We start from the raw sequence: 47,375 nt of genomic DNA on the forward strand, positions 1-47,375 counted from the left end.
CGCACGAGGGTGAAGTGCACGCAGCATAGTACCCACTATGCGAGTACACTGAATCCCGAAGCGGAACATAGCCAGCTTTTCAAAGACGAAGAGACGATTACTCAATGGATTTGGAAAGCTGGCAAGGCGCGCGAGGGTGAAGCGCACGCAGCATAGTAGAACTATGCGAGTTCGCCCCATGATGTATATACATACATCATGGGGACCCCAAGTACGCTGAATCCCGAAGCGGAACATAGCCAGATTTTCAAAGACGAAGAGTAAGCTCAAACAGGCTGATTTTCTACATTGCTCTCAGACTGAATTTTTCTAATCACAGCTTTGTTCAAGGCGAGACCGTTGCAATAGGAAACAAAAATTTAATAAAAGAAATAAGCGTCTACCTAATCATTACTAAAAAGTCTTTAAAAGTACATAAAAAATAATATTTTAGTGCTGTAAACGTACAAAAATGTACAAGTTACATCTAGATTTCTATAAAAAATACGTTGCCATTTTTCTATTGCAACGGCCTCAAGGCGCGTTTTTTATAAACTTATATTATTGCACTATTTCTAATTGGCTACACGACTGAACGGATACGACTGAATTTTTCTAGTCACAGCTTTGTTCAAGGCGCATTTTTTAAGATCTAGTATTATTGCGCTATTGCTAATGGGTGTGAACACAGATACGTATAGGCCACATGACTGAACGGATACCGTATACTACCATTAGGGATTATCGAAAGTTTTGTATCGATATATTAAGAATAAAATTAAGAGCAAGGGCTAGTATGCTGTTTGGCTACTTAGGACATTAGATCCTATAAAAAAGATTAAACAACTAGCCCTAATAAAATAAGTGATAAAAATCAGACAGTATCAGCATATTAAGCGTTGAATTATTTCAATGCGCTTATATTTACGAGTTTTTGCGATTTTGATTCTTACCTATATACCTATTTTATTTGCTCTTAATAATAAAATTTAAACATAAATTAACTATAAACCAAATTTTGCTTGATCAAAAAGTAGCTTTAAAAGAAGTAGCTTCTAAATAAATGGATAAAATCATTAATTATCAAATATTAGCCATTTGCTATAATCTATAAAATATGGCTACCATGCAAGTGAACGGATTCGTTTAGGTGTGTGGCCGTGAGATGCACGCTTTTCCTACATTACCACACATGAAGATTTACTGCATAAATCCCTTAACTCTCTAGCGCTATTTAATAATCCACTGGCCACTCTTTCGTATTCCATAGCTTGATCTGGATTTATTTTTTCCACATAATCACGTAATTGAGGTAACTGCGTACCACTTTGGGTAACTTGTCCTGTAGCATTCAAATATAAATCGGTTGTTATAAACTTGCATATATCCCATATTTCATTAGGAAGATGCGAGTGTAAACTCTCAGAATTCTGATTAGTAGGCGTATTTCTTTGCTTAAACTTATTATTCTGTAGTAAATACCCAAGTATACGCTTCTCTACTATATGAGAACCATCTCTGCTATTTAAAAGGTTAATCCCATAACAGTTGCGTATAAAGACAAGATATGCATAATCTTCAGGCGAGTATCCTTGCTTATTTTCAATGTCTTTCCTAGCACTGCAACGCTCTAAGAGCTTAACGGTATTTAGCTGACGACTTCTTGTAAACTTATGATAGCTTCCAATAAACCTACAACATTGCCTATAGGCTATATGCAACGCAGTATTTCCATCATCGTTTTGAGCATCTACCTTAACACCCGCATTTAATAAAAGCTCTATTCCATCTAAGTCACTTTGTTTCGACGCCCAATGCAAAGCAGCAATGCCCCATTTATTTTGTTTGTTTATCTTGTTGCCCCTATCCAATAATAGCTTAACCATATTTGCGTGCCTATGTTTAACTGCGTACTCTAGCGGCATCATCTGCTTTTTGTTCTGCATATCTATTTTAGCACCGTTATCTAATAATAGTTCAACTAAATTTTCTCTACCATCGATAGCTGCTAAATGCAACGCAGTATTTCCATCATTGTTTTGAATGTTTATCTGATCTATCTGGTTTATCTGTATAAGCTTATTTAATAACAGTTGAGCTATATTTTCTTGATTATATTTAACTGCCAAATGCAACGCAGTATTTCCATCTTTGTTCCGAATGTTTATTTTAGCACCGTTATCTAATAATAGCTCAGTTAAATTTTCTATACCATGTATAGCTGCTAAATGCAACGCAGTATTTCCATCATTGTTTTGAATGTTTATCTGATCTATCTGGTTTATCTGTATAAGCTTATTTAATAATAGCTGAACTATATTTTGAGCTATATTTTCTTGATTATATTTAACTACCAAATGTAACGCAGTATTTCCATCTTTGTTCTGAATGTTTATTTTAGCACCGCTATCTAATAATAGCCCAACCAAATTTTTCATGCCATATTCAACTGCCAAATGCAACACAGTATTTCCATCTTTGTTCTGAATGTTTATCTGTTCTATCTGGTTTATCTCTATAAGCTTATTTAATAATAGCTGAACTATATTTTGAGCTATATTTTCTTGATTATATTTAACTGCCCAATGTAAAACGGTATCCCGTTCACCTTGGTTCCTATAATGTATACTTGCATTATAGGACAATAATAGTTCTGCTATATCGCAGTGACCGTGTTTAACTGCCCAATGCAAAGCTGTATGCCACAATTTATCGTAACTATTTTTATTTGCCTGACTTTCTAATAAAAGCTTCGCTATATCGTACTTACCATATATAGCTGCCAGATGCAAAGCAGTATATCCATCTTTATCGATAGCCTCAATGTTTGCACCTTTATCTAATAATACCTCAGCCACATATGTGCGACCATATCTAGTGGCTGTATGCAACAATGTACTATTTCTTACCTTATCATGCTTGATTATGTCTGGACTATCTTTCGGTATTTTTTCGATACAATCCATACAGCCAGCATAGGCTGCCATATGTAACTTATCGCTATTAAACGCAGCAAGCGGAGACGCATTTTTACAGATACAATCAGATTGTGAAGCCCTTACTACGGTTTCTTGTGTAGAAATATTTTGCCCATTTGCATCCTGCGTATGCTTCATGCCATTTTTGAGATTTGTGCAACTATAGGTAATGAAACAGCTATACCATATTGCCGGATACATATACCAATTTACTGTAGATCGCCGCCTACAACCTTTTTTATATATTGAATGCACAAACATCATAACTATAATTTTAATATTTTTATTAATTAAATACATTAAACATCTATATTAATATTTAATAAATTAAATATGCATACAATTGTCTAACATGGACTTTTATTTATGTAGGTAAGCAAACTACCATACAAGCCTATAGTAAAAGGTAAGGATTATCTAAGCTTAAAGCAAATAAAGTGGCCGTATCTGTTCAGTGGAGTGGTCTATGCGTATTCCTGTTCGTATCCATTAGAAATAGTGCAATAATGCAAGATCATAAAAATACGCCTTGAAAAAACTGTAGAAAGGAAAGAAAGGAAAAAAATCAAAAGAAAATCAATTTATCTGAGCTCCGTAGGAGCGAGATTTGATTTTTGGTTTTTTTCTTTCTTTTTTATACTAGGTATATTTAATCAAAGTAACTAGCAGGTGGGGGATCCCACGCAATGCTCAACCATATATTCATCCATAACAACATAACAACACTACTACTCATACTCAATATGAAAATAAATGTGATCAACCAATTATGGTATTGCTATTTTTTTATATCGCTATTATTTATGGGATGTAGCAAATCTGCTTGTCCATATAACATAGATAAGATTAATACACAAGACAATAAAGATAATAATTTACCAACAAGAAATATAAATTCGCAAATAGTTCCTGAAGGATTACCAGCAGAAGATGATGCAGCGATAGAAAAGCAATTTATTGAGGAAATAAGCCATGCTTATGTGTATAATAATAAAAAAAATGAAAGTTGGTGGTCTCCAGATCAACTAGTTGTATATACACTACGTATGCAGGCGATTAATCTAGGGTGGTCCTTAGCAAGAGAGGCATATATCAATGGAGCGTATGGATCTTTTCTATGTGGGGTGGGAATAAACATAGCCGTATTCTATGTAACACATATGGTACCTTCGTTAAAAAGAAAAACGGAAAACGAAAGATGTAAAAATAATATACAGAGATTAATTCAGGGTATACGAGAAAAACATCCCATGAGGTGGTCCCAGTTGGATCCAACATGTAGTATATGTATAAATGAACAAGATACGCAACCTATTCAATGTGGCCATTATTTTCATGCAGCATGTATTGCACGCTGGTGGCAGGAGCATCCACGATGTCCAATATGTAACCAGTAACACAAATAATAAGGAATGTGTTTGCCTAAGTATCCGTTCAGTCATGTGGCCTATACGTATCTGTGTTCACATCAATTAGAAATAGCGCAATAATATTAGATCGTAAAAAATGCGCCTTGAACAAAGCTGTGATTAGAAAATTTCAGTTTGAAAGTTAGTAGAAAATCAGCCTGTTTGAGCCTACTCTTCGTCTTTGAAAAGCTGGCTGTGTTCCGCTTCGGGATTCAGCGTACTTGGGGTCCCCGTGATGTATGTACATACATCATGGGGCGAACTCACATAGTGGGTACTATGCTGCGTGCGCTTCACCCTCGCGCGCCTTGCCAGCTTTCCAAATCCATTGAGTGACCATAGAGAGCGAGTTCTGATTTTCAGCTTTCAGACTGGAATTTTCAACAGCTTTGTTCACCAGCGCTTGATTTTTTTTGGCTACTTTTTTTGATCAAGCAAAAAAAGTAGCTGTAAAAGAAGTAGTTGTTTAAAACAAAGAAGTAGTTTTTAAAAAAAATGGATAAAATCATCATTTATCAAATATTAGCCATTTGCTATAATCTATAAAATACGGCTGCTACGCAGGTGAACGGATACAATATTTCTATCACGCAAGTGAACGAATATATTAATATTGTATTGTAGCAAAAATCGAAAACGTTACCAATACATAAGGGAATGGTTGCCCCTAAATATCATTTTAAACTTTAATTTCAACTTCTACACCACTAGGTAGTTCTAATTTCATTAGCGCATCTACTGCCTTTGAACTATTGGAATAGATGTCTATTAACCTTTTATGGGTACAAAGCTGAAACTGTTCTCTTGACTTCTTATCTATATGTGGAGAACGCAAAACAGTATAGACCTCTTTTGTACATGGAAGCGGTATTGGACCATTTACGACTGTTCGGGTTGCCTTTACAGCTTTAACGATATTTTCTGCTGATTTATCCAATAGAATAGAATCGAATGATTTAAGTTTAATGCGAATTTTTTGATTCATATGTTTTATTGCAATAATATAGATATATATTTTATACCGTTATGCCTTTTACTTTATTGATAATACCCTCTGCTAAGTTTTTAGGAACGGGTTCATAATGCGAAAAAGTCAATGAAGCAGAAGCCCTACCTGAAGTAATGGTTCTTAGGTCAGTAACATAACCAAACAGTTCTGCCAATGGCACATCTGCTTTAACCATTTGCAACCCAATTTTACTGCTCATTCCTTTCATAATCCCTCTTCTTCTATTAAGATCACCTGTTACTGGACCTGTAAATTCATCAGGGGTAGCTACTTCTATAGACATAATGGGTTCTAGTAGCACAGGAGAAGCTTTCTGGGCAGCTGCCCTAAATCCAACCCTAGCGGCTAATTCAAATGATAAGGAATCGGAGTCAACCTCATGATAAGAACCATGGAAAATTTTAACGCGCATGGATTCTACAGGATAGTTTGCCAATGGACCATTATCCATAGCCATGGTAAATCCTTTTTGAATAGATGGGATAAATTCCTTAGGAATAACCCCTCCAACAATCTTGTTCACAAATTCTAATCCGGGCTGAATCGGTTCTTCTCCAATCTTTTCTCTAGGTCCTATTTCAAAAGAAATATCTGCAAACTTACCTCTACCACCTGTTTGTTTTTTGTACACTTCCTTGTGTGTTATGGTAGTGGTAAGCGCTTCCTTATAGGCTACTTGCGGTGCGCCCTGGTTAATTTCAAGTTTAAATTCTCGTTTAAGGCGATCAATGATAATCTCTAAGTGCAGCTCACCCATCCCTTTTAGGATGGTTTGACCAGTTTCACTATTGGTTTCCATACGCAAAGTCGGATCTTCTTCCATTAACTTGGCAATAGACATGGTTAACTTGTCTTGATCTGCTTGCTTTTTTGGCTCAATAGAATAACCAATTACCGGTTCTGGGAAGGTGATGGCTTCCAGTATAGCTTTATGCTTTTCACTTGTTAGGGTGTCCCCTGTTTTAATTTCCTTAAATCCTACAACCGCACAAATATCTCCTGCTTGTACCGTGTCAATGGGATTTTGTTTATTGGCATGCATTTGCATCAAACGAGAAATTCGTTCTTTTTTACCTGTTCTATTGTTGTAAACGTAGGATCCAGCAGGTAAGGTACCCGCATATACACGTAAAAAAGCAAGTCTACCTACAAAAGGATCCGTTGCAATTTTAAAAGCCAATGCGGTAAATGGTTCACTATTTTCTGGTTTTCTAAATGCTGTTTCGTTTGTATCTGGATGGATACAGGCTACTGGAGGTAAATCTAATGGAGAAGGAAGATACGCACATACTGCATCCAATAATGCTTGCACACCCTTATTTTTAAAAGCAGAACCACAGAGAACAGGAGAAAAAGAGAGATCCATAACAGCTTTTCGAACGGCTGCCCTGATCTCATCTGTGGTAATGGCTTTTGGATTGTCAAAGAATTTTTCCATAAGTCCTTCGTCATAACTGGCTACATTTTCAATCAATTTTTGACGCCATTCTTCAATAGTTTCTACTAAATCGTCAGGAATAGCTACTACCTGGTAGGTCATACCTAAATCATCCTCATTCCAAATCATTGCTTCATTGGTAATCAAATCCACAACTCCTTTAAATGCAGCTTCACTGCCAATAGGAATTTGCAATGGAACAGGGTTAGTACCCAGCTTTTCCTTGATTTCATTGAGCGCATTAAAAAAGTTGGCACCAGCTCTATCCATTTTATTTATGAAACAGATGCGTGGCACTTTATATTTGTCAGCTTGACGCCAAACAGTTTCAGACTGAGGCTCTACGCCACTTACGGCGCAAAATAAGGCAACTGCACCATCTAAGACACGTAAAGAACGTTCTACCTCAACCGTAAAATCTACGTGGCCAGGTGTATCGATAATGTTAATCTTGTAAGTTTGTGTTTTTTCATTTGATTTTCCTTGTATAGTAGGATATTTCCAAAATGTGGTAGTGGCAGCAGAGGTAATAGTAATCCCTCGTTCTTGCTCTTGAGCCATCCAATCCATGACTGCACCTCCATCATGTACTTCGCCTATTTTGTGGGTAAGACCTGTATAGTACAGAATGCGTTCAGTTGTAGTAGTTTTACCGGCATCAATATGGGCCATGATGCCTATGTTTCTTAAAAATGTTAATTCGTTTGTTGCCACTTATCTCAAATTAAAATGTGAGAAGGCTTTATTTGAACTTGCCATTTTATGGGTATCTACTTTACGTTTGAAAGCAGTTCCTTCTTCTTTAGAAGCTGCAATAATTTCATTGGTAAGCCTTTCTTGCATGGTTTTTTCTCCGCGGGATCGAGCAAAAGAAATCAACCATTTTATACCTAAAAAAACCCTTCTATCTGCTCTTATTTCAATAGGCACTTGAAGCGTAGCACCCCCCACGCGACGGCGTTTAACCTCTAATAGAGGGGTTACATTATTTAGCGCTCTACGCCAAACTTCCAACCCATCTTCTTTGGTTTTTTGTGCTACTAAGTCAATTGTATTATAAAATATACTAAAAGAAAGACTTTTTTTCCCTTTTTTCATTAATCCGTTTACAAACCTAGTTACAAGCGGATCTCCATATTTATAGTCAGGTGGTAAAACTCTTTTTATAGCTTGCTTTCTTCTCATAATTTATTTTCTTGCTTTCACTGAAATTAATTTTTTATCTGGGGCATGTAACCCTATGCTTGTACCCTCTCTATGATGGCTACTCTTAGAGATATAGTTCAGCTATTAAGGCAATAGCCTACAGGAACTGGTTAATTTAGATTAACCAGTTATTTCTTTTTAGATTTCTTTGCTCCATATAAGGATCTACCTTGGCATCTTCCACTAACGCCTGAGGTATCCAATACACCACGAATCACACCATATCGGACACCCGATAAGTCTTTTACTCCCCCCCCTCTAACCAGCACGATGGAGTGCTCTTGTAAATTATGCCCTTCTCCAGGAATATATACGTTTACTTCTTTACCAGTTGTGAGGCGTACCCTAGCTACTTTTTTCATAGAAGAGTTTGGCTTCCTTGGTTTCATGGTATACACTTTTGNAACCGGTTATTATTTAAGAGGTATTTTACCTATTCCTGATGCGCCGCATGCGGTACGTGTAGCTAAAAATATATTAAAAATTGAAAAAGCATTATGGAAATTCTTAGAGGATCCCTTAACTATACCCTTAACGAATAACCATGCTGAAAGGCAAATTAGACATTATGTAGTCTATCGGAAGAATGCTTACTTTACCCAATCTGAACGGGGAAATAGATTCTTGGAAAGAATAATTTCTCTCTATCTATCCTGGAAGCAACAAAAGCTAAATCCTTTCCATATTCTTTCCCAGATTATAGAGACTTAGGCCACTCCACTGAACGGATACCTTACTTTACCCAATCTGAACGGGGAAATAGATTTTTGGAAAGAATAATTTCTCTCTATCTATCCTGGAAGCAACAAAAGCTAAATCCTTTCCATATTCTTTCCCAGATTATAGAGACTTAGGCCACTCCACTGAACGGATACGTATCCGTTTGCTTGCGTAGCAACTATGTTATTCATTTAATTACAAATAGGCAATAGTTGGTATTTTTTCTGTCCATCTACCATTAGCTAATATTGCAGCGGCCTCATAGCATTATCATGCTGCGTGTGTTTCACCCCCATGGAGTTCCTATTCGGGTGAAAGTGGGCCAGAGATGGCCAGTAGATGTATTTGGACAATTACAGTAAATGTTCCGGAAAAAGTTCAGGGCGATATTCAAAATGCATGGTATCATAATGATACCACTTTCCTCCCCATATAAAATGATATTTCTCAAAAATTTTAACAATTTCTATAGGAATTTTATTTTGATAAATAGGGAATTTATCAGGATCAATATCTTCCTCCTTGATTGCATCGTTTCCAGGATTGTTTTTTTTATAGTCCCATAACCAGTAATTAGAGTGTTCTACATTTATGTCAACTGTCATACCAAAGCTATGTGCACTGGCTCGATCTGTACCTTCAATAACCCTCCAGTTAAATGTTCCACCTGGATCTTTAAGATAATCTTTGAATTCATCCGGTAAATCATCCAATTCTACTGAAATATTTTTTAATTTTTCTGATACATTATTGACTTTTGTAACTAAAAGTGAACTTGGAAGTTGAAAGCTTTTTGGCATCCACTCAATCTTAACCAGATTGCTGCTAACTTCTTCTTCACTATTTCCATATATTTTTTTGAATAATGCGATATTACGTATTCTGCCTGGATCATAATTTTGCTGTTTAACACTATCCATATAATTACCATGGCTAGATTCCACTATATACGGAATAGAAAGTTGATCAAGCAAACTGGCAGTATTCAGTTTTTCTGAGTAACTTTTTTCATTTTCTTTGCCATCACTTACTGCCTGTTGTGTACCATCTTTATAAACTATAGCCGTATCTGTAATGGCTGATATATGCTCAGGATACGCCTTTAAATAGATTTCATGTTTACGCATAAATTGATTGTTCTGGGCACAGCCCCCCTAGTAAGAATAGGATCAAGAAATATAAATAAAATAAGGATATATTGAATTGCATAATTATAATAGTTTAAAGTGTATACGTTCTATTACCCGTTACCTTCGCACTTTTTTATGTATTGAATACATAAACATCAGACTATTATTTTAATAAATTAAACATATATACAATTGCGCAGTATGGGCTTTCCTTCATCTAGGTAAGAGAATTTACTAGGCAAGTCTAAGGTAAATGTAAGGATTACGCAGGCTTAAAGCAAATACAGTGCCCATTTCAGAAATGGCTACATTCCGTATACTTTACTTTTTCATGAATAAAATGCATTATATCAGATACCATAAATTTAGAAAGAGGTGTCCTACCATGGATCATATCTTTATAAATCCTTCTATATATATGTGAACGGTGTAATGTGGGCATAACCATTTTATAATGCTCCATGTCGGCAAGCATAGCACAAGCACTATCATCCATACCCACATCCACATCCATACCTATACCCATAACAATTGGCTAGATAAGGGAATCAATCCATCATGATAAACCGCTTGCTTTTCCGTTATAAATTGTCCATACGCATCATTAAATGATTGTATCACCTGCATAGGTAAATTAACGCTAGCTGCCTTGTTAAGTAGATACTTCCCCAAATTATCATAGTAACCAGCAATTAATAAACAAGGAATGGTATGTGCATCACTATGTATAAAATTCTCTATTTGCTTGATACAGCGGCTATTAGGTAACAAATCGTTTAACCCACTTATTTTTATTTTTTTTAACAACCAGGCTAAGCCCTTTAGATACCATACATTTCCTATAGGCAAGCAATAGTTAATATGTTTCATATATGCTTTTGTATGCGCTATAAACATTTGTATTTCATTGCTGCTACGCTTTAGTATAGGTGCACCATTGAGCGGTGCAAAAAGGGTAATAATAGCTTGTATATTTAACTTATCGTTGTACTGTTTAGCCAACAAACAGGATGTAACGCCTCCTTTACTTTCTCCAATGAGAACAAGCGGAAAAGTTTTAGGGTTTACCGTGTATTTACGTAACTTACGTAAAATATACGTATAAAGTTTTTTAGATTGACTGTCTAAAGATTTTAAATTATATTGTATTTGCCAATATAAATTACTTGCCTCGATAATAGCTACTTTACTACCAAATTGAGTTGCAATACTGTTTACAACAGGTTTAGCTATAAAATTGTTTACAACTACTACCGCAAAAGAAGGGCAGGATTGTGCACAAACATAAGGAGCGTCAAACGTTAGTATTAGGAACATGATTGAAATTAGGCATGGAAATGTTACAACGGATTGTTGTTTTACCATTGACAATAATTTCATTATCGTTGCAAAAAATTTAGAAGTTGACAGGCGCATGTCACATTGAGGCCGTTGCAATAGAAAACAAAAATTTTATAAAAAAGAGAAATCTATACGCAAGTGTTAGTTAAAAGCCTTAAAAAGAATATAAACCATACATTTTTAGTGCTGTAAACTTATAAAGAACTCTATATTTGTATAATACAATGCTGCAATTTTCTATTGCAACGGCTTCGCATTTTACTAAAACGTTAGTTTTGAAAGCGATCTAATAACCAATTATAAGGTATTTTATTACCAATCCTGTACCTCAAAATACATCAAACGTTTCCTGTAGCTCATTTGCTTTACTAGAACGGATAACAGTAGTAAACTGTTCCGACTGTATAGCAGCGGGCATACCACAATCCATAAATTTCATATACCATCCTATAAATTGCAAGTGTACATTATCTAACGCCCCATTGCGATGCTTGGCAACAATAACCTCTACTAGCCCCTGCGTAGAATTGCCTGATTCATCCTCTGTTAATCCATAATATTCTGGCCTATACAAAAACAAGACAAGATCAGCATCCTGTTCAATAGAACCAGATTCACGAAGATCAGAAAGTTGTGGTCGTTTGCTGCCACCACGCGTTTCTACCGCTCTACTTAACTGAGACAATGCAATAACAGCAATATCCAACTCTTTAGCTATGCTTTTAAGGGCACGTGAAATAGAAGCGATCTCTTGTTCACGATTGCTACCACCCTTAGTCGGATCACCTGACATAAGCTGCAAATAGTCAATAACAACTAATTGAATGTTATGCTTAGCTTTAAGTCTTCTACATTTGGTGCGTAATTCAAAAATAGAAAGCGCGGGCGTATCATCTACATAAATGGGTGCATTAGAAAGCTCAGCCGTTTTATGGAGCAACTGTTCCCACTCATGGTCCATTAATTTACCTTGCTTAATTTTTTCACTAGCAAGCTCTGCTTCAGCTGAAATCAATCTATTCACCAACTGTAAAGCACCCATCTCCAAAGAAAAAATAGCTACTGGTGTTTTATAATCTATCGCCGCATTACGCAAAGCAGAAAGTACAAAAGCTGTCTTACCCATACCAGGTCTAGCCGCGATAATAATCAAATCAAACTTTTGCCAACCAGATGTAATACGATCTAAAACAATAAACCCACTAGGAATACCCGTAAGGCCATCTACACGTGTACGACGATTGGATAAATTATCAAAAGCTTCTACCAATAACGAACGCATGTCTAGATAACCTTTGCGTACATTGCCATCAGAAATTTCAAAAAGAGCCTGTTCCGTACGGTCCAACACATTAAAAACATCCATAGTAGGATCATAGGCATGCTTTTGTATAGTACTGGAAACCGATAGTAACTTTCTCCGAATTTCATATTCAATAATAGCCCTAGCATGAAATTCAATATTGGCTGAAGAGCTAATGCGCGTAGTCAGATAACTTACATAATAGCTGCCCCCTACTGCTGCCAGTTTACCATCTTTTCGCAACTGATTGACCACAGTAAGCATATCTATGGGCTCAGAATCATTAAAAAGAAATAGAATGGCCCGGTAGATTTCTTGATGGGATTCTTTATAAAAACTTTCAGGTTTTAAAAGATCAATTACACTAACCAACGCTTCTTTCTCCAACATCAATGCACCCAATACCCCCTCTTCCAGGTCTAAGGCATGCGGTGGATATTTGGCATTGGCAGCAAACCCATCAGATGTAGGAAGATGCATTGCTGCCGGTTCCATGCCTACGTTTTTAGTATACGTTTTTATCATACAAGTGTATAATTTTTATAATTAGCCTTGTCCATTAGCCTTACCACAAAGAAGCCATTATGCATGCCTGCTTTGTGCCAATCTGGATAATGCTTTTAATTTGATTTCTTTAATCATATGCGAAAATCCACTCGCTCGCTGCCATCCTATCAGTTCGCTTATGCCAATCGCCTCTACAAAATAGAACTTAGCAGCTGCAATAGCTAATATAGATTGGCCAGAAACTGCTTTAAGCAAGAGACTGATTAATCCTTTTGTAATAGCCGTATTGCTGTCTGCTTGAAAAAACAATAATCCTTCCTTTTCTACCTCCATCAACCATACTTTAGACATACAACCTTGCACCAAATGGTTATCTGTTTTATATAAGAGCTCCATAGGGGCCAATGCGCTTCCTAAATCAATAAGATAGTCAAGCATCACTTCTCTTTCTCCACACAAGCTAGCAAATGCATCTATGATATCGTCTTGATGCTGATCAATGGTTTTAAATGGTAACTTTTCCATACTACCTAAGTTGCTTTGTGAATAATTTGCTGTAATGCTTCTAAAAAAAGATCTATTTCCTCAATGGTGTTGTACAAAGCAAAAGAAACACGTACAACGCCCTCTATACCTAATCTATGCATAAGCGGCTGGGTACAACAATGGCCTGTACGGACAGCAATGCCTTTTGCATCTAACAATAAGCCGACATCTAAGTGGTGCATATTTGTTAAATTAAAAGAAATAATACCTATTCTTTCGGTAGCGCTACCTACCAACTGTACGGCTGGCATATGTGTTAAACCAGCCATGGCATAACATAGCAAGATTTCTTCATGTGCAGCCATCTTAGGATAACCTATACTTGCCATAAATTTGAGCGCTTCTGCAAAAGAAATAATCGCAGCTAAAGGAGGGGTGCCTGGCTCAAATTTATAAGGGGGATCAAGATAAATAGTATCCGTTAATGTAACCTGTTTCACCATGCCACCACCCGTTTGATAGGGAGGCATGGCTTCTAACCACTTTTTCTTACCATATAAAAACCCTAACCCAGTAAGACCATACATTTTATGAGCAGAGAAGACAAAAAAATCACAATCCAAAGCCGTAACATCAATAGGGAGATGGGCTACGGCTTGTGCACCATCTATTACAACCAGTGCACCTTTGGCATGTGCGTTATCTATAATGGTTTTAATCGGATGTATCGTCCCCAATGTATTAGAAACATAACTTACCGCAACTATTTTGGTACGTGCGGTAATCCATCTATCGAGATGGGTTAGGTCTAACTGCCCCCTATCATCCATAGGTATAACCTTTAAAATGGCTTTTTTGCGTTTACAAAGCAGCTGCCATGGAACAAGGTTGGCATGGTGTTCCATCTCAGAAATTAACACTTCATCTCCGGCACCAATTTCCATTTCTCCATAAGTGGCAGCAATTAAATTAATACTTTCTGTGGCTCCAGAAGTAAAAATAATGTTTTCTACCTCAGGCGCATGTAGGAATTTTTGTACAGCAAGGCGTGTATGTTCTAAGGCCGTCGTAACGCGAGCAGATAAGGCGTGCATACCGCGGTAAATATTTGCATTGTCCCTCTCATAGAAATGCTGTGCACTACGTATAACCGAAATGGGTTTATGGGTAGTAGCAGCATTGTCAAAATAAACCAGTGGCCTATCATACACTTGTTGATTTAAAAGAGGAAAATAAGACCTAACTTGGTCTATATCAAAAGTGTTCACAGCAGTAAGCATTATTACCCATCGTTATTACCCATTAACCATTTCTAATGCCCCTTCAGGCATTACAAGATACTACAATTTTATAAGTTTATAACCGATGTGAAGCGTACCCGTTCACCCAATGGCGTCAACTTAAGGTTTAACTATTATTGATAACCAAGTAGAATAGGATATTTTTTTTACATTTGCTACATGGCTTCTTATTTAACGAATAAATTCTTTTTTTATTATTTCATAAAAAAGTGTATGATACATTTTTTTATGAAAGAGTTTTTAGGGGAAAATTTTATTTCGGAAATTAAAGATAAATTGTATTCAGCCATATTTCAGACTATCCATTCCAAAGGCGGCCATATGTTCACACGCAGAAGGAAACTTACTTTTCCAATAGTATTTTCCACTATTTTAAAGCTAGTTAAACGAAGTTTAGGCATAGAGTGAGGCCGTTGCAATAGGGAATAACACGGCATGATTTAGCCATATTACCGCTTCGGCATGTTACGTAATAGCTTGCTGGTGTTAACCAAACACAGAATAATACTACTGATGATAAGCAGGTTATAAAATAAGCATACCATAAACACCATTATATAAGGAGTCGCATACGGCTTCTATGTATATTTTAAATTGTCTATTGCAACAGCCTCACTTTGAAAGTATCCGGTGAGATGCACGTTTTTACTACATTACCACACATCCATATCATATTCACCATAGTTAGATCCCATTCCTCTTCTTAAGTCCCTTAACGCTCTAGCGTTATCCAATAATCCACTGGCCACCCTCTCGTATTCCATAGCTTGATTTGGATTTATATTTATATTATTTCCCACATAATCACGTAATTCTTGAATTATATCCTCTCTGCCATGATTGCTTGTTATCCACCTATTCACAAAAGGTAACTGCGTACCGCTTTGGGTAACTTGTCCTGTAGCATCCAAATATAAATCGGTTGTTATAAAACTGAATATATCCATAAGTGTTTCAGCAGGCAAATACACCCTTGTAATATTCTGATTAGCAGGCGTATTTCTTTGCTTGAACTTATTATTCTGTAACAAGTACCCAAGTATACCTTTCTCTACTCTATGAGAGACATCGCTGCTATTTAAAAGGTTAATCCCATAACAGTTGCGTATAAAGACAAGATATGCATAATCTTCAGGCGAGTATCCTTGCTTGTTTTTGATGTCTTTCTTAGCATGGTAACGCTCTAAGAACTTGACGGTATCTAGCTGACGACTTCTTGTAAACTCATGATAGTTTCCAACAAACCGACAACATTGCTTATAGGCTACATGCAAAGCAGTATTCCCATCCTCGTTTTGATCATCTACCTTAACACCCGCATTTAATAAAAGCTCTATTCCATCTAAGTCGCTTTGCTGCGATGCCCAATGCAAAGCAGCAGCCCCCCATTTATTTTGTTTGTTTATCTTGTTGCCCCTATCCAATAATAGCTTAACCACATTTGCATGCCTATGTTTAACTGCGCACTCTAACGCCATCATCCCCTCTTGGTTCTGCATATCTATTTTAGCACCGTTATCTAATAATAGCTCAACTAAATTTTCTATACCATATATAGCTGCTAAATGCAATGCAGTATTTTGATCCTTATTCTGAATGTCTATCTGGTTTATCTGTTGTATCAATACAGTATTTCTATTATTGTTCTTATTAAACTTATTTAACAACAGCTGAACTATATTTTTTTGATTATATTTAACTGCCAAATGTAATGCAATATTTCCCCTTTTGTCTTGTATATCTTTAGCACCACTATCTAATAATAGCCCAACCAAATTTTTCATGCCATATTTAATTGCCAAATGCAATACAGTATTATTATTATTGTTCTGAATGTTTATCTGCTCTATCTGGTTTATCTGTATAAGCTTATTTAATAACAGCTGAGCTATATTTTCTTGCTTGCATTTAACTGCCAAATACAACGCAGTATTTCCATCTTTGTTCTCAATGCCTATTTTAGCACCGTTATCTAATAACAGCTTAACTAAATTTTCTCCACCATCTTTAACTGCCAAATGCAACACAGTATTTTTATCATTGTTCTGAATGTTTATCTGTTGTTTTATCTGGTTTATCTGTATAAGCTTATTTAATAACAGCTGAGCTAAATTTTCTCTACCATGTATAGCTGCCAAATGCAGCGCAGTATTTCCATCTTGGTTCTGCATATCTATTTTAGCACCGCTATCTAATAATCGCCTACCCAAATTTTCCATGCCATATTCAACTGCCAAATGTAACATAGTATTTCTATCATTGTTCCGAATGTTTATCGGTTCTATCTGGTGTATCTCTATAAGCTTATTTAATAACAGTTGAGCTATATCTTCTTTATTACATTTAACTACCCAATGCAAAACGGTATCCCCTTCACCCTTGCTCTTATAACGCATACTTGCATTATGGTGCAATAATAGTTCTACTATATGGAAGTGACCATGTTGAACTGCCGAATGCAAAGGGGTATACCACCAATTATCGGAACTATTTTTATTTGCCTGTCTTTCTAATAAAAGCTTAGCTGTATCGTACTTACCATATATAGCTGCCATATGCAAAGGGGTATATCCATATTGGTCAATAGCCTCAATGTTTGCATCTTTATCTAATAATACCTCAACCACATTTGTGTGACCATATGCAGCGGCTATATGCAACGCTGTGCTATTTCTTACCCTATCATGCTTGATTATTGCTAGTCTATCATCTTCCGGTATTTTTTTGATACAATTTATACAGCCAGTACAGGCTGCCATATGCAATGGCAGGTCGTTCCACCAATCGCCATAGGCTGCAATATGCAATGGCTGGATTTTAAACTCAGGATGCTGAGGCTCATTTTTACAGGTACAATCAGATGGTGAAGCCCTTATTACGGTTTCTTGTGTAGAAATATTTTGTCCATTTGCATGCTGCGTATGCTTCATGTCATTCCTGAGATTTGTGCAGCTAAAGGTAATCAAGCAGCCATACCATATGGTCGGATACATATACCACCTTACTGTAGATCGCCGCCTACCATCTTTTTTATATATTGAACGTATAAACATCATACTATAATTTTAATATTTTAATATTTTAATAAATTAATAAATTAAACATGCATATAATTGCCCAGTATGGATTTTTCTTCATCTAGCTAGTAGGTATTTTAATACATTAAACATACATACAAATTTCCCAACATATACTTTTCTTCATTTAGATTTTAGTATTAGTAGGTTTAAGAGAACTACTATGCAGGTCTAAAGAGAATGCAATATAAGGATTATGTAAGCTTGTAAGCTTAAAGCAAATAAATAGTTCGGACACGTAGTCGCTGGGTATTACATCATTGCATCATGGTATAGCTGTTTTTAAAGAGACCTGGTACAATAGATGCTAATTAATAGGTATTTTATTAAAGTGTTATTTATTCATTACGCTTCATGGCCCCCTAATACACTGCATCCCGAAAAAACTACAAAAAATCTATCTTATTTATATTCTACTGGCTTATTTATATTCTACTGGAATGGTATGAGGTCTAATAAAACGCAACCATAGTATTTGACCCTCTTCAAGCGGATCTGCTTTTTGCATTCGATTTTTTTCTAAAAGGGCCGACTGTTTTATTCCATATTGTTGGGCAATATCCCATACAGCTTCACCTGGTGCTACTACATGATAGTGGACCCCTCCTTTACTCCCCTTTGCACTGTAATAATATATCCTGTTTGGAATAGGGTGATGCATTTCGGAAATATCATTTATAAGCAAAAACTTATCTACACGTAGGTTGGCTATATTTGCCAAATGGGCAATCGTATCTCCTTCCTGCGCTATAATGGCAAGCTTTCCATTTGCTTTAATAAGCCGAATGGAACGCGAATCTTTTAAAGTAGAGACTTCAGGAAATTTTTTTGAAACAGCGAGATACTTGTTATAATCTAGGCTATGGCAGGATGCCATCCGGTTGCCTTTTTCTACTGCTACTATTTTTTTTCTCTCAGGCAATACAGTTTTTAATGGCTTAGGCAATTTTAACATAGAAGTTTTAGGACCATTGGAATGGGTATGCAAAAAGGGAACTACCAAAGAACAGTTCGTATTATGTGGTATGACAGATGTCCTGAGCCACTGATTGTAGTCTGATAACAATTTTTCCTCTATTTTTAAGTGCAAAGCAATATCTTGCAATTTATGACCATGGTGGCCTTGGTCATAAACAAACAGTTGCAGTTCTGAATGTTTCTTTTTTCCAGCCATTTTTTCAAATGCAAGCTTAGTAGCTACCACAGAGATGATATAATCATCGGTTTTATCACACAATGGTACCACTTTGACCCCATAGTATTTTTTAGGAAACATCTTTACTACCCCAGCCCTACCCCTATTATAGGCCAGTAGTGCAGCTAACCAGCTATCAAAATATTGGTTATGACTTTTTAAAAAACGTGCGGCTGCTTTAGTAGATTGAATCAAGTGCATTCTTTCATCTACAGGGTGATCTATACTTAATTTTAAGTCTAAAGCAGCTACTTTATGAATTTGCCAAAAGCCCACATCATGGGTATGGCTTACCGCATTCCCTATCAGCATACTTTCATGTAAGGCTTGGAATTTAAAATCCTGTGGAACATTTTCTTCTGCTAACGTTTTTTCTATAAGTGGAAAAAAAAGATTGGTTCTATCTAATATTTGGTTAAACAATCTTTTCGCTCTCGTCAACCGGTCTACTTTTTCTTGTACACGTTTTCGGGCACCACGGCTAAGCCTCAACCGTATGTCTGCAAACTTAACTACCTCTGGAATAGCAATGGGTTGTTGTACATTAATAGCCCATCCGCTAAATGGTAACATAGAGATAAAAACGACAAACCAACGCATAGATCGAATTTTTACAATACTATTTTAATGTCCTAATTATTTATTATTAATATACTTGTATAAAGCTAATTTTAGCTTTATACAAGCGCTATAGCATACAATAACAGCATTTCAGCACCTCATTGTTAAAGAAAACAGGGCCTAAAAATAACGAAATAAATTTATTTATTTTTAATAAGAATAAAAACAGTTAATATTTAACTTGACGTAACGCTTCTAAAGGCTATATATTTTTAGAAATATAAAGGGCCATTGCTATTTTTTTAGTTTAAAAAAGGTTAACTTCGGGTATGTTTTTCCTTAATTAGGTAGGATATGAATGAAAAAAAAATAATAAAAAGCCTCTGGATTTTTTTTATAGGGGGATTAATCACTATTGCCACCTACCTCTTTTCTGTTCAAGTTGATTTTTACCATCTGTATGGTGGTATGCCCTCAACAGACGTATTAGAAAACCCACAAAGTGAATTAGCTTCCGAACTTTATACGGCTGATGGCATGCTGCTTGGTAAATATTTTGACTTTCGAAACAATCGTAGTCCTATAACTTATGAAGAAATTGCACCGAGCATGATTCATGCGCTTATCGCCTCGGAAGACTGTCGTTTTGAACAACATGCTGGCATAGATCTACGGGGGCTTACACGTGCTTTTTTTATTTCCATTCTATTACAACAAAATAAAGGAGGAGGTAGCACGCTTACCCAACAATTGGCTAAAAACCTTTTTAATATAAGAAAAGAGCTAAATTACAAAGGAAAATGCTCGCACATCCCCTTATTAAACAAGCTTATATTTAAAACTAAAGAATGGCTTTTGGCTGTTCAACTGGAACGTGCTTATACCAAACAAGAAATTATTGTCATGTATCTCAATACGGTCACCTTTGGTAGCAATACCTATGGTATCAAAGTAGCGGCGCGTACCTTTTTTAATACTAAACCCATAGCATTACGAGTAGAAGAGGCTGCATTATTGGTAGGTATGCTACGTGCACCTACACGCTACAGTCCCCTCATCCATCCCGAAAATGCCAAGCATATTAGAAATATAGTATTATCACTGATGGTTAAAAATAATTTTTTAAAAAAATCTGAATATAATCTCATTTCCGAAATGCCTATCGAACTACACTATCAAGAGGAAAATTATCAACAAGGTATAGCTCCCTATTTTAGGGCTGCAGCACGTGATTTTCTACTTAAATGGACGCAAGCAAATGGTTATGATCTCTTTGCAGATGGATTACGTATCTATACCACTATTGATAGCCGTGTGCAAACACATGCAGAAGCTGCTTTAAAAGAACACATGGCGCTATTGCAAGGCACATTTGATGAACACTGGAAAAATAGCAATCCGTGGATTGATGAAAATGGGAAAGAAATGGATAATTATATTGAAACAGAAATAAAAAAAACAAAATTGTACAAAAAGTTACTTGAAAAGTATGGAGAAGATATAGAAGCTATCGATACAGAATTGCATACAGCTATACCGGTAGAATTATTTTCCTGGCAAGGGCCGATTAAAACCATAATGAGCCCTTTTGAAAAGTTTAAGCAGCATCGGAGGATATTGCAAGCTGGATGTATGGCCATGGACCCGCATACAGGACATATCAAAGCCTGGGTAGGAGGTATTAATTTTGCGCACTTTCAATATGATCATATTAAAAAAAGCAAACGGCAGGCTGGTTCTACTTTTAAACCTATAGTTTATACCGTAGCATTGGATAATGGTTACTTACCTACAGATAAAGTGGTAGATGAGCCCGTTCCTTTTTTACAATACGATGGGAAAATATGGACCGCTCAAAATGCTTGGAAAGCATACACTAGAAAAAAAATTACTTTGCGATATGCTATGGCAAAATCATACAACTCTGTTACATGCTATCTGGTCAAACAATTGACGCCTAAGTTGGTGGCAACTTACGCTCAAAATATGGGCATCAAAGGCCCATTAGAGGCAGTTCCTTCTATTGGCCTAGGGTCTAGTGATGTTTCTATCTATGAAATGGTTGGAGCTTACAGTACTTTTTTAAATAAAGGCGTTTGGACAGAACCTTTTTTCATTACCCACATTACAGATAAACAGGGAAATATACTACAAAGCTTTATCCCACAAACCTATGAGGCTATTCATGAAGATACTGCTGACCTTATGACCTATATGCTAAAAGGTTCTTTAGATGAGGGAGCATTACGTGGTGTATCTTCCGCACTAAAAGATAATAACGAAATAGCCGGAAAGTCTGGCACTACTTCCAATCATTCAGATGGTTGGTTTATAGGATTAACGCAAGGCCTTTGTACCGGTGTTTGGGTAGGAGGAGAAGACCGTTGCATTCACTTTAGAGACTTCGAGCTGGGGCAGGGCGCTGTAACAGCCCGTCCTATATGGGAAAAATTCATTTTAAAATTGTATAATGATCCAGATACGGTTTACCAAAAAGGGCCTTTGGTAGATCCAAGTATCCCCTTATCTGAAAAGGTAAAAAATATTATTCAAACTAAGAAGAATTATGATGTACAACCAGCTTCTGATACATCTGTAAATACATCACGCGATTCAAATCATACAAAGAAGGCTGTTATAGAAGAATTGGATATAAATAACATATTTTAAAATAAAAATTTAAACTATTTTTGTATGGTTATTGGTATTTTTAGGAAAGAATAACCTATTTTCCCATTAGCATGATATTATACTGTTGTTATACTTTTTTACATGCTGGAATTTAAAGTAATTGCCTGTGAAAGAAATCAATTTTGTTACCAGTAATGCATTAAAATTAAAAGAAGTTAGGGCCATCTTAGGTAATAATTCTTTTTGTAATTTCAAACTTCTGCACTATTCCTTGGAATTACCAGAGCTGCAAGCTTCGCCTACTGAAATTGCCATTAATAAGTGTATGACGGCTGCTAATGTTGTACAAGGGCCTGCATTGATAGATGATACCATGTTAACTTTTAATAGTTTAAATGGATTACCTGGTCCCTATATCAAAGCTTTTATAGCCCAAATAGGATTAGAGGGATTAGTTAGAATTTTAACAGATTTCCAGGACAAAAGTGCGCAAGTAAGCTGTACTTTTGGCTATACAGAAGGGCCTAATCATAAGGTTCACTTGTTTACAGGTACTATCAATGGGAAAATTGTTGCACCTAGTCCTTACCTAGATACCAGCCAATCGAGTTGGGGTTCTATTTTCCAGCCAGATGGATATCATATCAATTATGCTATGATGGATCAGGATGAAAAAAATAAAATTTCGCATCGCTATAAAGCACTTATGTTACTTAAGGAGTATTTTATGAAACAGGCAAATGAGAGATTAGATTAGGTTATATCCCTAAACATTAAACCATATACAAATGGTAAAGTTTGGTTAAACAATTATTTTGATAAAATTTTTGTGCGGAATATCGGTTTATCTGTTTCGAAAGAGATCTATTGCTCTTAAATATAGAAAAAAAGCTATAACTTTAACCATAGGAGAGCTGATATAGGTTATTTGGAGTGGTGGCCGAGTGGCTTAAGGTGCCCGCCTGGAAAGTGGGTGTACTCCTAAAAGGGTACCGGGGGTTCGAATCCCCCCTACTCCACGGTTAAGTGCAGTTGACCAACCATTGGTTACATAATGCACCCTAAGGCAACTAATCGTATCCGTTCAGTGGTGTGGCCTATGCATATTTTTATTTTTTTTCACGTTCGTATTTAAAAATAGCGCAATAATGTAAGTTTATAAAAAACGCGCCTTGAACAAAGCTGTGACTAGAAAATTCCAGGCTGCAAGGTAGTAGAAAATCAGCCTGTTTGAGCCCAAGGCCGCAGGCCTGGGCGAGTTCTGATTTTCAGCTTGCAACCTGGAATTTTCAACAGCTTTGTTCACCAGCGCTTGATTTTTTTTGGCTACTTTTTTTGATCAAGCAAAAAAAGTAGCTTTAAAAGAAGCAGTTTTAAAAAAACTAGATAAAATAATCAATAATCTATAAAATATGGATACCACGCAAGTGAACGGATACAACTAATCTATTCACCTACTGGGTAATTACCCCATTTAAAATTCAGAAAAAGCTAAAAAACAAACTAATCCTTATGCCTAAGAAGGGTAATCTACCCTAGTAAACTTTATGGTATCCCATGAAAATAGTAAAACAAACTTTTTCCGAAGCTCTACCATCCCTTATTGAGATAGCCACATAGTACACATGCAAAGCATAAAAAATGTCCGATTTGGCCGATAAAACAGCTAAATTATAATGGAAAATAGCCTTATTGCTCGTCGTTTTATACGTATAAAAGCGTTGCAAAACCTCTATGCATATACCATTTCGCAGCAGGCCCATAAAAAAAAAGCTATAGAACAGGTAGAAAAAGATTTTATATTTGACGTATTTCTAGATGAACCTGCACAAAAGGAACAACTGGCTAAAGAACGAACCATAGCTGTTTCCCTATTCTGCAAAACAACACGAGAACAACTGGCTGTTACGTCTTTTACTTATGCAGAAAATAGTAAAATTGAACAATCTGTACGTAAAAATTTGCTCCACTATGAGCAAGTGTTATTGAAAGATCGAATATTTTTGCAGAATGGATTGAACCAATCGAAAGAATGTATCTACCAGAATCATTTGTATGTTTTACTATTACTGGTAGAATGGTATAAATTGGCTAAAAAATACACGATCCAGTCTAATCATCCAGATCATCTCCTACAAGACCAGTTGGCTCAACTCCCTTTATTAGAGGAACTGTACAAAAATAGCAAATGGATCAGTTCCATCAATCAAAAAGGTGTATCTTGGGCTCAAGAACCAGATCGTTTACAAGCTTGGTATATACGGCTGATGCAATCTGCAGAAATGCCCAGAAAGCTTATCCATCCATTAAACCCAGAGAATAGTATACATTTTTTGGAATACATTGTGCAAACCATTATTTTTGGAGACGAACAGATTGGAGATTTTTTTTCAATGTTAGATCTCTATTGGGATGAACATAAACATGTTGTGCAAAAAATGTTAACGCAAACTTTTAGGATGCTGGATACAAAAAATTTTGATAAATTTACTCTTTTCTGGTATAAAACAGAGGAAAAATGGGAAAGAGCAGCAGCATTTTATAATCATCTCTTACAGATAACGCTAAAAAGTAGCAACGCCTATGAAGCGATGATTGGCCAAAAAGCTGAAAAATGGGATAGTGAGCGTATAATATTAATAGATAAGCTTATATTAAAGCTAGCCCTAGCAGAGATACTCGGGCTTCAAAAAATACCAATTAAAGTATCTATAAATGAGTATATTGAAATGGCAAAATTGTATGGCACATCTAAAAGTGGCCAGTTTATAAATGGTATTTTAGAAGGTATCTTAAAAGGGCTCCACATAGATATTCAACAAGAAACGAGAGAATAAATAGCACAACCCATTAACGTATACAATTATGAAAAAAAGAACCGAAAATTTAATCATCCTGCTAATAGGCCTATGCTTAGGTGCTTTGATAGGTATGCTTTCCACCCCTACAACAGGCTCAGTAGTTAGAAGTGGACTGATATATAGCTTAAAATCATATAGGAAAAAATTACAAGCCTTTATTTTAAAACTTATGGGCAATAAAAATGATATTATCAATCAAGCTAAAAATACAGGTAAAGAGGTGATAAGTGATGTAGTAAGCTCTGCCGAGAAGATTTTAAAAGAATTGGATACGCTAACAGAGCAATTAGGACAAAAAGTACACTAAATACAGGTATTCGTTTACTTGCGTGGCAGAAATGTTTTTAATTTAATTATTTAATTACTAAATTATTCGTTACTTTTTTTCTTGATAAAAAAAGTAACCAAAAAAATCAAGCGCTGGTGAACAAAGCTGTTAAAAATTCAGTCTGCAAGCTGAAAATCAGAACTCGCCCAGGCCTACAGCCTTGGGCTCAAACAGGCTGATTTTCTACTAGCTCTCAGACTGAATTTTTCTAATCACAGCTTTGTTCAAGGCGCGTTTTTATGATCTTGCATTATTGTGCTATTTTTAAATACGAACATAAAAAAATACGCATAGGCCACACCACTGAACGGATACTAAAATATGGCTACTACGCAAGTGAACGGATACTTACACATACCTATCCAGAACACACGTTAATGAACAACTTGCTGCTTGTTTTCTTCTTCAGCTTTTATTTGAATGAGGTATTTCTTAAAATCAGCAAAAATTTCTACCAAGCGGTGATACGCTGCCTGTTTGGCAACATCAGCTAACTGATCACATAATGTAATGGGATCTATATTTTTAAACCACCCTAAAAAGAAGCGTAGAATGTTTTTCACATATTCTTTTTCTGTAATAGGTGGTGATGTGTTAATACCTGCTGCCATAAACATCCTTTTAATCTTTATTTTAATCTGGAGGTCACTACCCGAGAGCACTTTTGATTGGATAATTACTTTTTCTAATTGCTCTAGTATATCTGGAAAAGGAATAAGCGCCTGAAACTCCTCAAGTTGTTTAAGTTCCTCAAGTTTTTTTTGAAGCGCCTTGGCTTGCTCTTCCGCAGAAAGTGGCTTTTTTTCTATTTCCTCTTTACTACCAGAAGATTTATTGTTTTTCTGATTTTTAGATGTAGATAATACAGGTGCAAGAGGTTCTTCTAAATCGGTTTGATCATCAAAAGCATCTGGTTCTACCCGTGGCGACTTATGTTTACATTGCGAACCAATTACGATAGGTAATACACAAATAATCCATAACTTACCTTTGCCAAAAGTAGTAAATTTGTATTTCATACCATTATTCTATTTTGTTAGAAATTTACTATTTCACGTTACTGAAAATTTAAAATAAAAAATTATGAGGATGGAAATAACTTATAGTTAAGAATTTTAAAAAATTGAAAAGTCTATTTTCCCTTTACTATTTACCATTCATTACCATTCCTGTTCCTTTTGCCAACGACTACAATACTGAAAACCAGATATTAAAAGTTGCCCGATAAAGAAAAAAGAAAGATAATGTCCGTAAACATAAAGATAAGGAATGGCAACTGCAGCAGCAGCTAATCCTATGATGATACTAGCACGATGCCCCTTACGACCAAATGCTTTTTCCAGTATATACCGTACCAAGTAACCGCCATCCAGGGGTTCAATAGGTATCAAATTCAGTAAAGTCCATGTGGTATTAATACGTATAATCTCGAAAAGCAGATATCTAAATATATAGCCATTACAAGCGCTATAGCGAAACAATAAATAGGCACCTAACACCACCAATCCTTGCAATAAAGGACCTGAAAGGGTAATAAGAAAATTTTGTTTATCCGTTATAACTGATTTATTGAAGGTTGTTCTTCCACTAAAAGCCTGTAATACAATAACAGGTTCGGCACTAAAAAAAAGAGCAGCCAACGCATGACCATACTCATGTATAAATAGACTAAAGGTAAAAACAATAGCCAATAGCAAACTTTCTCTATAAGGCCCACTGGTAATGCCGATCACAAATAATAAAGAGATCCAAAAACTCAAATCAATATATACTGAAACTTTTAAAAATCTAAAATGCAAAATCGTAATTACTTTAGATGTCAAATATAAATATAAAAATAGCCATTTAACAACCTGCACTAACTAACTTAGGTGATACGCCTTCGGTGCTACACCTATCCAATTTAGCAGAATTTGGTACAGCTTTTGAAGAAAAATACTTTTCTATTTTTATCTGTGGCGGCCTAAAGCCCATTTTTTGAAGTTTTTCAATACTTTCATCAATCATATAAGGATTCCCACAGAGGTATACCAAATCCCTATCCGGGTTTACATGCAGCATCTCAAAAGCTGAGTGTACATATCCTGGATATTGGTACCCTTCAGTAAATGTATTTTCTCGACTTAAATAAGAACGAAAATTAAAACGCTCATTTTTTTTAGCAAAAGCAACAAAGTCTTCTGCATAAAGTAAGTCTTTAGCATAACATACCCCTAATAATAAAGTTACATTTAATATCGTATCCTCTTCAAGGCGTTTAGCGATAAGCGACAACATGGAACGATAAGGGGCTACACCGGTACCAGTAGCTACCAATATATAATGCGAGGGTGTTTCTTCCGCTTTAAGTATGAGACGACCTTGAGGCCCTACAGCAAGTAGCTCATCGCCCATTTTTAAATTAAATAAGGTCCTGGTAGCCATCCCCCCATCCACAGGTGCCACGGCCATTTCCAGTTCATAACATTCCTCAGAACTATTTGCTAAACTATAGCTACGTCGTAGTACTGTACCGTCCTGCTGCGGCAATAAAAAAGTAATAAACTGACCAGGTATAAATACGAAGGGAAGCCCATCAGAACGTATAAAAGTGAACTGCATTACCCTATGGGTAATCATTTTATACCCTATCAGTTTAAGCTTAAATGGATTTAGTCCCATTGCCTCATTTTGATTATATATTTACTTAGCCTCTTATATCCCGACCCAAAGGTACAAAAAACCCATTATGAACCGAAACTTTTCAACAAAATACAAAAAATGTTCCCGCTACGTTAGCATTATGCACCCATTTATTTGCTACCTATGACCTAGCTTAGCTCAACACTCCACATGACCCGGTGTACGTGGAAAGGGAATAACGTCACGTATGTTTTCCATGCCTGTTACAAATAGTATAAAACGCTCAAGCCCTAGCCCAAATCCACTATGGGGTATAGTACCAAAGCGTCTAGTATCCAAGTACCAGTTTATATCTTCTACCTGAAGATTTCCCCGCTGCATAGCTTGCTGCAAATAATCCAGACGTTCTTCTCTTTGAGATCCGCCAACCATTTCCCCTACACCAGGGAAAAGCACATCCATAGCTGCCACAGTTCTACCATCATCATTTTGGCGCATGTAAAATGCTTTGATCGCTCGCGGATAATTGGTTACGACTACAGGACTTTTAAAATGATCCTCTACCAAATAACGTTCATGTTCTGATTGAAGGTCGATACCCCAACCGGTAACGGGATAAACAAAAGTTCCATTTTTATTTGGTCTAGCTTCCATTAGAATATCCACTGCTTCTGTATAGGTAATCTGCACAAAAGGTTGTGCTAATACGAATGCCAATCGCTCCAATAGAGGCATTTGTGCCTTTACACACTTTTCATTTGTACTGCTAAGCGCACGTTTTTGTAACCAAGCAAGCTCTTCTTGACAATTGTTCAGCACGTAATTTAGTAGAAATTTTAACAATTCCTCAACAAGCGCTATATTATCGTCCAAAGTATTAAAAGCTACCTCTGGTTCAACCATCCAAAATTCTGCCAAATGCCTGGGGGTATTAGAATTTTCTGCCCGAAACGTAGGACCAAAAGTATACACTGCTCCCAACCCCATGGCCGCTGCTTCTGCAGCAAGCTGCCCAGAAACCGTTAAGTTAGTAGGTTTTTTAAAAAAATCTTCTCTAAAATCAACACGACCATCTGGATTTCTAGCTGGCCCCTCCGCATCCAAGCTAGTTACCCGAAATAGCGCTCCTGCTCCTTCTGCATCAGCTGCCGTAATAATAGGCGTATGAAGATAAAAAAAACCATGTTCATGAAAAAAATGATGAATGGCATAGCTCACTGCATGTCTTATCCGAAACACGGCACCAAAAGTATTGGTACGAAAACGAAGATGCACCCATGTACGCAAAAATTCCAGTGAATGCGCTTTGGGTTGCAATGGATAGGCTGGCGCAATACCCAATAACGTAAGTTGGCTACCTTCTAATTCTACCGACTGATTTTGCCCTTTTGAAGCCACTAAACGCCCTAAAACAGCGATACTGGCCCCTGTACTCAGTTGGTTCAGCAGCGCTTCTGAAAGAAGCGTAGGTGCCATAACCACTTGCAAATTTTGCTGACATGATCCATCATTGATCGAAAGGAATATAACCTGCTTGCTTACCCGCTTGGTTCGAATCCAACCTTTTGCCTCAATAGTCGTTCCAACTATGCCAAACCGTAAAATTTCTTTAATTTTGCTACGCAAAGTATTTTTTTAAATCAATATTTGTTTCGTATAACATCAATATAATTATAATAACTAAACTAGTAGTCTAATAGTCTAACAGACTAAAATCTAGTCCCAGTAAATCTAGCAATAGTTTTTATTCTATCCAACTGAATTCTAAATGCAAAAGTTACAATTAGAACAAAAATGTTCCCATAAATTATCGGGGCAACAAATCCAATTTATCAAATTACTACAAGTGCCTAGTATTGCACTAAATACCTATATATCCAAAGAAATTGCATCGAATCCTTTGCTAGACGAAACATTAGAAAATGACGATGCCATCGCTCCCGAATCGGAAGCATTTACCCATAATTTTTCGGATTATTACCCAAGCGATTTAAATAAAAAAAATTATAAAACAGAAATTTCTCGTGATAAATGGACACCAACCATCGTTTCCTTGCAGGAAAAATTAAAAGAACAATTACATTGGCTTCATTTGAGTGAAGTGGGCTATATAATAGGAGAACATTTGATAGGCAGTTTAGACCAAAATGGTTTCCTCCCATGTGATTTGGAAATTATTGTACAAGACCTGCATGTAATCCATTACGTAGAACTTTCTGTACAAGAAGTAGAAGAGGTACTTATAGCCATTCAACAATTAGACCCACCTGGTATTGCAGCTAGAAATCTTCAGGAATGTTTATTAATACAATTGAACCGGCAGAACCAAACAGATCCAGTTATTCAGTTAGCCCGAGATATAATAAGCAGTTGTTTTGAGGAGTTTACCAAGAAGCATTATGAAAGCATCCTCAAAAAACTAGCCATTGCCGATAGGCATCTTTTAAAAGATGCACTGGCCCACATTGCCCATTTGAATCCCAGACCAGGAGGAAACTATAATGGAATGGAGCAGACAAATAATTTCCTCTCTCCTGATTTTATAATTGTAGAAAATCAAGGAAATCTTTCTGTTGAGCTGGTCAATTATCCCATCTATAAGCCACGTTTTAATAAAAAATATCTGACTATGTTGGAAGCTTATGAAAAAAAAACCAAAACAGATACAGCATACCAGCAAGATAGAGAAAATCAGGAAATAATTGATTTTTTGAAAAAAAAACTAGAAGATGCCAAATATTTTATGGAAGCACTGGGACAGCGCAATCAAACACTTTTAAAAACCATGCAAGCTATTTTAGAGCTTCAATACAATTTCTTTTTAGAAGGAGAAGAAACAGATAGGTTAACTCCCATGGTTTTACAAAATGTAGCCGATAAGGTAGGGATGGATGCCTCTACTATTTCCAGAATTGTCAATCAAAAATCAGTTCAAGGTAAATTTGGCGTTTATCTGCTAAAGTTTTTCTTTTCCGAGGGCATTAGCAAATCTACGGGGGAGAATATCAGTAATAAAGCGGTTAAAAATAGAATTTTAGAATTGATTAATAGTGAAAATAAACAGAATCCTTATCCAGATAGGCGTATGGGAGAAATATTGATCACAGAGGGCTATAGTGTAGCGCGCCGTACGGTAACCAAGTATAGAGAAGAACTGGGCCTACCTGTTGCTAGGTTAAGAAAGGAATTGGCATAAATTCAAGTATAATCCGACATTCCGCATAAAATTTTTAAAATATATATTTTCCCCTTTTTAGGTTTTTTAGCGACAGATTCGTATGAGTTAGCCTTATTATTTTCGTAAAAACGGGCTATAAAGAGGCAATTTTCCTTTTCTTGCTAAGCTTTTTACTCCATATAATCAAAATATAACCTCATTAGATAGACCTTTGGCCCTGTTAGATATTTTCATATTCAATATCATATATTCTACAAGCCATAGGTCCAAAATGCTGCACAATCTTTTTTAGTATATCATTCATATTGAGAACTATTTCATGATACTGTTCACCTATCTTTATTTTAAGTAGATGTACGCCATGAAAGAGTTTATAAATCCACTTCATGGTAGGTTTCTTAGTAGCATAGCCACTTTGAGATAAGATAGTAGTATTGGTTGCTTCTAATTGCTTACGTAAATCATACTGCGCAAAGCTATAGACCATTAAACAAAGCGTCATCACTACCATTAAAGCACTAATCCGTCCAGGCTTCTTAAGAAAAATAGAATCTACTTCAAAACTGTTATCTTTAATAAACTTAAATCCTGATTCAGTACCAGATTGTTCTTTATAAGTAGATAATATTTCGCTATCTTTAAGAGCAATTTCATCTAATTGATTGGTTGCTAGAATAAAACGTCCTTTACTTAACGTAGCATGTTCAATCTTTTCTTCATCTCGTAGTAAAACTGTATGGGCTTTGTATTCAATTTTGTCTGGTTTATTATCTTTTTTAGGACGTCCTTTTCTTAGATAAGTTGGTATAGTGGCAGCAGTATAGCTAATCTTATGATAGTGTAATTTTTTATTTATTTGCAAGATTTCCTTATCAAGATCTTGCAGACAGCCAAATAACTGATTACCCAAATGCCATAATAGTTTATTGGTTTCACTAGCTTCCTTTTCTATCTTTTTTTCTAAAGTAACTACTTCCTTATCATAAGCTTCTTTGGAATAAATCAATGCCCATCTTTGTGCAATTCCTTGATATATCTGATTAACAACTATATATTTATATCCCTTGTCTAGCTCTATCCAATCAATAGTTTGCTTGGTTAATAAAGTTTTAGCTACTTTTATATTATCTGGTACTCTAGATAACCAGAGTAAATTTTGCCCATATTTTACACAATTGGCATACATGGCAGAATCGCCCACATATAAAAAAGAAGGGGTGCTTTCTAAAGCTTTGCAAAAATTTTGCATACGAGTAGCAGCAGCTTCCAAAGTTGTCTTATCTGCAGCGTTACCTGCATGTGCTTCCATCCATATAGGGAAGTGAGCAGCTCCAGAAGTAGCTAATAATAAAGTCATTTGCTTTAAATCAAAGCGCTTATTTTTAGCATAGCCATGAGCTGGACGGGCTAGCTTAGGTAGCGTTAATCGGTTCGTTTCTGCTACAGCAGTACTATTTTTTACCTCATCTACCTCATCTGTTTCAGCACATGCATAGTCACCGTAGAGTGTTAACGTAGTTGTATCCAAATGAGCAGATTTACCTAAAATATTATGTTGTAAAGCAATAGTTAAAGCTATTTCTGAAAAAAATTTGGTTTCTCCATAGTCATGTATAGCATCTAAACAGCGTCCTAAAGCATCATCATTAAAATCATCTGCTTTAACTTGATTTCCAAATAGTTTACTAATAGGCTTGTTCTCAATAAATTTAGGAAATAAGTATAAACGATGATCTATAAAACCCAAACCATTGAGTATCATAGCAATAACTCGTTGGCTATGCGTAGTCTTGGAGCCTTTTGTAAGGGGAAGACGCTTATCTATGGCATGAGCTATACCTAGTTGATCTATCGTAGCTGCTACTAGACCTAGATGGTCTAATATTTTACTGCCTAATATATTCGATGGATGTATTTGCATATATATAACTACAGATGAACAGTTTAAACGCAATAGGTAATATAATTATTTTTTTGTGGAAAAATACTACTACTGAACAAAATAAATAATGATTTTTATTGCGTTTTTGTGCGGAATGTCGGCATAACATCAAAAATGAAAAAAAATAACAAAAAATAATACTGGAAAAATAGAAAAAATTATACTATCGGCCTGTTGCAACGGCCTCACTATGTGAGTTCGCCCCATGATGTATGTACATACATCACGGGGACCCCAAGTACGCTGAATCCCGAAGCGGAACAGGGCTCCCCGCCAGATGATATATCTGGTGGGGTAAAGCGCAGCCAGCTTTTCAAAGACGAAGAGTAGGCTCAAACAGGCTGATTCTCTACTAAGCTCTCAGCCTGAGATTTTCTAGTCACAGCTTTGTTCAAGGCGCATTTTTTACGATCTAGTATTATTGCGCTATTGCTAATTGGTGTGAACACAGATACGCATAGACCAAATGATTATGTTTGATTTTTTCATAATGGTCAGGTAGCTGTTAACCCCAACCCCACATTCACGTTAATTTATACATATTTTTTATTTTATTTTTTTATTTATTATGTCGCGTTATACTTTTAGATNATATTTTAAACATCTCATAATAGGTGATTATCAAATTGGATATGGACAAGGGTTGTTGTTGGGTAGTAATGACAGTCGTTTCATGGGCACTGATGTCCTATCCATCATCCGTAATGATATTGGAATTACGCCCTATACAGGCATTAAACGGGTTGGTTTACGCGGTGTAGCGCTTACATCTATCTTAGGCACTATTGAATGGACAGGATTTTTGGCAATAAATAATTTAGATGCTCAAATAAAATGGAACGAAGACAATAGACCGTATACCAACTGGATCAATCGTACAGGTAAATATGACACCATTAATAAGCTGAAAAATAGGGGTACTATACAAGAACAAGTAATAGGATGTACTATTCTAAAGCAATACAGTACTAATGAATCAGCAATAGGCATCAATCTACTGTCTCATCGTTATAACATTCCTATTATACCAGAAGAAGCATTGCATATCTTCTATACATTTCATGGACAAAACGCCCTAGCGACTAGTTTATTTTATCGTTTACTATGGAAAAGAGCAGTGCTATTTGGGGAGTGGGGGATTACTTTTCCTTGTATAAAACACTATACCACTGCTTTTATTAAAGGAATCAAAGTGAGCCTTACTGATGATATAGCGTTTATGGCCGCATTATACCGTTATGGAACAGGCTTTTACAATCCCTATGGGAAAGCCTTTACAGGATACGCCCGAAGTAATGCGCAGGAAAAAGGATTGTATACAGGTATTCAGTTTCATCCTTTACATGGCTTGGAAATAGCAGCAACTGGTCACTATTTTATTAACGCACAAGCTAAACCGGAATTAGAGAAAGCTGAACCAGAATTGGAGGAGAAAGATAAAGGGCATAGATTATTGATCCACATTAATTATGCATTGGATCGTAGAACGCAATATATGCTACAGTTTGTTCATAGAACTGTGAGGGATCATAACATGCATCAAAATATAATAGAAGAAAATACAACGAAAATTAGCAAAGCAAACCAAAACAAATTTAAGCTCCATGCAAGCTACAAAATTACCAATACTTGGAAAACCAATATAGCCATACAGTATACAAACTGCATGCTTTTGGGGCATACAAACCATGGCTACAGTCTATCTAGTACGCAGCAATGGAAGCGTCAAGAAAATTTACAATTTGACTTGCAAATACATTACTTTCAAACTGAAAATTTTATCACTCGACTTTATTTCTATGAGCCTAATTCCATGTTTAGCGATAACAAATTTAAATCTTACTACGGTACTGGTATGGCTTTTATGGGTTCAGCACGCTGGAAATTACTGCATTGGATGTCTTGGAATATACAATATAAACTTAAGCATCTATTTAGGAGGGTCATTAGGATGGAAGAAGTAGAAAAAAGGATTATGCCTTTAAGAACCGTACATAGCATAGGTATACAATGGATAGTAAGGTTTTGAACAGATAATATCCGCATTTTGGGATCTATGATGTCATACATCTTATCAATCTTGACTATAGGATCCCTTAACTATACCCTTAACGAATAACCATGCTGAAAGGCAGATTAGACATTATGTAGTCTATCGCAAGAATGCTTACTTTACCCAATCTGAACGGGGAAATAGATTTTTGGAAAGAATAATTTCTCTCTATCTATCCTGGAAGCAACAAAAGCTAAATCCTTTCCATATTCTTTCCCAGATTATAGAGACTTAGGCCACTCCACTGAACGGATACTAATGCAGGATCATAAAAATGCGCCTTGAACAAATATGTGACTTTTAAAGCTACTTTTTTTGCTTGATCAAAAAAAGTAGCCAAAAAAAATCAAGCGCTGGTGAAAAAACTGCTGAAAAGAAAGGAAAAAAACCGAAAATCAAATCTCGCTCCTACGGAGCTCAGACAAGTTGATTTTCTTTTTATTTTTCCCTTTCTTTTCTTTCCACAGTTTTTTCAAGGCGCACTCCTGTTTGTAATGATATCCTTGTCAGGAGCGTGAAAGAACACAAAAAGTGAGGCCGTTGCAACAGGCCGACAGTATAATTTTTTCTATTTTTCCAGTNATCGTAGCTGCTACTAGACCTAGATGGTCTAATATTTTACTGCCTAATATATTCGATGGATGTATTTGCATATATATAACTACAGATGAACAGTTTAAACGCAATAGGTAATATAATTATTTTTTTTGTGGAAAAATACTACTACTGAACAAAATAAATAATGATTTTTATTGCGTTTTTGTGCGGAATGTCGGTTTTAGATGCTTTTAGTTCATTTTGGATAGACCATTCCCCTAGCAACCTCTTAAAATGATATTTGGGGACCTGTATAAGTTATAAGCTATTGCTTCCATAAGATGTTGTGTATGCATTTTATCAATACCTATATAGCGGGCTCCCGAACTGCGGAACCAACTTTTTATACTACCAAATACACGTTCTACCTTATAACGAGTCTTGGCTACTAATTTATTAAACCGCTTAGCGGTAGCTGATAAAGGATTATGCTTAGTAGCCTTCTTCTGAATAGCTGATTTTAACTTTTTTTTCTTTAATAACGTTTCATTAGGCGAACCGCTATAGCCCTTATCTGCATATACCCTGCTACCGGGCGGTAAGTTTACTTTATTTAATAAGTCTTCTAAATGACCGCTATCATGACTAGATGCTTTTGTGGTACTGACGGCTAGCACTAATCCTTCTTTACTTTCTACAAGTATATGCCGCTTATAGCCATAATATAGCTTAGGACCTTTTTTAGTCCAACTTGCTTCTGGATCTACTCCTTTTTGATAACTTTCAGATACGGTTATACTGCCATCTGCATGAAGATCATAACTTTTTTTCCATTTAGGACATCTGGGAGTAGGAGTTATTGAAGCATCAATAGCAGCTGAGCCATTTTTAACCAGTACCCCATGGGCAGATAGCTGATCATTAATTATATTTAATAACCTCTCTAGTGCCTTCTTCTTTGTAAGCATAGTCCTAAATCTGCTTAATACACTATGATCCGGAACCGAACTGTCCATTGAAATACCACAAAATAGGCTAAAAGTTATACGGTCGTTTACTTCTTCTTCTACTTGATAGTCACTCAGTCCATACCATGTCTGAAGTAAAAGCATTTTAAATAAAAGTAGGGGACTATAGGCAGGTTTGNATTTTTTTATTTATTATGTCGCGTTATACTTTTAGATACCTTTTTAAGCTATTTTTTTTTAAGCTATTTTACTTTTTTATTACGTTTATATGGCATGCTGGACAATCACCTGCACAAGCTCAGGCAAAAAAGAAAAATACACCAGCTAAAAGTAATCAAAAGTCGTTACAGAAAAAAGCAACAACTTCCAGTTTAGAAACGAGTGAATGTTCTATTGATGACCAGCATATAGCACATGTACATGCTATTTTTGAGCGTATGGAAGAAATGCAAGATAAGCCCGGGTGTTCTTCTTCGGCAGATCTTGATGATGGCATTCGTTTTATAACGATGATATGTAATTCTAGGGCTAACGCTAACTCTAAAACAAAATTCCATAATAATTTTATAAAAACTATAAGGGAAAACCAAGATGGTATAGCCGTTCTAGCCTATTTACTTAAAGATAAAAAATCCTCCTTGCGTACTTTTTTTCAGAGCACATTACACAGATCTGGTACAAAATCAGCTGCTAATCTACTAGCATTGGCTAAAGAATTGTATACAATCCAGTGGAATACATCAAATAGCCTAAATAAAACAAATAGTATTACATTTGTTAAGACAAACAAACTAAAGGCATTGGAAAATAACCAAGATACCATAAACTTAAAGAATATTTCTAGTATATTAGATAGCTCATGTACGCAAGCTGTTCATCAATTTAAAGCATTATTTAAGCTTTTTTTTGAAGAAAATGCAACAGGTAATTATAGAGTGTCAGCAATATTGCAAGCTTTTCTGGAAAATGAAGTGGAATTCAAGCGTATTTCCAGTATATTAAGTGGTTCAGGCAAAAGTGCCGCTAAGGCTTTTGAGGAGTTGTTTGCAGAATTATTTGAGTGGAAAAACGGAGCATATGTACCTACTGCTAAATTAAAGGCTTTTAAGGCACGTCACATAGAGCTAGTAAATATCTCTACTATATTAAGTGGTTCAGGCAGAAGTGCTGCTGAATCTTTTCAGGAGTTATTTGATACACTATTTGAAAAAGGAAACGGAGAAGAAAATGGGGCATATGTGCCTACTGCTAAATTAAAGACTTTCACGGAACAGAAACATAAAGTAGAGTTAATCAATATCTGTAGTATATTACATGGTTCAGGCAGAAGTGCTGCTAAAGCTTTTCAGGAGTTGTTTAATGCACTATTTGAGAAAAAAAATGAGGCATATGTGCCTGGTAAGCGGCTAAAGGCCTTTAATGAACANGAACCGAACTGTCCATTGAAATACCACAAAATAGGCTAAAAGTTATACGGTCGTTTACTTCTTCTTCTACTTGATAGTCACTCAGTCCATACCATGTCTGAAGTAAAAGCATTTTAAATAAAAGTAGGGGACTATAGGCAGGTTTGCCAGATAAGCGTAGGCCTTTAGCATAATAAATGCGAAGTTCTTTTTCAATTGTTGACCAATCAATTATTTTAGTGATTTGATCAAAAAAGGTATGTTTACATTTACGTTTACTTGCTGAAATATCTGCTAAACTTAATTGACCACTTGTTTGGATTGCCATAACTATACATTAGTAATAATTCTAAAAAATTAAACACCGAAAACTCATGTTAAATTAACCATTTTTTCAATGAGGGGAAAGTGGATTATTTATGATTAAATTTAATTGTCTATTGCAACGGCCTCCTATCGTTTCTGGCATAGAGAGGTGTTGCATAAATGGACCCATACGTACTGCCAATATCCGACATTCCGCATAAAATTTTTAAAANTGGATCTACTCCTTTTTGATAACTTTCAGATACGGTTATACTGCCATCTGCATGAAGATCATAACTTTTTTTCCATTTAGGACATCTGGGAGTAGGAGTTATTGAAGCATCAATAGCAGCTGAGCCATTTTTAACCAGTACCCCATGGGCAGATAGCTGATCATTAATTATATTTAATAACCTCTCTAGTGCCTTCTTCTTTGTAAGCATAGTCCTAAATCTGCTTAATACACTATGATCCGGAACCGAACTGTCCATTGAAATACCACAAAATAGGCTAAAAGTTATACGGTCGTTTACTTCTTCTTCTACTTGATAGTCACTCAGTCCATACCATGTCTGAAGTAAAAGCATTTTAAATAAAAGTAGGGGACTATAGGCAGGTTTGCCAGATAAGCGTAGGCCTTTAGCATAATAAATGCGAAGTTCTTTTTCAATTGTTGACCAATCAATTATTTTAGTGATTTGATCAAAAAAGGTATGTTTACATTTACGTTTACTTGCTGAAATATCTGCTAAACTTAATTGACCACTTGTTTGGATTGCCATAACTATACATTAGTAATAATTCTAAAAAATTAAACACCGAAAACTCATGTTAACTTAACCATTTTTTCAATGAGGGGAAAGTGGATTATTTATGATTAAATTTAATTGTCTATTGCAACGGCCTCACTACCATTCTACCGATTTGGCTGCTAATAAGGTAAGCGAAACAACCGAAAGCTTAGCACAAGAAAGAACGTTAGTAGACTTGCTTACAGCAGAAACCAATTTGACGCAAGAAATAGTGGAAAAAACCATTGCTTTTATTAAAAATGCGCATGGTCTTATGATACGTAAATCGGGAGCGCCTTATTATACGCATCCTATGGCAGTAGCTAAGATACTGCTAGATGTTACCAAAGATCCATCTACCATTCTAGCTGGTTTGTTGCATGATATAGTAGAAGATACACCGGTAACCTTAACCCAAATAGATCTCATGTATGGCCCTGAAGTTGCCTATATTGTAGATAGGGTTACCCATTACCATACAAATGGTTATCCTTGGAAATTCAGTGATATGGAAAACAAAAATATGCTGAGCCAATGTGTTAACATCCGTGTTATACAGGTTAAATTAGCTGATAGGCTCCACAATACTCAAACTTTATATGCGCGTGAATGGGCAGATCAACAACGCATAGCCAAAGAAACGCTTTCGTTCTATATTCCATGGGGGAAAAAAAATAATATCTGCTCAAAGTGGTTAACAGAAATGCAGTATATTTGTGAAGAAATTTTGAATAGAAAATAGAAAGTATTCGTTAAAGCTACTTTTTTTGCTTGATCAAAAAAAGTAGCCAAAAAAAATCAAGCGCTGGTGAAAAAACTGCTGAAAAGAAAGGGAAAAAACCGAAAATCAAATCTCGCTCCTACGGTTACTCAATGGANTATTGCAACGGCCTCGTTAGGTATATGCATATTTTGTTTGTTTTTTATAAGCTTTTTATTGTAAATTCAACTTATAGTAGAAGTAAGCGTATACGTATAGGATGGTTATGGTAACTTTACTTCTTTTATATTTTAGTCTTTATATATTTAGTTTTTTATATAGAGATATTTTTCGAGAGGTTTGCGTACATTAATATTTTAAATTACAAAAGTCATGTATATCTATAGAAATGTGTATTATTTAGTCTTAGGGGTAGTCTTAGGTGCTGTATTGGGAATTTTAGTTTGTGATGAAACTAAAAAAGAAATCATAAAAGCAATCCAAAATAAAGCAAAATTCTTTTCAGATAACTGCAAAGCAACTTCTGAAGAGGCAATGGATTCGGTTAAGGGTTCTGTAAATAGCGCTAGAAGTTCTCTGAAAGATTTATTGTAGTATATATCCATTATATATTATTATATATTAATGGATAATAATGGGGAAACAAAAGACGAATCATGCTTTGTTTCTCCATCATTATTTTGTATCCCTTAACATTATACATCTATAATATAATTAATTATGTCTAAAAAATTATTTTTAATATTGGGAATACTTGTGGGAGGGGTGCCTTTGGTGTGGTATGCTATTCCTGATCAACAAAGGTCTAAACTTAAAGGCGTTTTATATAACCGGATGCAACATGTTTTCCTAGTTACTGTAACAAAATACTTATTAAAAAATTTGGTAAGAAATGCAGTTAAGACGTATTTAAGTTAATAATGTATCCGTTCAGTGATGTGGCCTATGCGTATCCGTGTTCGTACCAATTAGAAATAGTACAATAATACTAGATCGTAAAAAATGCGCCTTGCATAAAGCTGTGACTAGAAAATTTCGTATCCGTTCAGTCGTATGGCCTATCCGTGTTCATACCAATCGGAAATAGCGCAATAATGTAAGTTTATAAAAAATGCGCCTTGAAAAAACTGTGGAAAGAAAAGAAAGGAAAAAAATCAAAAGAAAATCATTTTGTCTGAGCTCCGTAGGAGCGAGATTTGATTTTTGATTTTTTTCCTTTCTTTTCAGCAGTTTTTTCACCAGCGCTTGATTTTTTTTGGCTACTTTTTTTGATCAAGCAAAAAAAGTAGCTTTAAAGTACCAGTTTATATCTTCTACCTGAAGATTTCCCCGCTGCATAGCTTGCTGCAAATAATCCAGACGTTCTTCTCTTTGAGATCCGCCAACCATTTCCCCTACACCAGGGAAAAGCACATCCATAGCTGCCACAGTTCTACCATCATCATTTTGGCGCATGTAAAATGCTTTGATCGCTCGCGGATAATTGGTTACGACTACAGGACTTTTAAAATGATCCTCTACCAAATAACGTTCATGTTCTGATTGAAGGTCGATACCCCAACCGGTAACGGGATAAACAAAAGTTCCATTTTTATTTGGTCTAGCTTCCATTAGAATATCCACTGCTTCTGTATAGGTAATCTGCACAAAAGGTTGTGCTAATACGAATGCCAATCGCTCCAATAGAGGCATTTGTGCCTTTACACACTTTTCATTTGTACTGCTAAGCGCACGTTTTTGTAACCAAGCAAGCTCTTCTTGACAATTGTTCAGCACGTAATTTAGTAGAAATTTTAACAATTCCTCAACAAGCGCTATATTATCGTCCAAAGTATTAAAAGCTACCTCTGGTTCAACCATCCAAAATTCTGCCAAATGCCTGGGGGTATTAGAATTTTCTGCCCGAAACGTAGGACCAAAAGTATACACTGCTCCCAACCCCATGGCCGCTGCTTCTGCAGCAAGCTGCCCAGAAACCGTTAAGTTAGTAGGTTTTTTAAAAAAATCTTCTCTAAAATCAACACGACCATCTGGATTTCTAGCTGGCCCCTCCGCATCCAAGCTAGTTACCCGAAATAGCGCTCCTGCTCCTTCTGCATCAGCTGCCGTAATAATAGGCGTATGAAGATAAAAAAAACCATGTTCATGAAAAAAATGATGAATGGCATAGCTCACTGCATGTCTTATCCGAAACACGGCACCAAAAGTATTGGTACGAAAACGAAGATGCACCCATGTACGCAAAAATTCCAGTGAATGCGCTTTGGGTTGCAATGGATAGGCTGGCGCAATACCCAATAACGTAAGTTGGCTACCTTCTAATTCTACCGACTGATTTTGCCCTTTTGAAGCCACTAAACGCCCTAAAACAGCGATACTGGCCCCTGTACTCAGTTGGTTCAGCAGCGCTTCTGAAAGAAGCGTAGGTGCCATAACCACTTGCAAATTTTGCTGACATGATCCATCATTGATCGAAAGGAATATAACCTGCTTGCTTACCCGCTTGGTTCGAATCCAACCTTTTGCCTCAATAGTCGTTCCAACTATGCCAAACCGTAAAATTTCTTTAATTTTGCTACGCAAAGTATTTTTTTAAATCAATATTTGTTTCGTATAACATCAATATAATTATAATAACTAAACTAGTAGTCTAATAGTCTAACAGACTAAAATCTAGTCCCAGTAAATCTAGCAATAGTTTTTATTCTATCCAACTGAATTCTAAATGCAAAAGTTACAATTAGAACAAAAATGTTCCCATAAATTATCGGGGCAACAAATCCAATTTATCAAATTACTACAAGTGCCTAGTATTGCACTAAATACCTATATATCCAAAGAAATTGCATCGAATCCTTTGCTAGACGAAACATTAGAAAATGACGATGCCATCGCTCCCGAATCGGAAGCATTTACCCATAATTTTTCGGATTATTACCCAAGCGATTTAAATAAAAAAAATTATAAAACAGAAATTTCTCGTGATAAATGGACACCAACCATCGTTTCCTTGCAGGAAAAATTAAAAGAACAATTACATTGGCTTCATTTGAGTGAAGTGGGCTATATAATAGGAGAACATTTGATAGGCAGTTTAGACCAAAATGGTTTCCTCCCATGTGATTTGGAAATTATTGTACAAGACCTGCATGTAATCCATTACGTAGAACTTTCTGTACAAGAAGTAGAAGAGGTACTTATAGCCATTCAACAATTAGACCCACCTGGTATTGCAGCTAGAAATCTTCAGGAATGTTTATTAATACAATTGAACCGGCAGAACCAAACAGATCCAGTTATTCAGTTAGCCCGAGATATAATAAGCAGTTGTTTTGAGGAGTTTACCAAGAAGCATTATGAAAGCATCCTCAAAAAACTAGCCATTGCCGATAGGCATCTTTTAAAAGATGCACTGGCCCACATTGCCCATTTGAATCCCAGACCAGGAGGAAACTATAATGGAATGGAGCAGACAAATAATTTCCTCTCTCCTGATTTTATAATTGTAGAAAATCAAGGAAATCTTTCTGTTGAGCTGGTCAATTATCCCATCTATAAGCCACGTTTTAATAAAAAATATCTGACTATGTTGGAAGCTTATGAAAAAAAAACCAAAACAGATACAGCATACCAGCAAGATAGAGAAAATCAGGAAATAATTGATTTTTTGAAAAAAAAACTAGAAGATGCCAAATATTTTATGGAAGCACTGGGACAGCGCAATCAAACACTTTTAAAAACCATGCAAGCTATTTTAGAGCTTCAATACAATTTCTTTTTAGAAGGAGAAGAAACAGATAGGTTAACTCCCATGGTTTTACAAAATGTAGCCGATAAGGTAGGGATGGATGCCTCTACTATTTCCAGAATTGTCAATCAAAAATCAGTTCAAGGTAAATTTGGCGTTTATCTGCTAAAGTTTTTCTTTTCCGAGGGCATTAGCAAATCTACGGGGGAGAATATCAGTAATAAAGCGGTTAAAAATAGAATTTTAGAATTGATTAATAGTGAAAATAAACAGAATCCTTATCCAGATAGGCGTATGGGAGAAATATTGATCACAGAGGGCTATAGTGTAGCGCGCCGTACGGTAACCAAGTATAGAGAAGAACTGGGCCTACCTGTTGCTAGGTTAAGAAAGGAATTGGCATAAATTCAAGTATAATCCGACATTCCGCATAAAATTTTTAAAATATATATTTTCCCCTTTTTAGGTTTTTTAGCGACAGATTCGTATGAGTTAGCCTTATTATTTTCGTAAAAACGGGCTATAAAGAGGCAATTTTCCTTTTCTTGCTAAGCTTTTTACTCCATATAATCAAAATATAACCTCATTAGATAGACCTTTGGCCCTGTTAGATATTTTCATATTCAATATCATATATTCTACAAGCCATAGGTCCAAAATGCTGCACAATCTTTTTTAGTATATCATTCATATTGAGAACTATTTCATGATACTGTTCACCTATCTTTATTTTAAGTAGATGTACGCCATGAAAGAGTTTATAAATCCACTTCATGGTAGGTTTCTTAGTAGCATAGCCACTTTGAGATAAGATAGTAGTATTGGTTGCTTCTAATTGCTTACGTAAATCATACTGCGCAAAGCTATAGACCATTAAACAAAGCGTCATCACTACCATTAAAGCACTAATCCGTCCAGGCTTCTTAAGAAAAATAGAATCTACTTCAAAACTGTTATCTTTAATAAACTTAAATCCTGATTCAGTACCAGATTGTTCTTTATAAGTAGATAATATTTCGCTATCTTTAAGAGCAATTTCATCTAATTGATTGGTTGCTAGAATAAAACGTCCTTTACTTAACGTAGCATGTTCAATCTTTTCTTCATCTCGTAGTAAAACTGTATGGGCTTTGTATTCAATTTTGTCTGGTTTATTATCTTTTTTAGGACGTCCTTTTCTTAGATAAGTTGGTATAGTGGCAGCAGTATAGCTAATCTTATGATAGTGTAATTTTTTATTTATTTGCAAGATTTCCTTATCAAGATCTTGCAGACAGCCAAATAACTGATTACCCAAATGCCATAATAGTTTATTGGTTTCACTAGCTTCCTTTTCTATCTTTTTTTCTAAAGTAACTACTTCCTTATCATAAGCTTCTTTGGAATAAATCAATGCCCATCTTTGTGCAATTCCTTGATATATCTGATTAACAACTATATATTTATATCCCTTGTCTAGCTCTATCCAATCAATAGTTTGCTTGGTTAATAAAGTTTTAGCTACTTTTATATTATCTGGTACTCTAGATAACCAGAGTAAATTTTGCCCATATTTTACACAATTGGCATACATGGCAGAATCGCCCACATATAAAAAAGAAGGGGTGCTTTCTAAAGCTTTGCAAAAATTTTGCATACGAGTAGCAGCAGCTTCCAAAGTTGTCTTATCTGCAGCGTTACCTGCATGTGCTTCCATCCATATAGGGAAGTGAGCAGCTCCAGAAGTAGCTAATAATAAAGTCATTTGCTTTAAATCAAAGCGCTTATTTTTAGCATAGCCATGAGCTGGACGGGCTAGCTTAGGTAGCGTTAATCGGTTCGTTTCTGCTACAGCAGTACTATTTTTTACCTCATCTACCTCATCTGTTTCAGCACATGCATAGTCACCGTAGAGTGTTAACGTAGTTGTATCCAAATGAGCAGATTTACCTAAAATATTATGTTGTAAAGCAATAGTTAAAGCTATTTCTGAAAAAAATTTGGTTTCTCCATAGTCATGTATAGCATCTAAACAGCGTCCTAAAGCATCATCATTAAAATCATCTGCTTTAACTTGATTTCCAAATAGTTTACTAATAGGCTTGTTCTCAATAAATTTAGGAAATAAGTATAAACGATGATCTATAAAACCCAAACCATTGAGTATCATAGCAATAACTCGTTGGCTATGCGTAGTCTTGGAGCCTTTTGTAAGGGGAAGACGCTTATCTATGGCATGAGCTATACCTAGTTGATCTATCGTAGCTGCTACTAGACCTAGATGGTCTAATATTTTACTGCCTAATATATTCGATGGATGTATTTGCATATATATAACTACAGATGAACAGTTTAAACGCAATAGGTAATATAATTATTTTTTTGTGGAAAAATACTACTACTGAACAAAATAAATAATGATTTTTATTGCGTTTTTGTGCGGAATGTCGGCATAACATCAAAAATGAAAAAAAATAACAAAAAATAATACTGGAAAAATAGAAAAAATTATACTATCGGCCTGTTGCAACGGCCTCACTATGTGAGTTCGCCCCATGATGTATGTACATACATCACGGGGACCCCAAGTACGCTGAATCCCGAAGCGGAACAGGGCTCCCCGCCAGATGATATATCTGGTGGGGTAAAGCGCAGCCAGCTTTTCAAAGACGAAGAGTAGGCTCAAACAGGCTGATTCTCTACTAAGCTCTCAGCCTGAGATTTTCTAGTCACAGCTTTGTTCAAGGCGCATTTTTTACGATCTAGTATTATTGCGCTATTGCTAATTGGTGTGAACACAGATACGCATAGACCAAATGATTATGTTTGATTTTTTCATAATGGTCAGGTAGCTGTTAACCCCAACCCCACATTCACGTTAATTTATACATATTTTTTATTTTATTTTTTTATTTATTATGTCGCGTTATACTTTTAGATACCTTTTTAAGCTNATATTTTAAACATCTCATAATAGGTGATTATCAAATTGGATATGGACAAGGGTTGTTGTTGGGTAGTAATGACAGTCGTTTCATGGGCACTGATGTCCTATCCATCATCCGTAATGATATTGGAATTACGCCCTATACAGGCATTAAACGGGTTGGTTTACGCGGTGTAGCGCTTACATCTATCTTAGGCACTATTGAATGGACAGGATTTTTGGCAATAAATAATTTAGATGCTCAAATAAAATGGAACGAAGACAATAGACCGTATACCAACTGGATCAATCGTACAGGTAAATATGACACCATTAATAAGCTGAAAAATAGGGGTACTATACAAGAACAAGTAATAGGATGTACTATTCTAAAGCAATACAGTACTAATGAATCAGCAATAGGCATCAATCTACTGTCTCATCGTTATAACATTCCTATTATACCAGAAGAAGCATTGCATATCTTCTATACATTTCATGGACAAAACGCCCTAGCGACTAGTTTATTTTATCGTTTACTATGGAAAAGAGCAGTGCTATTTGGGGAGTGGGGGATTACTTTTCCTTGTATAAAACACTATACCACTGCTTTTATTAAAGGAATCAAAGTGAGCCTTACTGATGATATAGCGTTTATGGCCGCATTATACCGTTATGGAACAGGCTTTTACAATCCCTATGGGAAAGCCTTTACAGGATACGCCCGAAGTAATGCGC

The 47,375-nt window shown here is 35.8% G+C and carries 28 protein-coding genes, 1 tRNA gene and 7 pseudogenes; 13 read left to right on the forward strand and 23 right to left on the reverse strand.

What is annotated here, in order from left to right:
- Positions 1 to 1,157 precede the first annotated feature (1,157 nt).
- Positions 1,158 to 3,095 (reverse strand): ankyrin repeat domain-containing protein, encoded by a 1,938-nt coding sequence (locus tag EDM02_RS03210; protein ID WP_184891118.1) that lies wholly within the window; start codon positions 3,093 to 3,095, stop codon positions 1,158 to 1,160.
- A 605-nt stretch (positions 3,096 to 3,700) separates the two neighbouring features.
- On the opposite strand from EDM02_RS03210, the gene EDM02_RS03215 reads away from it, so the two are divergent.
- Positions 3,701 to 4,354, forward strand: a complete 654-nt coding sequence (locus tag EDM02_RS03215; protein ID WP_221179601.1) for an RING finger domain-containing protein — start codon at positions 3,701 to 3,703, stop codon at positions 4,352 to 4,354.
- A gap of 691 nt (positions 4,355 to 5,045) precedes the next feature.
- Here EDM02_RS03215 and rpsJ read toward each other — a convergent pair.
- The 4 genes and pseudogenes from rpsJ to rpsL all read right to left on the reverse strand — a co-directional run.
- A complete protein-coding gene (gene rpsJ, locus EDM02_RS03220; protein ID WP_123663057.1) occupies positions 5,046 to 5,351 on the reverse strand; it encodes a 30S ribosomal protein S10 in 306 nt (101 codons plus the stop codon).
- Between the two features lie 31 nt (positions 5,352 to 5,382).
- Positions 5,383 to 7,527 carry an elongation factor G gene (gene fusA / locus EDM02_RS03225; protein WP_123663059.1) on the reverse strand — a complete coding sequence of 715 codons (2,145 nt, stop codon included), beginning with the start codon at positions 7,525 to 7,527 and terminating at the stop codon, positions 5,383 to 5,385.
- A complete protein-coding gene (gene rpsG, locus EDM02_RS03230; protein WP_123663061.1) occupies positions 7,528 to 7,998 on the reverse strand; it encodes a 30S ribosomal protein S7 in 471 nt (156 codons plus the stop codon).
- A gap of 149 nt (positions 7,999 to 8,147) precedes the next feature.
- A pseudogene (gene rpsL / locus EDM02_RS03235) lies at positions 8,148 to 8,420 on the reverse strand (30S ribosomal protein S12); the annotation flags it as partial.
- A 4-nt stretch (positions 8,421 to 8,424) separates the two neighbouring features.
- Here rpsL and EDM02_RS03240 point away from each other — a divergent pair.
- Positions 8,425 to 8,730 (forward strand): annotated as a pseudogene (locus EDM02_RS03240) (IS66 family transposase); the annotation flags it as partial.
- Between the two features lie 362 nt (positions 8,731 to 9,092).
- Here EDM02_RS03240 and EDM02_RS03245 read toward each other — a convergent pair.
- The 6 genes from EDM02_RS03245 to EDM02_RS03270 form a co-directional block, all read right to left on the reverse strand.
- On the reverse strand, positions 9,093 to 9,866 hold the full coding sequence (locus EDM02_RS03245) for a M15 family metallopeptidase (protein WP_123663062.1): 774 nt from the start codon (positions 9,864 to 9,866) through the stop codon (positions 9,093 to 9,095).
- Between the two features lie 298 nt (positions 9,867 to 10,164).
- A complete protein-coding gene (locus EDM02_RS03250) occupies positions 10,165 to 10,395 on the reverse strand; it encodes a hypothetical protein (protein ID WP_123663064.1) in 231 nt (76 codons plus the stop codon).
- Positions 10,386 to 11,186: an alpha/beta fold hydrolase domain-containing protein gene (locus EDM02_RS03255; RefSeq protein WP_123663066.1), complete on the reverse strand. Its 801-nt coding sequence runs from the start codon at positions 11,184 to 11,186 to the stop codon at positions 10,386 to 10,388. The genes EDM02_RS03250 and EDM02_RS03255 overlap by 10 nt, the downstream gene beginning before the upstream one ends.
- Positions 11,187 to 11,538: 352 nt before the next feature.
- Positions 11,539 to 13,008, reverse strand: coding sequence for a replicative DNA helicase (gene dnaB, locus EDM02_RS03260; RefSeq protein WP_184891120.1), 1,470 nt, complete (start codon positions 13,006 to 13,008; stop codon positions 11,539 to 11,541).
- An 87-nt stretch (positions 13,009 to 13,095) separates the two neighbouring features.
- The gene (locus tag EDM02_RS03265; protein ID WP_123663070.1) at positions 13,096 to 13,545 is read right to left on the reverse strand and encodes a SufE family protein; all 450 of its coding nucleotides are present in this window, start codon (positions 13,543 to 13,545) and stop codon (positions 13,096 to 13,098) included.
- Positions 13,546 to 13,550: 5 nt separating this feature from the next.
- Positions 13,551 to 14,786 carry an aminotransferase class V-fold PLP-dependent enzyme gene (locus EDM02_RS03270; RefSeq protein ID WP_123663072.1) on the reverse strand — a complete coding sequence of 412 codons (1,236 nt, stop codon included), beginning with the start codon at positions 14,784 to 14,786 and terminating at the stop codon, positions 13,551 to 13,553.
- A gap of 249 nt (positions 14,787 to 15,035) precedes the next feature.
- Here EDM02_RS03270 and EDM02_RS03275 point away from each other — a divergent pair.
- Positions 15,036 to 15,212 (forward strand): annotated as a pseudogene (locus tag EDM02_RS03275) (IS4-like element ISWosp8 family transposase); the annotation flags it as partial.
- Between the two features lie 248 nt (positions 15,213 to 15,460).
- On the opposite strand, the gene EDM02_RS03280 reads toward EDM02_RS03275, so the two are convergent.
- Both EDM02_RS03280 and EDM02_RS03285 read right to left on the reverse strand, forming a co-directional pair.
- A complete protein-coding gene (locus tag EDM02_RS03280) occupies positions 15,461 to 17,737 on the reverse strand; it encodes an ankyrin repeat domain-containing protein (protein ID WP_184891121.1) in 2,277 nt (758 codons plus the stop codon).
- Positions 17,738 to 18,305: 568 nt separating this feature from the next.
- Positions 18,306 to 19,652: a LysM peptidoglycan-binding domain-containing protein gene (locus tag EDM02_RS03285; protein WP_184891122.1), complete on the reverse strand. Its 1,347-nt coding sequence runs from the start codon at positions 19,650 to 19,652 to the stop codon at positions 18,306 to 18,308.
- Between the two features lie 342 nt (positions 19,653 to 19,994).
- Between EDM02_RS03285 and EDM02_RS03290 the strand changes: the two genes are divergently transcribed.
- The 5 genes from EDM02_RS03290 to EDM02_RS03310 all read left to right on the forward strand — a co-directional run bounded on the left by EDM02_RS03290 (position 19,995) and on the right by EDM02_RS03310 (position 25,439).
- Positions 19,995 to 22,310 (forward strand): transglycosylase domain-containing protein, encoded by a 2,316-nt coding sequence (locus tag EDM02_RS03290; RefSeq protein ID WP_123663080.1) that lies wholly within the window; start codon positions 19,995 to 19,997, stop codon positions 22,308 to 22,310.
- Positions 22,311 to 22,437: 127 nt separating this feature from the next.
- Positions 22,438 to 23,028 (forward strand): non-canonical purine NTP pyrophosphatase, encoded by a 591-nt coding sequence (locus EDM02_RS03295; RefSeq protein WP_184891123.1) that lies wholly within the window; start codon positions 22,438 to 22,440, stop codon positions 23,026 to 23,028.
- A gap of 173 nt (positions 23,029 to 23,201) precedes the next feature.
- A tRNA-Ser gene (locus EDM02_RS03300) sits at positions 23,202 to 23,290 on the forward strand.
- Positions 23,291 to 23,947: 657 nt separating this feature from the next.
- On the forward strand, positions 23,948 to 25,108 hold the full coding sequence (locus EDM02_RS03305) for a transcription antitermination protein NusB (protein ID WP_123663084.1): 1,161 nt from the start codon (positions 23,948 to 23,950) through the stop codon (positions 25,106 to 25,108).
- A 28-nt stretch (positions 25,109 to 25,136) separates the two neighbouring features.
- Positions 25,137 to 25,439, forward strand: a complete 303-nt coding sequence (locus EDM02_RS03310; RefSeq protein WP_123663086.1) for a YtxH domain-containing protein — start codon at positions 25,137 to 25,139, stop codon at positions 25,437 to 25,439.
- Positions 25,440 to 25,834: 395 nt separating this feature from the next.
- Here EDM02_RS03310 and EDM02_RS03315 read toward each other — a convergent pair whose 3' ends face one another.
- From EDM02_RS03315 to asnS (EDM02_RS03330), 4 genes are all read right to left on the reverse strand, one after another.
- Positions 25,835 to 26,479, reverse strand: a complete 645-nt coding sequence (locus EDM02_RS03315; protein ID WP_123663088.1) for a hypothetical protein — start codon at positions 26,477 to 26,479, stop codon at positions 25,835 to 25,837.
- 141 nt (positions 26,480 to 26,620) lie between these two features.
- The gene (locus EDM02_RS03320) at positions 26,621 to 27,259 is read right to left on the reverse strand and encodes a metalloprotease (RefSeq protein WP_184891124.1); all 639 of its coding nucleotides are present in this window, start codon (positions 27,257 to 27,259) and stop codon (positions 26,621 to 26,623) included.
- Positions 27,260 to 27,305: 46 nt separating this feature from the next.
- Positions 27,306 to 28,121: an FAD-binding oxidoreductase gene (locus EDM02_RS03325; protein WP_123663092.1), complete on the reverse strand. Its 816-nt coding sequence runs from the start codon at positions 28,119 to 28,121 to the stop codon at positions 27,306 to 27,308.
- A gap of 159 nt (positions 28,122 to 28,280) precedes the next feature.
- Positions 28,281 to 29,708 carry an asparagine--tRNA ligase gene (gene asnS, locus EDM02_RS03330; RefSeq protein WP_123663094.1) on the reverse strand — a complete coding sequence of 476 codons (1,428 nt, stop codon included), beginning with the start codon at positions 29,706 to 29,708 and terminating at the stop codon, positions 28,281 to 28,283.
- A gap of 142 nt (positions 29,709 to 29,850) precedes the next feature.
- Here asnS (EDM02_RS03330) and rpoN (EDM02_RS03335) point away from each other — a divergent pair, with 142 nt between their 5' ends.
- Entirely contained in the window at positions 29,851 to 31,278 is a 1,428-nt protein-coding gene (gene rpoN / locus EDM02_RS03335) for an RNA polymerase factor sigma-54 (RefSeq protein WP_123663096.1), read from the forward strand.
- 202 nt (positions 31,279 to 31,480) lie between these two features.
- Here rpoN (EDM02_RS03335) and EDM02_RS03340 read toward each other — a convergent pair whose 3' ends face one another.
- Positions 31,481 to 33,181 carry an IS1634 family transposase gene (locus EDM02_RS03340; protein ID WP_123662577.1) on the reverse strand — a complete coding sequence of 567 codons (1,701 nt, stop codon included), beginning with the start codon at positions 33,179 to 33,181 and terminating at the stop codon, positions 31,481 to 31,483.
- Between the two features lie 2,111 nt (positions 33,182 to 35,292).
- Between EDM02_RS03340 and EDM02_RS03350 the strand changes: the two are divergent.
- Positions 35,293 to 35,490: pseudogene (locus tag EDM02_RS03350) on the forward strand (IS66 family transposase); the annotation flags it as partial.
- A 580-nt stretch (positions 35,491 to 36,070) separates the two neighbouring features.
- On the opposite strand, the pseudogene EDM02_RS03355 reads toward EDM02_RS03350, so the two are convergent.
- From EDM02_RS03355 to EDM02_RS03370, 3 pseudogenes are all read right to left on the reverse strand, one after another.
- A pseudogene (locus EDM02_RS03355) lies at positions 36,071 to 36,937 on the reverse strand (IS5 family transposase); the annotation flags it as partial.
- Positions 36,938 to 38,179: 1,242 nt separating this feature from the next.
- Positions 38,180 to 38,494, reverse strand: a pseudogene (locus EDM02_RS03365) (transposase); the annotation flags it as partial.
- Positions 38,495 to 38,705: 211 nt separating this feature from the next.
- Positions 38,706 to 39,254: pseudogene (locus EDM02_RS03370) on the reverse strand (transposase); the annotation flags it as partial.
- 91 nt (positions 39,255 to 39,345) lie between these two features.
- Here EDM02_RS03370 and EDM02_RS03375 point away from each other — a divergent pair.
- Together EDM02_RS03375 and EDM02_RS03380 are read left to right on the forward strand one after the other, a co-directional pair.
- Positions 39,346 to 40,005 (forward strand): HD domain-containing protein, encoded by a 660-nt coding sequence (locus EDM02_RS03375; RefSeq protein ID WP_123662178.1) that lies wholly within the window; start codon positions 39,346 to 39,348, stop codon positions 40,003 to 40,005.
- A gap of 351 nt (positions 40,006 to 40,356) precedes the next feature.
- Positions 40,357 to 40,578, forward strand: coding sequence for a YtxH domain-containing protein (locus tag EDM02_RS03380; RefSeq protein ID WP_123663033.1), 222 nt, complete (start codon positions 40,357 to 40,359; stop codon positions 40,576 to 40,578).
- A gap of 678 nt (positions 40,579 to 41,256) precedes the next feature.
- Here the strand turns inward: EDM02_RS03380 and asnS (EDM02_RS03385) are convergent.
- Entirely contained in the window at positions 41,257 to 42,567 is a 1,311-nt protein-coding gene (gene asnS / locus EDM02_RS03385; protein WP_123663101.1) for an asparagine--tRNA ligase, read from the reverse strand.
- A 142-nt stretch (positions 42,568 to 42,709) separates the two neighbouring features.
- On the opposite strand from asnS (EDM02_RS03385), the gene rpoN (EDM02_RS03390) reads away from it, so the two are divergent.
- Positions 42,710 to 44,137 carry an RNA polymerase factor sigma-54 gene (gene rpoN, locus EDM02_RS03390; protein WP_123663096.1) on the forward strand — a complete coding sequence of 476 codons (1,428 nt, stop codon included), beginning with the start codon at positions 42,710 to 42,712 and terminating at the stop codon, positions 44,135 to 44,137.
- A 202-nt stretch (positions 44,138 to 44,339) separates the two neighbouring features.
- Here rpoN (EDM02_RS03390) and EDM02_RS03395 read toward each other — a convergent pair whose 3' ends face one another.
- Complete coding sequence (locus tag EDM02_RS03395) at positions 44,340 to 46,040, reverse strand: IS1634 family transposase (RefSeq protein ID WP_123662577.1); 1,701 nt, start codon at positions 46,038 to 46,040, stop codon at positions 44,340 to 44,342.
- Positions 46,041 to 47,375 lie beyond the last annotated feature (1,335 nt).

It is taken from the genome of Candidatus Cardinium hertigii, from assembly GCF_003788695.1.

Coding starts and splice junctions, on each gene's coding strand:
- EDM02_RS03310 (WP_123663086.1), top strand. CDS start 25,137: ATGAAAAAAAGAACCGAAAATTTAATCATCCTGCTAATAGGCCTATGC.
- EDM02_RS03315 (WP_123663088.1), bottom strand. CDS start 26,479: ATGAAATACAAATTTACTACTTTTGGCAAAGGTAAGTTATGGATTATT.
- EDM02_RS03395 (WP_123662577.1), bottom strand. CDS start 46,040: ATGCAAATACATCCATCGAATATATTAGGCAGTAAAATATTAGACCAT.
- EDM02_RS03380 (WP_123663033.1), top strand. CDS start 40,357: ATGTATATCTATAGAAATGTGTATTATTTAGTCTTAGGGGTAGTCTTA.
- EDM02_RS03210 (WP_184891118.1), bottom strand. CDS start 3,095: ATGAAGCATACGCAGGATGCAAATGGGCAAAATATTTCTACACAAGAA.
- rpsJ (WP_123663057.1), bottom strand. CDS start 5,351: ATGAATCAAAAAATTCGCATTAAACTTAAATCATTCGATTCTATTCTA.
- EDM02_RS03215 (WP_221179601.1), top strand. CDS start 3,701: ATGAAAATAAATGTGATCAACCAATTATGGTATTGCTATTTTTTTATA.
- EDM02_RS03285 (WP_184891122.1), bottom strand. CDS start 19,652: ATGTTACCATTTAGCGGATGGGCTATTAATGTACAACAACCCATTGCT.
- rpsG (WP_123663061.1), bottom strand. CDS start 7,998: ATGAGAAGAAAGCAAGCTATAAAAAGAGTTTTACCACCTGACTATAAA.
- EDM02_RS03245 (WP_123663062.1), bottom strand. CDS start 9,866: ATGCGTAAACATGAAATCTATTTAAAGGCGTATCCTGAGCATATATCA.
- EDM02_RS03250 (WP_123663064.1), bottom strand. CDS start 10,395: ATGGGTATAGGTATGGATGTGGATGTGGGTATGGATGATAGTGCTTGT.
- EDM02_RS03265 (WP_123663070.1), bottom strand. CDS start 13,545: ATGGAAAAGTTACCATTTAAAACCATTGATCAGCATCAAGACGATATC.
- EDM02_RS03270 (WP_123663072.1), bottom strand. CDS start 14,786: ATGCTTACTGCTGTGAACACTTTTGATATAGACCAAGTTAGGTCTTAT.
- dnaB (WP_184891120.1), bottom strand. CDS start 13,008: ATGGAACCGGCAGCAATGCATCTTCCTACATCTGATGGGTTTGCTGCC.
- EDM02_RS03290 (WP_123663080.1), top strand. CDS start 19,995: ATGAATGAAAAAAAAATAATAAAAAGCCTCTGGATTTTTTTTATAGGG.
- EDM02_RS03375 (WP_123662178.1), top strand. CDS start 39,346: ATGATTAAATTTAATTGTCTATTGCAACGGCCTCACTACCATTCTACC.
- EDM02_RS03340 (WP_123662577.1), bottom strand. CDS start 33,181: ATGCAAATACATCCATCGAATATATTAGGCAGTAAAATATTAGACCAT.
- EDM02_RS03280 (WP_184891121.1), bottom strand. CDS start 17,737: ATGAAGCATACGCAGCATGCAAATGGACAAAATATTTCTACACAAGAA.
- EDM02_RS03255 (WP_123663066.1), bottom strand. CDS start 11,186: ATGTTCCTAATACTAACGTTTGACGCTCCTTATGTTTGTGCACAATCC.
- rpoN (WP_123663096.1), top strand. CDS start 29,851: ATGCAAAAGTTACAATTAGAACAAAAATGTTCCCATAAATTATCGGGG.
- EDM02_RS03305 (WP_123663084.1), top strand. CDS start 23,948: ATGGAAAATAGCCTTATTGCTCGTCGTTTTATACGTATAAAAGCGTTG.
- EDM02_RS03325 (WP_123663092.1), bottom strand. CDS start 28,121: ATGGGACTAAATCCATTTAAGCTTAAACTGATAGGGTATAAAATGATT.
- rpoN (WP_123663096.1), top strand. CDS start 42,710: ATGCAAAAGTTACAATTAGAACAAAAATGTTCCCATAAATTATCGGGG.